Origin of the sequence: Pseudomonas sp. H3(2019), from assembly GCF_007713465.1 — a bacterium.
Lineage (GTDB): Bacteria > Pseudomonadota > Gammaproteobacteria > Pseudomonadales > Pseudomonadaceae > Aquipseudomonas.
The window spans coordinates 169,246-225,550 of record NZ_VMSG01000005.1; the positions used below are offsets into that span (position 1 = coordinate 169,246).

General features: G+C 59.3%; 58 protein-coding genes (2 of these 58 running past the window's edge). 13 read left to right on the forward strand and 45 right to left on the reverse strand.

The window, feature by feature from the left end; all coding sequences use genetic code 11:
- On the reverse strand, positions 1-41 hold the beginning of the coding sequence (locus FPT12_RS07675) for an electron transfer flavoprotein subunit beta/FixA family protein (RefSeq protein ID WP_145015438.1). The gene continues 709 nt to the left of window position 1, outside the view; 41 of the gene's 750 nt are visible here — the first part of the coding sequence; it begins with the start codon at positions 39-41; its stop codon lies off the left edge, out of view.
- 547 nt (positions 42-588) lie between these two features.
- On the opposite strand from FPT12_RS07675, the gene FPT12_RS07680 reads away from it, so the two are divergent.
- Positions 589-2,253 carry an electron transfer flavoprotein-ubiquinone oxidoreductase gene (locus FPT12_RS07680; RefSeq protein WP_145015440.1) on the forward strand — a complete coding sequence of 555 codons (1,665 nt, stop codon included), beginning with the start codon at positions 589-591 and terminating at the stop codon, positions 2,251-2,253.
- A gap of 89 nt (positions 2,254-2,342) precedes the next feature.
- Here the strand turns inward: FPT12_RS07680 and FPT12_RS07685 are convergent, their stop codons facing one another.
- A complete protein-coding gene (locus FPT12_RS07685) occupies positions 2,343-3,233 on the reverse strand; it encodes an AraC family transcriptional regulator (protein WP_145015442.1) in 891 nt (296 codons plus the stop codon).
- Positions 3,234-3,413: 180 nt separating this feature from the next.
- Here FPT12_RS07685 and FPT12_RS07690 point away from each other — a divergent pair, with 180 nt between their 5' ends.
- A complete protein-coding gene (locus tag FPT12_RS07690) occupies positions 3,414-4,466 on the forward strand; it encodes an NAD(P)-dependent alcohol dehydrogenase (RefSeq protein ID WP_145015444.1) in 1,053 nt (350 codons plus the stop codon).
- A 102-nt stretch (positions 4,467-4,568) separates the two neighbouring features.
- Here FPT12_RS07690 and FPT12_RS07695 read toward each other — a convergent pair whose 3' ends face one another.
- The 4 genes from FPT12_RS07695 to FPT12_RS07710 form a co-directional block, all read right to left on the reverse strand.
- Entirely contained in the window at positions 4,569-5,450 is an 882-nt protein-coding gene (locus FPT12_RS07695; RefSeq protein ID WP_145015446.1) for a hypothetical protein, read from the reverse strand.
- A gap of 63 nt (positions 5,451-5,513) precedes the next feature.
- The gene (locus tag FPT12_RS07700) at positions 5,514-6,308 is read right to left on the reverse strand and encodes an IclR family transcriptional regulator (protein WP_145015448.1); all 795 of its coding nucleotides are present in this window, start codon (positions 6,306-6,308) and stop codon (positions 5,514-5,516) included.
- Between the two features lie 60 nt (positions 6,309-6,368).
- Positions 6,369-6,998, reverse strand: coding sequence for a 2-dehydro-3-deoxy-6-phosphogalactonate aldolase (locus FPT12_RS07705; RefSeq protein WP_145015450.1), 630 nt, complete (start codon positions 6,996-6,998; stop codon positions 6,369-6,371).
- Positions 6,999-7,007: 9 nt separating this feature from the next.
- Positions 7,008-8,003 (reverse strand): 2-dehydro-3-deoxygalactonokinase, encoded by a 996-nt coding sequence (locus tag FPT12_RS07710; RefSeq protein WP_145015452.1) that lies wholly within the window; start codon positions 8,001-8,003, stop codon positions 7,008-7,010.
- A gap of 198 nt (positions 8,004-8,201) precedes the next feature.
- Between FPT12_RS07710 and FPT12_RS07715 the strand changes: the two genes are divergently transcribed.
- On the forward strand, positions 8,202-8,645 hold the full coding sequence (locus FPT12_RS07715; protein WP_145015454.1) for a hypothetical protein: 444 nt from the start codon (positions 8,202-8,204) through the stop codon (positions 8,643-8,645).
- Here the strand turns inward: FPT12_RS07715 and FPT12_RS07720 are convergent.
- Positions 8,642-9,121, reverse strand: a complete 480-nt coding sequence (locus tag FPT12_RS07720; protein WP_145015456.1) for a GNAT family N-acetyltransferase — start codon at positions 9,119-9,121, stop codon at positions 8,642-8,644. The genes FPT12_RS07715 and FPT12_RS07720 overlap by 4 nt on opposite strands.
- Before the next feature lie 107 nt (positions 9,122-9,228).
- On the opposite strand from FPT12_RS07720, the gene FPT12_RS07725 reads away from it, so the two are divergent.
- Together FPT12_RS07725 and FPT12_RS07730 are read left to right on the forward strand one after the other, a co-directional pair.
- Positions 9,229-9,894, forward strand: coding sequence for an HD domain-containing protein (locus tag FPT12_RS07725; protein ID WP_145015458.1), 666 nt, complete (start codon positions 9,229-9,231; stop codon positions 9,892-9,894).
- 112 nt (positions 9,895-10,006) lie between these two features.
- A complete protein-coding gene (locus tag FPT12_RS07730) occupies positions 10,007-11,227 on the forward strand; it encodes an MFS transporter (RefSeq protein WP_145015460.1) in 1,221 nt (406 codons plus the stop codon).
- 21 nt (positions 11,228-11,248) lie between these two features.
- Here the strand turns inward: FPT12_RS07730 and FPT12_RS07735 are convergent, their stop codons facing one another.
- The 4 genes from FPT12_RS07735 to FPT12_RS07750 form a co-directional block, all read right to left on the reverse strand.
- Positions 11,249-11,809, reverse strand: coding sequence for a DUF1285 domain-containing protein (locus FPT12_RS07735; RefSeq protein WP_145015462.1), 561 nt, complete (start codon positions 11,807-11,809; stop codon positions 11,249-11,251).
- Positions 11,810-11,826: 17 nt separating this feature from the next.
- Complete coding sequence (locus tag FPT12_RS07740) at positions 11,827-12,432, reverse strand: DUF4823 domain-containing protein (protein WP_145015464.1); 606 nt, start codon at positions 12,430-12,432, stop codon at positions 11,827-11,829.
- A 210-nt stretch (positions 12,433-12,642) separates the two neighbouring features.
- A complete protein-coding gene (locus FPT12_RS07745) occupies positions 12,643-13,611 on the reverse strand; it encodes a GTP 3',8-cyclase MoaA (RefSeq protein WP_145015466.1) in 969 nt (322 codons plus the stop codon).
- A gap of 140 nt (positions 13,612-13,751) precedes the next feature.
- The gene (locus FPT12_RS07750; RefSeq protein WP_019689364.1) at positions 13,752-14,390 is read right to left on the reverse strand and encodes a TetR/AcrR family transcriptional regulator; all 639 of its coding nucleotides are present in this window, start codon (positions 14,388-14,390) and stop codon (positions 13,752-13,754) included.
- A 79-nt stretch (positions 14,391-14,469) separates the two neighbouring features.
- On the opposite strand from FPT12_RS07750, the gene FPT12_RS07755 reads away from it, so the two are divergent.
- The gene (locus FPT12_RS07755; RefSeq protein ID WP_145015468.1) at positions 14,470-15,603 is read left to right on the forward strand and encodes an aminotransferase class V-fold PLP-dependent enzyme; all 1,134 of its coding nucleotides are present in this window, start codon (positions 14,470-14,472) and stop codon (positions 15,601-15,603) included.
- 239 nt (positions 15,604-15,842) lie between these two features.
- On the opposite strand, the gene FPT12_RS07760 is transcribed toward FPT12_RS07755, so the two are convergent.
- The 13 genes from FPT12_RS07760 to FPT12_RS07820 all read right to left on the reverse strand — a co-directional run bounded on the left by FPT12_RS07760 (position 15,843) and on the right by FPT12_RS07820 (position 26,029).
- Positions 15,843-16,631: a TatD family hydrolase gene (locus tag FPT12_RS07760; RefSeq protein WP_145015470.1), complete on the reverse strand. Its 789-nt coding sequence runs from the start codon at positions 16,629-16,631 to the stop codon at positions 15,843-15,845.
- Between the two features lie 12 nt (positions 16,632-16,643).
- On the reverse strand, positions 16,644-17,000 hold the full coding sequence (locus tag FPT12_RS07765; protein ID WP_145015472.1) for a PilZ domain-containing protein: 357 nt from the start codon (positions 16,998-17,000) through the stop codon (positions 16,644-16,646).
- Between the two features lie 42 nt (positions 17,001-17,042).
- Positions 17,043-18,029 carry a DNA polymerase III subunit delta' gene (locus FPT12_RS07770; protein ID WP_145015473.1) on the reverse strand — a complete coding sequence of 329 codons (987 nt, stop codon included), beginning with the start codon at positions 18,027-18,029 and terminating at the stop codon, positions 17,043-17,045.
- Complete coding sequence (gene tmk / locus FPT12_RS07775; RefSeq protein ID WP_145015475.1) at positions 18,022-18,654, reverse strand: dTMP kinase; 633 nt, start codon at positions 18,652-18,654, stop codon at positions 18,022-18,024. The genes FPT12_RS07770 and tmk overlap by 8 nt, the downstream gene beginning before the upstream one ends.
- Before the next feature lie 19 nt (positions 18,655-18,673).
- Positions 18,674-19,861, reverse strand: a complete 1,188-nt coding sequence (gene mltG / locus FPT12_RS07780) for an endolytic transglycosylase MltG (RefSeq protein WP_145015477.1) — start codon at positions 19,859-19,861, stop codon at positions 18,674-18,676.
- Between the two features lie 3 nt (positions 19,862-19,864).
- The gene (gene pabC / locus FPT12_RS07785; RefSeq protein WP_145015479.1) at positions 19,865-20,680 is read right to left on the reverse strand and encodes an aminodeoxychorismate lyase; all 816 of its coding nucleotides are present in this window, start codon (positions 20,678-20,680) and stop codon (positions 19,865-19,867) included.
- Positions 20,680-21,924: a beta-ketoacyl-ACP synthase II gene (gene fabF, locus FPT12_RS07790; protein WP_145015481.1), complete on the reverse strand. Its 1,245-nt coding sequence runs from the start codon at positions 21,922-21,924 to the stop codon at positions 20,680-20,682. The genes pabC and fabF overlap by 1 nt, the downstream gene beginning before the upstream one ends.
- 110 nt (positions 21,925-22,034) lie before the next feature.
- Positions 22,035-22,271, reverse strand: a complete 237-nt coding sequence (gene acpP / locus FPT12_RS07795) for an acyl carrier protein (RefSeq protein ID WP_003175607.1) — start codon at positions 22,269-22,271, stop codon at positions 22,035-22,037.
- Between the two features lie 197 nt (positions 22,272-22,468).
- A complete protein-coding gene (gene fabG, locus FPT12_RS07800; protein ID WP_019689355.1) occupies positions 22,469-23,209 on the reverse strand; it encodes a 3-oxoacyl-ACP reductase FabG in 741 nt (246 codons plus the stop codon).
- 17 nt (positions 23,210-23,226) lie between these two features.
- Entirely contained in the window at positions 23,227-24,165 is a 939-nt protein-coding gene (gene fabD / locus FPT12_RS07805) for an ACP S-malonyltransferase (RefSeq protein ID WP_145015483.1), read from the reverse strand.
- A gap of 126 nt (positions 24,166-24,291) precedes the next feature.
- Complete coding sequence (gene plsX, locus FPT12_RS07810) at positions 24,292-25,302, reverse strand: phosphate acyltransferase PlsX (RefSeq protein ID WP_145015485.1); 1,011 nt, start codon at positions 25,300-25,302, stop codon at positions 24,292-24,294.
- Between the two features lie 3 nt (positions 25,303-25,305).
- On the reverse strand, positions 25,306-25,488 hold the full coding sequence (gene rpmF / locus FPT12_RS07815) for a 50S ribosomal protein L32 (protein WP_003179396.1): 183 nt from the start codon (positions 25,486-25,488) through the stop codon (positions 25,306-25,308).
- Positions 25,489-25,501: 13 nt separating this feature from the next.
- On the reverse strand, positions 25,502-26,029 hold the full coding sequence (locus FPT12_RS07820) for a YceD family protein (RefSeq protein ID WP_008152342.1): 528 nt from the start codon (positions 26,027-26,029) through the stop codon (positions 25,502-25,504).
- A 105-nt stretch (positions 26,030-26,134) separates the two neighbouring features.
- Between FPT12_RS07820 and FPT12_RS07825 the strand changes: the two genes are divergently transcribed.
- Positions 26,135-26,713 carry a nucleoside triphosphate pyrophosphatase gene (locus FPT12_RS07825; RefSeq protein ID WP_145015487.1) on the forward strand — a complete coding sequence of 193 codons (579 nt, stop codon included), beginning with the start codon at positions 26,135-26,137 and terminating at the stop codon, positions 26,711-26,713.
- A gap of 94 nt (positions 26,714-26,807) precedes the next feature.
- Here the strand turns inward: FPT12_RS07825 and FPT12_RS07830 are convergent, their stop codons facing one another.
- The 3 genes from FPT12_RS07830 to rluC are packed head-to-tail and all read right to left on the reverse strand — an operon-like array spanning position 26,808 to position 29,430.
- On the reverse strand, positions 26,808-27,797 hold the full coding sequence (locus FPT12_RS07830; RefSeq protein WP_145015489.1) for a S49 family peptidase: 990 nt from the start codon (positions 27,795-27,797) through the stop codon (positions 26,808-26,810).
- Between the two features lie 21 nt (positions 27,798-27,818).
- Complete coding sequence (locus FPT12_RS07835) at positions 27,819-28,481, reverse strand: HAD-IA family hydrolase (RefSeq protein WP_145015491.1); 663 nt, start codon at positions 28,479-28,481, stop codon at positions 27,819-27,821.
- Positions 28,471-29,430: a 23S rRNA pseudouridine(955/2504/2580) synthase RluC gene (gene rluC, locus FPT12_RS07840; RefSeq protein ID WP_145015493.1), complete on the reverse strand. Its 960-nt coding sequence runs from the start codon at positions 29,428-29,430 to the stop codon at positions 28,471-28,473. The genes FPT12_RS07835 and rluC overlap by 11 nt, the downstream gene beginning before the upstream one ends.
- 740 nt (positions 29,431-30,170) lie before the next feature.
- Here rluC and rne point away from each other — a divergent pair.
- Positions 30,171-33,362, forward strand: a complete 3,192-nt coding sequence (gene rne, locus FPT12_RS07850; protein WP_145015495.1) for a ribonuclease E — start codon at positions 30,171-30,173, stop codon at positions 33,360-33,362.
- 182 nt (positions 33,363-33,544) lie between these two features.
- Here rne and FPT12_RS07855 read toward each other — a convergent pair whose 3' ends face one another.
- The 11 genes from FPT12_RS07855 to FPT12_RS07905 all read right to left on the reverse strand — a co-directional run bounded on the left by FPT12_RS07855 (position 33,545) and on the right by FPT12_RS07905 (position 43,937).
- Positions 33,545-34,150 carry an NTP transferase domain-containing protein gene (locus tag FPT12_RS07855; RefSeq protein WP_256676651.1) on the reverse strand — a complete coding sequence of 202 codons (606 nt, stop codon included), beginning with the start codon at positions 34,148-34,150 and terminating at the stop codon, positions 33,545-33,547.
- Complete coding sequence (locus tag FPT12_RS07860; RefSeq protein WP_145015497.1) at positions 34,150-36,465, reverse strand: xanthine dehydrogenase family protein molybdopterin-binding subunit; 2,316 nt, start codon at positions 36,463-36,465, stop codon at positions 34,150-34,152. Before FPT12_RS07860 ends, FPT12_RS07855 begins: the two co-directional genes overlap by 1 nt.
- Positions 36,462-36,932: a (2Fe-2S)-binding protein gene (locus FPT12_RS07865; protein WP_054593356.1), complete on the reverse strand. Its 471-nt coding sequence runs from the start codon at positions 36,930-36,932 to the stop codon at positions 36,462-36,464. The genes FPT12_RS07860 and FPT12_RS07865 overlap by 4 nt, the downstream gene beginning before the upstream one ends.
- A 138-nt stretch (positions 36,933-37,070) precedes the next feature.
- Positions 37,071-38,090, reverse strand: a complete 1,020-nt coding sequence (murB, locus tag FPT12_RS07870) for a UDP-N-acetylmuramate dehydrogenase (protein ID WP_145015499.1) — start codon at positions 38,088-38,090, stop codon at positions 37,071-37,073.
- Positions 38,087-38,551: a low molecular weight protein-tyrosine-phosphatase gene (locus FPT12_RS07875; RefSeq protein WP_145015501.1), complete on the reverse strand. Its 465-nt coding sequence runs from the start codon at positions 38,549-38,551 to the stop codon at positions 38,087-38,089. Before FPT12_RS07875 ends, murB begins: the two co-directional genes overlap by 4 nt.
- Complete coding sequence (gene kdsB, locus FPT12_RS07880; protein ID WP_145015503.1) at positions 38,551-39,315, reverse strand: 3-deoxy-manno-octulosonate cytidylyltransferase; 765 nt, start codon at positions 39,313-39,315, stop codon at positions 38,551-38,553. Before kdsB ends, FPT12_RS07875 begins: the two co-directional genes overlap by 1 nt.
- Positions 39,312-39,497, reverse strand: coding sequence for a Trm112 family protein (locus FPT12_RS07885; protein WP_071551147.1), 186 nt, complete (start codon positions 39,495-39,497; stop codon positions 39,312-39,314). The genes kdsB and FPT12_RS07885 overlap by 4 nt, the downstream gene beginning before the upstream one ends.
- A 24-nt stretch (positions 39,498-39,521) precedes the next feature.
- Positions 39,522-40,532, reverse strand: a complete 1,011-nt coding sequence (gene lpxK / locus FPT12_RS07890; protein ID WP_145015505.1) for a tetraacyldisaccharide 4'-kinase — start codon at positions 40,530-40,532, stop codon at positions 39,522-39,524.
- Complete coding sequence (locus tag FPT12_RS07895) at positions 40,532-40,960, reverse strand: biopolymer transporter ExbD (RefSeq protein ID WP_145015507.1); 429 nt, start codon at positions 40,958-40,960, stop codon at positions 40,532-40,534. Before FPT12_RS07895 ends, lpxK begins: the two co-directional genes overlap by 1 nt.
- Entirely contained in the window at positions 40,957-41,592 is a 636-nt protein-coding gene (locus tag FPT12_RS07900) for a MotA/TolQ/ExbB proton channel family protein (protein ID WP_046031667.1), read from the reverse strand. The genes FPT12_RS07895 and FPT12_RS07900 overlap by 4 nt, the downstream gene beginning before the upstream one ends.
- Before the next feature lie 110 nt (positions 41,593-41,702).
- Positions 41,703-43,937: a DNA internalization-related competence protein ComEC/Rec2 gene (locus tag FPT12_RS07905; protein ID WP_145015509.1), complete on the reverse strand. Its 2,235-nt coding sequence runs from the start codon at positions 43,935-43,937 to the stop codon at positions 41,703-41,705.
- 135 nt (positions 43,938-44,072) lie between these two features.
- Here FPT12_RS07905 and FPT12_RS07910 point away from each other — a divergent pair, with 135 nt between their 5' ends.
- Both FPT12_RS07910 and FPT12_RS07915 read left to right on the forward strand, forming a co-directional pair.
- Positions 44,073-44,588, forward strand: a complete 516-nt coding sequence (locus FPT12_RS07910) for a DUF2062 domain-containing protein (RefSeq protein ID WP_145015511.1) — start codon at positions 44,073-44,075, stop codon at positions 44,586-44,588.
- Between the two features lie 389 nt (positions 44,589-44,977).
- Positions 44,978-45,352: a DUF6124 family protein gene (locus FPT12_RS07915; RefSeq protein ID WP_145015513.1), complete on the forward strand. Its 375-nt coding sequence runs from the start codon at positions 44,978-44,980 to the stop codon at positions 45,350-45,352.
- Between the two features lie 162 nt (positions 45,353-45,514).
- Here FPT12_RS07915 and FPT12_RS07920 read toward each other — a convergent pair whose 3' ends face one another.
- The 3 genes from FPT12_RS07920 to FPT12_RS07930 all read right to left on the reverse strand — a co-directional run bounded on the left by FPT12_RS07920 (position 45,515) and on the right by FPT12_RS07930 (position 47,980).
- Positions 45,515-46,294 carry an ABC transporter permease gene (locus FPT12_RS07920; RefSeq protein WP_019689336.1) on the reverse strand — a complete coding sequence of 260 codons (780 nt, stop codon included), beginning with the start codon at positions 46,292-46,294 and terminating at the stop codon, positions 45,515-45,517.
- A complete protein-coding gene (locus tag FPT12_RS07925) occupies positions 46,291-47,223 on the reverse strand; it encodes an ABC transporter ATP-binding protein (RefSeq protein WP_145015515.1) in 933 nt (310 codons plus the stop codon). The genes FPT12_RS07920 and FPT12_RS07925 overlap by 4 nt, the downstream gene beginning before the upstream one ends.
- A gap of 133 nt (positions 47,224-47,356) precedes the next feature.
- Positions 47,357-47,980 (reverse strand): glutathione S-transferase family protein, encoded by a 624-nt coding sequence (locus tag FPT12_RS07930; protein WP_145015517.1) that lies wholly within the window; start codon positions 47,978-47,980, stop codon positions 47,357-47,359.
- A 304-nt stretch (positions 47,981-48,284) separates the two neighbouring features.
- Between FPT12_RS07930 and FPT12_RS07940 the strand changes: the two genes are divergently transcribed.
- Both FPT12_RS07940 and FPT12_RS07945 read left to right on the forward strand, forming a co-directional pair.
- The gene (locus FPT12_RS07940) at positions 48,285-50,735 is read left to right on the forward strand and encodes an acyl-CoA dehydrogenase (protein ID WP_145015520.1); all 2,451 of its coding nucleotides are present in this window, start codon (positions 48,285-48,287) and stop codon (positions 50,733-50,735) included.
- A gap of 95 nt (positions 50,736-50,830) precedes the next feature.
- Positions 50,831-51,229, forward strand: a complete 399-nt coding sequence (locus FPT12_RS07945) for a PA2817 family protein (RefSeq protein WP_145015522.1) — start codon at positions 50,831-50,833, stop codon at positions 51,227-51,229.
- A 108-nt stretch (positions 51,230-51,337) separates the two neighbouring features.
- Here FPT12_RS07945 and FPT12_RS07950 read toward each other — a convergent pair whose 3' ends face one another.
- From FPT12_RS07950 to FPT12_RS07965, 4 genes are all read right to left on the reverse strand, one after another.
- The gene (locus tag FPT12_RS07950; protein WP_145015524.1) at positions 51,338-52,102 is read right to left on the reverse strand and encodes an ABC transporter ATP-binding protein; all 765 of its coding nucleotides are present in this window, start codon (positions 52,100-52,102) and stop codon (positions 51,338-51,340) included.
- Between the two features lie 102 nt (positions 52,103-52,204).
- Complete coding sequence (locus FPT12_RS07955) at positions 52,205-52,915, reverse strand: ABC transporter permease (RefSeq protein ID WP_054593373.1); 711 nt, start codon at positions 52,913-52,915, stop codon at positions 52,205-52,207.
- Complete coding sequence (locus tag FPT12_RS07960) at positions 52,912-53,640, reverse strand: ABC transporter permease (protein ID WP_054593374.1); 729 nt, start codon at positions 53,638-53,640, stop codon at positions 52,912-52,914. Before FPT12_RS07960 ends, FPT12_RS07955 begins: the two co-directional genes overlap by 4 nt.
- A gap of 56 nt (positions 53,641-53,696) precedes the next feature.
- Positions 53,697-54,476 (reverse strand): transporter substrate-binding domain-containing protein, encoded by a 780-nt coding sequence (locus FPT12_RS07965; RefSeq protein WP_054593375.1) that lies wholly within the window; start codon positions 54,474-54,476, stop codon positions 53,697-53,699.
- A 915-nt stretch (positions 54,477-55,391) separates the two neighbouring features.
- Here FPT12_RS07965 and FPT12_RS07975 point away from each other — a divergent pair.
- Positions 55,392-56,305, forward strand: partial view of a type II and III secretion system protein family protein gene (locus tag FPT12_RS07975; protein WP_145015528.1) — the 5' portion only. 328 nt of this gene lie beyond the right edge of the window; the window shows 914 of its 1,242 coding nt (coding positions 1-914); the start codon lies at positions 55,392-55,394; the stop codon falls past the right edge of the window.

A 56,305-nucleotide genomic window follows, 5' to 3' on the forward strand; every position in this document is an offset into this window, starting at 1 on the left:
TTATAGTCGACCACTCGTTTGACAGCTACAAGAACCTTCATGGATTCCTCGTTACTCTCCGGTGAAAAGAAAGTCGCCTAGGCGAACCTGGCGGTTGATGCTCATCGGGTACAAGGGCACCTCTAAAAACGCCGGCATTTGTAATGGGTGACCCAGCTGACGAAGCGTAATGACCGTTCGTCAGTGGTGACTAACGAGTCATTCTTTGTCGCGACGTGTAAACTTCGCGCCAAACCTGCGCTGCGCGTCACCTTGTACTGCCTTCGCCCTGTCTTTAGAGGTGCTCTTGAAACCAACAGTCAGCCTACGGCGAGCGCAAAACCGCCCGTATCTTGACCGGAACACCTATTCCGGTCAATACGCCAAAATGGCCAGTCATAAGCCGCGCTTCTTTGATTTCTCTGGGCTGGAGCAAATTCAAACAAACGTTTGTATTGGACGCTAAGAGTGGTGTAGATATAATGCGCCACCTAGAGAGAAAGGTGGCTCATCGATTGTCCTCTCCCAGCGTTGTGCAGGGATTCATGGATGCGACACCAAACCTCCAATTAGAAAAAAAACTGTTGAGCCTTGAGTAGGAGATAACCTGTGGAACGCGAATACATGGAATTCGACGTGGTCATCGTCGGTGCCGGCCCCGCTGGTCTTTCCGCCGCCTGCCGATTGAAGCAGAAGGCCACCGAAGCCGGTAAGGAAATTAGCGTCTGCGTGGTCGAAAAAGGCTCCGAAGTCGGCGCTCACATTCTGTCTGGCGCGGTGTTCGAACCTCGGGCGCTGAACGAACTGTTCCCTGACTGGAAAGAACTCGGTGCGCCGCTGAACACTCCGGTCACTCGCGATGACATCTTCGTGCTGAAAAACGCCGATGGCGCGATCAAGATTCCAGACCTCTTTGTGCCCAAGACCATGCACAACGAAGGCAACTACATCATTTCCCTGGGTAATCTGTGCCGCTGGCTGGCTCAGCAGGCCGAGAACCTGGGCGTAGAGATCTACCCGGGCTTCGCCGCTCAGGAAGCGCTGTTCGACGAAAACGGCGTGGTTCGCGGGATCATCACCGGCGACCTGGGCGTTGACCGTGAAGGCAATCCGAAAGAAGGCCTGTACACCCCGGGCATGGAGCTGCGTGGCAAGTACACGCTGTTCGCCGAAGGCTGCCGTGGCCACATCGGCAAACAACTGATCAAGCGCTTCAACCTCGACACCGATGCCGACGCCCAGCACTACGGCATTGGCCTGAAAGAAATCTGGGAAATCGACCCGGCCAAGCATCAGCCAGGCCTGGTGGTACACACTGCCGGTTGGCCGCTGGACATCATGGGCACTGAAAACACCGGTGGCTCGTTCCTCTATCACCTGGAAAACAACCAGGTGGTGGTCGGTCTGATCGTTGACCTGTCCTACAGCAACACTTACCTGTCGCCGTTCGACGAGTTCCAGCGCCTCAAGCATCACCCGGTGCTCAAACAGTACCTGGAAGGCGGAAAGCGCATCAGCTACGGCGCCCGCGCTATCTGCAAAGGTGGCCTGAACTCGCTGCCGAAGATGGTCTTCAAGGGCGGCGCGCTGATCGGTTGCGACCTCGGCACCCTGAACTTCGCCAAGATCAAAGGCAGCCACACCGCCATGAAGTCCGGCATGCTCGCCGCTGACGCCGTGGCCGACGCCCTGTTCGCAGGTTCCGAAGGTGCCGATGAACTGAACAGCTACGTTGAATCGTTCAAAGCCAGCTGGCTCTACGAAGAACTGTTCGCCAGTCGCAACTTCGGCCCGGCGATGCACAAATTCGGCCCCATCATTGGCGCTGGCTTCAACTGGCTCGACCAGAACATCTTCGGCGGCAAACTGCCGTTCACCTTGCACGACACCAAGCCGGACTATGCCTGCCTCAAGCTGGCCGCCGACAGCAAGAAGATCGACTACCCAAAACCGGACGGCAAACTCAGCTTCGACAAGCTCAGCTCGGTGTTCATCTCCGGTACCAACCACGAAGAAGAACAGCCTTGCCACCTGAAGCTGGCCGACGCGAGCATCCCGATCAGCAAGAACCTGCCGCTGTACGATGAGCCTGCTCAGCGCTACTGCCCGGCTGGCGTGTATGAAGTGATCACCAAGGAAGACGGCGAGAAGCGCTTCCAGATCAACGCCCAGAACTGTGTGCACTGCAAGACCTGCGACATCAAGGACCCTGCGCAGAACATCACCTGGGTAACGCCGGAAGGTTCTGGCGGCCCGACTTACCCGAACATGTAAGTCGTAGACTTGAACATCAAGGCTCCCGAACGGGGGCCTTTTTGTTGCCTGGAGAAAACCACACCGCCCTCTGTAGCTGCGCCTGAAATCTAAGCCACCCGCTCATCCCCCGGATTACGCTCGAAGTAGCGCTTATACTCGCGACTGAACTGCGACGTACTCTGATAACCCACCCGATGCGCAACCTGCGCCACCCCCAGCCCTTCCGACAGCAACAACTGCTGCGCCTTGAGCAATCGCAAGCGCTTCAAGTACTGCACCGGCGACAACAAGGTGCTGCGCTTGAAATGCTCGTGAAAGGTCGACGTACTCATGTTCGCGCAACTGGCCAACGTCTCGACGTTCAACGGCTCGGTAAAGTGCGCATGCAAATGACTCAAGGACGCCGCAACCCGTGCAAATTGTCCCTGTTGCTCGACCAACGCCCGCAGCACATCAGCCTGCGGACCGCGTAACGCCACGAACAATAGTTCACGCAACCGCGCCGGCCCCATGACCTGACATTCCAGCGGATCGTGCAGGCAGTGCAACAAGCGCTCGACACAGCCGCGCATACCGTCATCGAGTACTGCCGAAGTCATGGATTCGGGGGTTTGCGCAGGCGTATTGCGGCCAGACACCAGCCCCATGGCCAACACCAATTCGCCCAAAATCGCGCGGTCGATGGCAATGGAAACCCCGAGCAATGGCGCATCAGCCATGGCAAACGTTTCGCACTCGAAAGGCACCGGCAGCGCCTGAATCAAGTAATGCCCGGCACCGTACTCCAGCGTACGCGCGCCCAGATAGGCGACTTTGCTGCCTTGGGCAATGATCATCAGGCTCGGCTCATAAATCTGCGGGCCTCGCGCCACATCACAACTGGCTCTGAGTACGTGCACGCCGGGCAGACGCGTCGGCACGAAACCATCACGGGTCGCCAACGGCTGAATCAGCGCAACCAACGCGGCATTGGCATCGAGATGTCGGGTCAACAACATGGCAAAAACTTCACGAAAAAAGGGATAAAAGCATCATCGCAGGTCTGAGCGCCAATACGACGGGGTCACTGAGGATGCCGGAGGAATAGGCATAAGACGCGGAGGAATCGTCATGGCCGGTGAGGCGGACGGCGCGGAAAATCGCCCACCTCACCCGTCACTGCTTTTGCGAGGTTCACCATGTACACCGCCATCGGTTACGCCGCCCAGTCGGCCACCACTCCCCTCGCCCCGATGACCTTCGAACGTCGCAGCCCACGTGCCGATGACGTAGCGATCGAGATTCTCTGCTGCGGCGTCTGCCATTCCGACATCCACCAGGCTCGCAACGAATGGGGCATCGCGGTTTACCCTCTGATGCCCGGCCACGAAATTGTCGGCAAAGTCACCGCCATCGGCGCCAATGTCACCGCCCACAAGGTGGGTGATCTGGTTGGCGTCGGCTGCATGGTCGACTCGTGCCGCCACTGCGAAGCCTGTCATGCCGATCTTGAGCAATATTGCCTCGAAGGTCCGACCATGACCTACGCGACCCCGGACCGGGTCGACGGCAGCAACACCATGGGCGGTTACTCCGACAGCATCGTTGTCAGCGAGCACTTCGTCGTACGCATCCCCGAGGCACTCGACCCGGCCAGCGCTGCGCCGATCCTCTGCGCGGGCATCACCACCTACTCGCCGCTCAAGCACTACGGCGTGAAAGCCGGCGATAAAGTCGGGATTCTCGGCATGGGTGGCCTCGGTCACATGGGCATCAAGTTTGCCAAGGCGATGGGCGCTGAAGTGACGCTGTTCACCCGCTCGGCGAGCAAGGCCGAAGAAGGTCGCCGCCAGGGCGCGGACCACGTGATCGTCTCCACCGACGCCGAACAGATGAAGGCCGCTGCAGGTCAATTCAACTTTTTGCTCGACACCATTCCGGTACAGCACGATCTCAACCCGTACCTCGATACGCTGCGCTTCGACGGTGTGCACATTCTGGTCGGCCTGATCGAGCCGATCGATCCACCCGTCCACGCCGCCAAACTGGTGCTGGGTCGTCGGGTGCTGGCCGGCTCGTTGATCGGTGGTATCGCAGAAACCCAGGAAGTGCTGGATTTCTGCGCCGAGCACAACATCACCTGCGACATCGAAATGCTCGACATCCGCCAGATCAACGAGGCGTACAGCCGCATGATCGCCGGTGATGTGAAGTATCGTTTCGTCATCGACATGGCAACGCTTAAAGCCTGAGTCAGTCCTGTCGCTTAGCGGAGCAATCCACCGGGCTGTGAGCTCTTCGACCCAAGAGTCCCGCCCGGTTTTTTTCATTTGGGCCTGCCAATCCACCTTGGATCAGAGCCCCTCGCCAGGGACATAGACCTTTATTGTTTCAGGCTCATCGGCCCCCACTTGATGGGTGTAGCCCAAGGAGTCGGTCACACCCTCCTCCTTGCGCCCATCCATGCGCACAATAATGTAGGGAGCGTCCGGTATCGCCAAACCGGTTTCCTGGTTAACAACGCGGTACTTGTCTTTGTAGGGCGCAAACGAACTCAACAGCCCATTGTAAGGCAAACTGCTGCATACACCGCCATGGACAATGGTCTCACCGCCATTCCAAACCCATTCGTTGATACAGACAGGCTCAAACAACAACCAGGAAAACGGACGATCTTCTGGCGGCAGAATCACATAGGCGGGTGAAAGGATTTGTTTATCCACCTCGGCAATGAGGCGTGACGTCGGGATATACATGATCTTTGAATAGTACGGCCGGAAAAACCACGCGACATTCACGGCTTTACAGGGAATGTACTCCTGGGATTTCAGCAACGGGAGCAGCACTTCCTTCCTGATGTCACGTTGAGAGCTGTGATGATCCCTATCCTCGGTAAATCTGACCGAGGTCCAGAACTCGTAGCGACGATCACCCTCAACAAGATGGGCATCCTCCAGAAAACCTTGCATCGACAAGGTTATATTGTGATCGTTTGAAAAGTTCCTATCACCGTCCAGTGAGCACGTAACCCACGCATTGCCACCCGCGTTGATACCGTTGGACTTGTAGATATGCGCCAAGTCCCGATCGGACCTGAAACGTAACTCATACTGACCATAGCGTTGGTGTTTGATCGAGGTAAACTCAACCCGCGCATCAGGTACGCGTAACTGCATGCACGATGAACACAAAACAACCATCAACACCCATAACATCCGTACCATTTTCATTCCCAAGATAACGCTCCATCCCCTAAAAACCTGCTCAACCCACTGCACTGCTGATCAAACGTTAGCGGCTTATACCTTGCCTCCTAGCTCTGCCGACAGCCGAGCCGAGACTCCTTTGATCAGGGGAATCAGCTCGGCCATTTTTTCCAGCGGCATGTACGGAACCGTGCTGGCGATGCTGATGCCCGCGACGATCCGCCGACTGGCGTCGCGAACCGGAGCCGCCACACAGCGGATCGACGGTTCGTTGTCTTCCAGATCGAAGGCGTAACCACCCGCCACATACTCCAGCATGCGCTGCTGAAACTGCTCCCAGGATTGCTCGGGGTGTTGCGGCCAGAACTGACTCTTCCCCCCCGCCGGCAAGCTGATTTGATACAGCCGCTGCCATTCCTGCTGCGAGTCATCGAGCATCAGCGCCTTGCCGATCCCGGTGCGCGCCAACGGCATGCGATGACCGACTCGCGAGCGCATTTCCGGGCCATTGCGCCCCGGAATCTTGTGCAAGTACAGCACCTCGTCGCCTTCACGGATCGCCAGATGGATGGTGTCGCCGGTCAGCGCTGACAACTCGTCCAGATAGGGCCCGGCAAGGGTCACCAGCGGCAGCTCTTCGCGAGCCTGAAAACCCAACTCGATCAGCTTCGGTCCGAGCAGGTAACCCACTTGCGGCACCACGCGCAGGTATCGCTCGTCCACCAGGCAACTGGCCAAGCGGTGCGTGGTGCTGCGGGTAGTACCGATCAGCCGGGCGATTTCCTTGAGATCACGAGCACCGCCAGCCACGGCATGCACCACCGCCAAACCGCGCAGCAACGTTTGCGTGCCGGTTGGCGCGGCATTTTTCGAGAGCTCTTCCTGCATAGTCCAGCCTTACCGTTAAGCGAGTGAACGGGCGGCATTATGGTTGCCCCCGTGCCGTCACTACAACTCGAAGTGCAGCGCGTTCCAGGCTGCGACATACACCCCGGCCCGAACGGCCACTTCCGCAGGCGTGAGGCCCGGTTTGAACAACCCGGAACCCAGGCCAAAGCCTTTGACCCCGGCCTCGACAAACGCCTGCATGTTGTCTGGAGTAATCCCGCCCACTGGCACCAGCACGGTCCCGGCCGGCAATACTGCGAGCCAGGCCTTCACTACCGCCGGGCCCATCTGCTCGGCCGGGAACATCTTCAACACATCCGCGCCTTCGGCCAGTGCGGCGAATGCTTCAGTCGGTGTCGCCACACCCGGCGCCAGGTACAAGCCGGCCGCCTTTGCCGCACGCAAGACCTCGGCATCGCAGTGGGGCATGACAATCACCTGGCCACCGGCGGCTTTCACCTGCACGACCTGCTCCGGGGTCAGCACCGTACCCGCGCCGATCAGGCAATCGGCGGGCAAGGTGCTGTGCAGAATGCGGATGCTTTCATAGGGTTCAGGAGAATTGAGCGGCACTTCGATAACCCGGAAACCGGACTGGTACAGAACCTCGCCGATGGCCGCCGCCTCTTGTGGGCGCAGGCCCCGAAGGATCGCGATCAGTCCGTTTGTTGCCAGTGCTTGCTTGAGCATGTCAGACCTCTAGTCGGGTTGAACGGGAGCGGTTTTGCCGATCAGCCCGGCTGCGACCGCCAGTTGCCACAAACCGCGTTCGGTGGCTTGCTCGGCCAAGGCCACATGAGGAAAACCGCAGATAGCGAGGGCACGCTGATAGCGGGTGCAGAGTTGGGCATTGCCGATCAGAACGATCGAAGCAAGCTTTGCGCTGTGGTGGCGACGCACCGTTGCCAGCGCCGCCAGTTCATGGCCGATCAACAGACCAGACAGATAGTCAGGCTGCTGCTTGGCGCTGAGCTCACCGGTCAAGCCGAGACTGCGAGAACTGAACAGCGTCGACAATGGGCCGATCTCACCATCCGCCGACGACGCCACCTTCACGCCGCGATCAAAGGCTGCGCAGTCGAAGGCTGCACCGCGCTGTTGCGTGCGCCCGAGAATGCTGTGTTCGCTCAGCACAGCGAACAGTTCGCCAGTCATGAACGTGTCGAAATGAGTGATGCAGCCTTCGACCACTTCGACCCATTTCGAATGGCTGCCCGGCAGGCCGATCAACAGGTTGTCCCCTGCCCCGGCAGGCAGGTTTTGCAGCACGCCAAGCACCTGGGTTTCCTCGCCGCGCATCACATTCGGCAGCCGCGAACGCTGGATGACACCGGGCACGATATGCACATCGACGCCGCGCAAGCTGCGGACGGTTTGCAGGGAAGTGCCGAGGTTGGCGACATTCGCCGGAGTATCGCAGTAAGCCGCTTCACGCCAGCCCTGAGCACTGCCGACCATGCCGCAGGCAATCACCGGAAGACCAGGCTGTGCATCGAGCCAATCACCGCAGGCCTCGTCGAATGCCAGTTCAAAACCGTCGGCACACAACTGGCCGGCGATCACCCGCGGCGCTTTCGGCAACTGCATGATCCCTGACGCCAGTGACCGCTGATCGAGGACGCCAGCATTCGGGCCGAGCCTGTACGCACGAAGGGACGTCGTCCCCCAATCGAGCGCGATCAATTGCGCCAGCATCGCTTCACCTGTTTTGTTTTTGGCAGTGAGTGAGCTGGACTATAAACCTTGCGGAAGAAAAATCTCAATATGTAAATTTGAATCCCACATTATAGGATTTACAACCGTAACGAGTTTTTCTCCATCAATGCTTTTAAGATGCCAGGCCATTACCAACGATTGCGCTTATTGCCGCACCCGACACTCAAGGACGAAAACATGAGGAATGCTTTAAAGGCGCTGCTGTTCTGCGGCGTGTTCTGGTCCACTGCCGCTCTTTGCGCATCTGAAAAATTGAAGGTTGGCGATATCTGGGCCTATAAAAACAGGCCGGGAGAGGAGACATCGACCCTGACCATCCTGAAAATCGAAAACTATCCGAAACTGGGCAAAGTCGTTCATATCAGGGTCGACAACATTCGGATGATCAATCCGGTGAATGGCGGTGAGTTCAACGAAATGCCTCACCTACCCTTTCAGGCAAGGGCAATCGAACGCAGCATTACCCAACGGGTGGGGAAAACCGCAGAGATTCCAGACTTCAGTAAAGGTTATGAGGCTTGGAGGGCGGCCTTCGATCAGGGGAAGGCCGGTGTTTTCAAGATCACGGTAAGACAAACGCTCGACGGTATGATTAGTGGTAATTGGGAAGCAACGGACTAACCCTCGGCAAACTCCCGCAACACGTTGCCATCCATGCGATACCGAACCCACTCTTCCTGCGGCTGGGCGCCTAGGGATTTGTAGAAGTCGATGGCCGGGGTGTTCCATTCCAGCACGCTCCATTCGAAGCGACCGCAGTCGTTGGCGCAGGCGATTTTGGCGAGGTGGCGCAGCAGTTGTTTGCCGGCGCCGCCACCGCGTTGCTCGGGGGTGATGTAGAGGTCTTCCAGGTACAGGCAGTTGCTGCCCAGCCAGGTCGAGTAGCTGAAGAAAAACACCGCGAAGCCGATCGGCAAACCGTCGCGCAGACAGATCAGGCCATGGGCGGTAGCACCTTCGCTGAACAGACTGCGCTCGATGTCGGCGACACTGGCGATGACTTCATGCCGGGCGCGCTCGTAGTCGGCGAGTTCGGTGATGAACGCGAGAATTTGTGGCGCATCACTGGGGGTGGCCGGGCGGATTTCGATCGACATGGACGTGCCTTGTGAACAGTTGAAACCGCCATACTATGTCGGCGATCAACGCTCGTCACATGTCACTTCAAAACTTAATCTACGGGCGTCACCACAAAAGGATTGTTATGAGCCTCGTTGCCTTCGCCCCACTGCAAAACCTCGCCTCAACCTTGCTGCCCCATGCGCTGGAGCCGTCCGAGGATGGCGCCCATGATCTGTCGCACTTGCAACGGGTGTGGTGCAACGTTCAACGGATTCAAACCGAAGAAGGCGGTGACCTTGAAGTGCTGCTGGCAGCAGTGTTACTGCACGACTGTGTGGCGGTGGAAAAAAACTCGCCGCTGCGTGCTCAGGCCTCACGGTTGGCAGCAGAAAAAGCCTCGCTAATCCTGAATCAGTTGAATTGGCCCGAACACAAAGCGGCGGCAGCCGCTCACGCCATCGAAGCCCACAGTTTTTCAGCAAACATTCAGCCGACAACCCTGGAAGCAAAAATCCTCCAGGACGCCGATCGCCTCGACTCGCTAGGCATGCTCGGTGTTGCCCGCACGTTTTACATCGCCGGGCGCATGGGCAGCACGCTCTATGATCCACGGGATCCCACGGCGACATCTCGAGAGTACGACGACAAGCGCTTCTGCCTCGACCATTTCCAGACCAAGCTCTTGCACTTGGCCAACGGCTTCCAGACGCCGACTGGCAAGCGCTTGGCCCAACGACGCCACGAGCGTCTGAAGCGCTTCATGGACGAGTTCATCGAGGAGATCGGTTTACCGTCCAGTGCCGTCTGAAGCCATTATTCCGCCTTCAGCTAACCCTGAAATCGCTAACCACAGAACATACGCCACGACCGCCTGTGTTAGATAAGTCACCGATAAACCCTATAGGTAAAGAGACTTGTCCATGCCCAGTCGCAATACCCCGGACACCGCCGTTTCAGGAAAACTGTTTGGTCTGTTCTGCCTCGCCAGTTACCTGCTTTCACTGTCCTACGGCTCGACCTTTTTGCTCTCGCTGCTGATCAGTTCACGTGGAGGTAATGAGCATGATGCCGGCAGCGTGATCTCGGCGGCGATGCTCAGCACGTTCGCGGCGGTGATCCTGTCGGGACACTTGTCGGACCTGCTCGGCGCTGCCCGTTCGATTGCCGTGTTCGGCGGCTTGCTGGTACTTGCCAGCCTGGGCTTTGCCCTGACCCCGGGTTTCGGCAATGCCCTGCTGTTTTTCGGCCTAACGCTGGGGCTGGGTTGGGGCGTGTTTTACACCTTGGGGCCGATTATCGTGGCGATGCTGGTCGCGCCCGCACAACGTGCCAGGTACTTCGCGCTGCTCTCGGGCAGCATGATGACTGGCATCGGCTCGGGACCATTGCTCGGGCGTGCGGCCAGCGCCCTGGGTTACCCGTTGACCAGCGCATTTTATCTCGCCGCACTGGCGAGCCTGATCGGCGCGCTGCTGTTCTGGCATTTGGGAGTCGCGCTCAAACAGCGTCCGAATCAATTGGGCACCGCGGCAGTTTCACGGATTTCCTGGACCGCCGCCGTGCGAGTAATGTCATCCAAAGCGCTGTTTCCCATCGTCATGGTCGGCCTTGGCGGCTGCGTGTTTGGGGGGCTGTCGAGTTTCCAGACCAGCTATGCCGCGTCCCGTTCACTGGACTATTCTCTGTTCTTTCTCGGTTTCATGAGCGCTGCGATTACCAGCCGAATGCTGATCGCCAGCTTCGTGGTCAAGCGCGATCCCTATTGGGCATCCTGCATTTTGTCGGGACTGATGGTGGTGTCGATTCTGATGTTCCGCTTCGTGGTCGACGATGCCTTCACTTACCTGATGGCCGCCGTTGTGTTGGGCGTCGGTTATGGGCTGACCTACTCGGTGATCAATGGCCTGGCCGCCAATGAAGCGCCGGCCGGCAACACCTCGCAAGCCTTGTTGCTGTTCAGCCTCGGGTACTTCGTGGGCGTGTTTGGTTTTCCCTTGCTGGCCGGCAAGATCATCGTCGAGCAAGGTCTGCCGACACTATTGCTCACGGTGCTGGCGGTGGCGCTGCTGAACTGGTCGATTTCCGTTGGCCGCCTGCTGTGGCGGTGGGTAACTGCCAACAAGGTGCTGCAAGAGGCATAGATCAAACCCGGGCGCTGGCGATCAAGGCTCAAGCCCGATGCGGAAGAATTCACCACCGCTCCACACACCCAACCAGCGCTGCCCGTCGATCTCGCGTGCCACCGCCAGCTCGACCAACTGATAAAACACGTTGCGATGAATTAGCGCCTCAAGGTTGGTGCGTACATGCACGTAGGGCGCTGGCTCCTCGGTCAGCGGATCGATCACCACCCGCAACGGATGCTCGGCACCCGCCTCGGCCTGCTCATCAACATTGGTGGTGAAGCGCAACCGCTGGGCCTCACCCTCGTCTTCGACCTCCAGCGTCACGGCAATGAAAGGCGCGTCATCGACCTTGATTCCGACCTTCTCGACCGGAGTAATCAGGAAGTAATCATCGCCGTCGCGGCGAATGATGGTGGAAAACAGCTTGACCATCGGCTTGCGCCCGATCGGCGTGCCCAGGTAATACCAGGTACCGTCGCGTGCGATGCGCATGTCGATATCGCCGCAGAACTCGGGGTTCCACAAATGGACCGGTGGCAAGCCTTTGGACTTGGGGATTTGCCCCAACAGATCATTAGCTTTTTGCGGACCATTCATGCTGCTCTCCTGGTGAGTTACTGATCGCTCATGCCCAGCAGGCTACGAGCGTATTGCGCAAGCGGCTGAGCGATCAAGTCTTCTGGCTTGTTGTCGTGGAACGTCAGTAAACCGCCACGACTCTTGATTCGTGCAGTATCGATCAAATACTGGGTGCTGGTCTCGATCAGCATGATCTGAATCACTCCACTGTCGAGCCCCAGGCGATCCACGGCGCCCTGATCGAGCAATTCATCCGAGTTGCCGATACGGTCGTCGGCCTGGGCAAAACGGGTGTAGAGCAGGTAATGCGCGCCAGCCGCGCGCGCCTCCCCCATAGCGGTGTCGAGACCTTCGGGAGCGCGAGCACGGCGAACCATCGGGAAATATTCGATGAAGCCGTTGAAGGCTTCTTCAGCGACTACGTTCGGTCGCGGATAGGCACTGCCCGGCGGCGCAAAAGCGCCTTGAGCGATGTAGATAAACGAGTCCGGCTGAATGCGCAGATTATTCACGCGACGGCTGTCGCTGTGATCGAGCAGACCAGAGTCGCTCATGTGGTAGCGAACCCCTTCGCCCATGTCGCTGACATTCATGCAGCCGCCAAGCGCCAAAAAGGCCAGCAGCAAAACCAGGCTACGCATCCTATCCTCCAGAGGCCGGTGACGGAAAACCGGCGAATGTCGGCAGGATGCAGCTTCCGCGCCAGCTCATGAACTGTGGTGTGTCAGATGGTTTTCAGGGGATTAGGAGATCGCTATCGCGGGCAAGCCTTGCTCCTACAAACTTAGTGTCGATCACCAAATTGTGGGACCACACAAATCCGAGCAAAGCTTGCTCGCGATGAGGCCAGGCTAGCCCCCGATAATCTTCATGATTGTTGCGCCACCAGAGAACGCCACTTCCTGCTTGTCTCCCAGAGCTTTCACCAGCAGGCGCTGGAGCGCCGGCAACGCTTGATGACGGGGCTTGTCCAGCAAGTCACCGACATAGTGACGGTTACTCGATGACAGGCAGCCATGCAGCCAGCCAGTGGAGGACAGCCGCAAACGTGAGCATGTGCGACAGAACGGCACGCTTTCATTGGCGATCACGCCGAAATAGCCGCGCCCCGGAATTTCGTAACGCACCGCCGTGGCATCCACCGGCGCGTCGGCCTGCAGGTACTCATAGCGCTCACCGATCTGGCTCAGCAACTGCTTGAGGCTGACAAACTGCTGCAGGAATGCATTCGAGTCGCTGGCAAGATGCCCCATGCGCATCAGCTCGATGAAGCGCAATTCATAACCGCGCTCCAGGCAATAATCGAGCAGCGGCATCACTTGATCGAGGTTCTGCCCGCGCAACGGCACCATGTTGACCTTGATCTTGATGCCTGCTGCGCGAGCCTGGTCCATGCCGCTGAGCACGGTCGCCAGATCGCCGCCGCGCGCAATGCTGCGGAACGCATCGGCGTCCAGGGTATCGAGGGAAACGTTGATCCGCCGAATGCCGGCGTCCACCAGCAAGGGCAGTTTCTTCGCCAGCAACTGACCATTGGTGGTCAGGCTGATGTCGGCAAGGCCCATCTGCCCGACAGCCGTCATGAAGGTTTCCAGCTTCGGGCTCACCAGCGGCTCGCCACCGGTGATCCGCAATCGCTCGATGCCCGCAGCTTCGATCAGGTAGGCAACGCCGCGCGCCATGGCCTCGGCCGACAGTTCATCCTGCGCAGCCACCAGTCGCTTGCCATTGGGCACGCAATAGGTACAGGCGTAGTTGCAGGCGGAGGTCAGACTGACCCGCAAATTGCGGAACTGTCTGCCTTGTCGATCAACGATCATGGATCACTCCGGCGGAAGTAGATTCGGAAGCGCTAAAACTTGACTCACAAATCAAGTTTTAGCAATACCTAAGCCTGAGTATATTCCTGGGGCACTGCGCCATACAGAGAAAACATGGCGCAATAAGGCATCTGAATGGTTCAGCTGCTCGGCGTGTCGGTATCGCGCTTGCGCTTGTTGCCCATGCGCACACCGATGTCCATCAGGAACTGGAAGAAACCTTCCTGATCTTCCAGCACATTGCTCCAGAACGGCGAGTGATACAGCGCGACAGCGCCGTGCACCAGCGCCCAGGATGCGCAGTAGTGGAAGTACGGCGGCACGTCTTCAAGCTTGCCTTCGCTGATGCGGCCCTTGATCAACAAGGTCAGGCGTTCGAAGTTGGAGGCGCGAATCTTGTGCAACTCCTCGACCATCTCCGGCACCTGATTGCCCTTGACCACCTTCTCTTCCAGACGATCGAACAACCGGTAACGTTGTGGATCGCGCATGCGGAATTCGAAGTAGGCCCGAGACAGGGCTTCCTTGTCCTTATCGACATCGGCAGAGTGCAGCAGCTCGTTCAGGTCACGCTCGTAATCGAGCATCAGGCGCAGATAGATCTCCGCCTTGGACTTGAAGTGCTTGTAGATAGTGCCTTTGCCGATACCCACGGCATCAGCGATCATCTCGACGGTGACACTGTCTTCACCTTGTTCGAGGAACAGCTTGAGCGCGGTGTCGAGAATTTCTTGCTCGCGGCGACGAAACTCACGGACCTTACGAGGTTCTTTATGCATAAGAAAAGGTCTGTAGGGGTCAAAATACGAAGCCGCGTATTATGCCTAAATTGCGCCAAATTGCACGGATCATCCGACCATGACTATGTTTCTTGATGAATTTGTACAGGCTCCGGGCCTGCGTTATTTGAATCATGCAGCCGTTGCACCCTGGCCAAATCGCGCTGCCACGGCAGTAACACGCTTCGCTCAAGAGAACGTTTTACTGGGCGCGCGGGACTATTCGGACTGGATGACACTTGAACAACGGCTGCGTGAACGGCTGATGCGCCTGCTTAATGCACCGTCGACGGATGACATCGCGCTGGTCAAAAATACTTCTGAAGCATTGTCTTTTGTCGCCTTCGGACTGCCATGGCAAAGCGGCGACCAGATCGTCATCAGCGATGAAGAATTCCCTTCCAATCGCATCGTCTGGGAAGCATTGGCGGCACAAGGCGTGGAAGTGGTGCAGGCCAGCCTCACAGGCGATGACCCGGAAGGCGCCCTGCTGGCAGCCTGCGGACCGCGGACTCGCTTGATGTCGGTGAGCGCGGTGCAATTCGCCAGCGGCCTGCGCCTCGACCTGCAACGCCTGGGTGCCGGCTGCAAACAACAGAACGTGCTGTTTTGCATCGACGCCATCCAGCAACTGGGTGCCCTGCCCTTCGACGTCCAGAGCTATCAATGCGACTTCGCCATGGCCGACGGCCACAAATGGCTGCTCGGACCAGAAGGCCTGGGGGTGTTCTATGTGCGCAGCGAACTGCGTGAACAACTGAAACTGCACGAATTCGGCTGGCACATGCTCGAGCACATGGGCGATTACACTCGCACCGAATGGGAACCGGCCAAGAGTGCACGCCGCTTTGAATGCGGCAGCCCGAACATGCTCGGGGCGATGGCGCTGGAAGCCAGTCTGTCGTTATTGGAAGAAGTCGGCATGGAGCACGTCGCAGCACTGATCGCCGAGCGCGTGAAATGGCTGCAGGACGGCCTGAGCGCGATTCCCGGCGTCGTACTGCATAGCCCGCTGAATCCAGCCCGGCGCGGGGGGATTCTTTCGTTCAGTATCGACGGCATCGATAATCAGACTGTTTACGAGGCCCTGAAAGCTCAGCAGGTGGTCTGCATCCCGCGCGGCCCAGGCATTCGTTTTTCACCGCACTTCTACACCGAAAAGCGAGTGATCGACGAGACTGTCGCCATTGTCGCCTCGATCGCCAGGCAGTGAGAACTCAAGCGAAGTGCCTGTATTCCAAATATGTTTAAGAAACAGGTGGGGCAAACTGGACTCGGCGCAATAGTGATCAATACTTGAACTGTCGGCGTGACATCTCCCCCAAGTGTTGCGCCGATGAAGGTACCAAAGGACCGCGTACCTTTGTTTTACTCCTAATGGTCTTAACCCGGATTCACCCCCCAGAACCCGGGTTTTTTTTGCCTGCGATTTGAGCCAACGACCCACCCCTGTCAAATCGACTTGACATGCGCCAACGGAAACAGCCGCTTGAAGTTTTCCGTAGTCTGCTCGGCAAAGCGCTCATAGGACTCGCCGCGCAACATGGCCAGAAACTCCGCGACATCCCGCACGTACTGCGGAAGATTCGGCTTGCCGCGATGAGGAATTGGCGCCAGGTACGGCGAATCGGTTTCCACCAGCAGGCGGTCCGCCGGTACTTGCCGGGCCACATCGCGCAAGGCATCGGCATTGCGGAAAGTCACGATCCCCGACAACGAAATATAAAAACCCAGATCCAGTGCGGCCTTGGCCATGTCCCAGTCTTCGGTGAAGCAATGCAACACCCCGGCCTGCGGCAACGCTGCCTCACGCAGTAACGTCAGCGTGTCGGCGCGGGCGCCACGGGTATGGACAATCACCGGCTTGCCGGTCTGCCGGGCCGCTTGCAGGTGCAAACGGAAGGACTCCTGCTGCAACTCGGCCGCTTCTGGCTCGTAGTGGTAGTCCAGACCGGTTTCACCGATTGCCACCACCCGCGGATGATTGAGTTCCTGCAGCAGCCAGTCCAGCGCCGGCGCGGCGCCCGGCTGAACATCCAGTGGATGCACGCCCACCGAACAATCGACATCGTCGTAACGCTCGGCGAGGGCCTTGACGTCCTTGGCGTTGTCGACACTGACGCCGATACAAAGAAAGTGCCCGACCCCGCGCTGACGAGCAGCGGCAAGCGCAGCATCCAGCGAGCCGTCGTGTGCGGCGAGGTCGAGACGGTCAAGGTGACAATGGGAATCTACGAGCATAAAAGACGGCAACTACATCGTATGAGTGGGACGGTCGGACTTCAGGGTTCCGACCAGATAGGTTTCGATTCGGCTTCGGGCGGTGTCGTCGCCTTCATTGAACTGCACGCCGACACCGGCGGCGCGATTCCCCTGAGCACCTTTGGGGGTGATCCAGGTCACTGTACCGGCCACCGGAATTTTTTCCGGTTCATCCATCAAGTGCAGCAGCATGAATACCTCGTCGCCCAACTTGTAGCTTTTGTTGGTCGGGATAAACAGGCCGCCATTCTTGATGAACGGCATGTAGGCCGCATAAAGCACGGATTTGTCCTTGATGGTCAGGGACAGGATGCCGTTGCGCGGGCCCAGACTGACGAGTTCGTTCATGCTGACCTCCATGGCTGATGATCAGAGTCTAGGCGCAGAAGCTCACTTCGGGGCAGGCAAGGACACCCATTGCACCAGCAGTGCCTCCAGCAACAATGCCGGATTGAGGTTGGCCTTGCTCATCACTTTCTGTCGCTGGGCGAGAATCCAGTCCTGAATATTCAAGACTTTTTCCTGGGCGGTTTTCTGCGCAAGGTACTGAATCACTTTGCGCGTGTCCGCCAGGCCGAGCCCGGCTTCGTCCTGAGTCAGCTGATAACGCAGAATCAGGCTCGACCAGTCGCAGAACCAGTCGAACAGCTGCAACATCGGAATGGATTTCCACTCTTCGGCCAACTGCGTCGGCGACTGTTGCTGCTTGAGCAACTTCTTCACGCCCTCGACGACCAGCGCACGCTGCTCACGTACGCCCTGCCCTTGCAGCTTGACCGCCGCCAGCGGCGAACCTGCGGCCAGGGTCAACAGTTCGACACGCTCTTCTTCCGTGCAATCGGGCAAGGCCTTGGCCAGCCATTGCAGGCTCATGGCTTCGCTCGGCAACGGACAGGCCTGTTGCACGCAACGACTCTTGATGGTCGGCAGCAGGCGGCTGGTCTGGTGGCTGACCAGCAGCAACACGGTATCGCCCGAGGGTTCTTCGAGGCTTTTCAGCAAGGCGTTGGCTGCGTTGATGTTCATCGACTCGGTGGGCTCGATCAACACGACTTTGCGCCCGCCCATCTGCGCGGTCTGGACCACGAAGCTGACCAGATCACGCACCTGATCGACCTTGATCGCCTTGTCGGCCTCTTCAGGTTCCAGGATGTAGTTGTCGGGGTGGCTGCCGGCCTTGAGCAGCAGGCAGGATTTGCACTCGCCGCAGGCGCCTTCTGCGGTTGGACGCTGGCAGAGCAAACTGGCCATCAGCCGCTCGGCCAGCGCACGCTTGCCGATCCCGGCCGGGCCATGCAGCAAATAGGCGTGGGCGTGCTGGGCGCGACCGGCCAGTTGCTGCCAAAGGCTGTCTTGCCACGGATAGGCTTCAGCCACGGGCCAGCTCCAGCAGACGCGGCAGCAAAGCATCCAGCGACTGCTGAACCTGTGCCAACGGCTGCGAAGCGTCCACCAACAGGTAACGCGCCGGATCAGCCTCGGCGCGCTTCAGGAACGCGCTGCGCACCGCCTCGAAAAACACTCGCCCTTCAAGCTCGAACCGATCCAGCCGACCGCGAGCGCTGGCACGCGCCATGCCGATTTCAATCGGCAAGTCGAACACCAGCGTCAGGTCCGGGCGCAGATCGCCTTGAACGAAGGTTTCCAGGGTCGCGATACGCTCAAGCGACAATCCGCGACCACCGCCCTGATAGGCGTAAGTCGAATCGGTAAAGCGGTCACACAACACCACCGCGCCCCGCGCCAGCGCCGGGCGAATGACCTCGGACAGATGCTGCGCTCGCGCCGCAAACACCAGCAACAGCTCGGTATCCGGGTTCATGACCTCATCGACCGGAGCCAGCAGCACGTCGCGGATCCGCTCGGCCAGCGGCGTGCCGCCAGGCTCGCGAGTCAACACGACTTCGATACCCTTGGCGCGCAGACGCTCGGCCAGGTATTCACGATTGGTACTCTTGCCCGCGCCTTCCGGGCCTTCCAGAGTAATAAACAAGCCAGTCACAGGCAGTCCTTAGTCAGAGTCATTGCGGGCTTTGCGGCTCATCGGCACTCGGTGCCGGAGCGGCAGCCGGAGCCGGAGCCGGTTGCGATGACGGCAATTGCGGTATCGCCTCCGGAGCCGTGTCGGACGATGCCGGAGGAGTCGGTTGCGTATCAGGCGCCGCAGTTCCGTTGGCCGGCGCCGGGCTGGAACGGTAATCGGCGCGTCGTTTGATCTGGAACTCGCGCACAGCACTGTTGTGGGCATCCAGGTCGTCGGAGAACACGTGACTGCCATCACCACGCGCCACGAAATACAAACTGGTACCGGACACCGGATTCAGCGCCGCATGAATCGCCTCACGACCCACCATGGCAATCGGCGTTGGCGGCAACCCAGCGATCATATAGGTATTGTAGGGCGTCGGTTCTTTCAGGTGGGCGCGGGTCAACTTGCCGTTGTAGCGATCACCCAGGCCATAGATCACCGTCGGATCGGTTTGCAGCAACATGCCGATCTGCATGCGCCGCACGAACACCCCGGCAATCTGCCCTCGTTCTTGCGCCACACCGGTTTCCTTCTCGACCAGGGAGGCCATGATCAGCGCCTGATAGGGTTCGGTATAGGGTGCGTCGGGGGAGCGCTTGCTCCACTCTTTGGCGAGGACGTCGTCGAGGCGCTCGTATGCTTTTTCCAGCAGTTCGGCGTCCGTCATGCCCCGCACAAAACGATAGGTGTCCGGGAAAAACCGGCCCTCCGGAAACACTCCGGCGTGACCGAGCTTGTCCATCACATCGCTGTCGCTCAGCCCGGCAAGGGTTTGTTGGAGTTTGTCATTTTTTGCCAGCGCCGCACGGACCTGATGGAAGTTCCAGCCCTCGACCAGCGTCAGGCTGTACTGAACCACTTCACCGCGCTGCCAAAGACCGATCAAGCCCTGTGCGCTCATGCCCGGCAGCATGCGGTATTCGCCGCTGTGCAGCGGCTGCGCGGCAAGGTTCAAGCGCCAGTACAGGCGCAGCCAAAAGGCGTCCTGAAGCACACCGTCGGTTTCGAGGCGATTGAAGGTCCCCGACGGTGTCGCGCCGCTCGGTACATCCAGTAACTCTTCCTGAGTAATCTTGAGTGGCTGCTCCAGCGCCGAGTTGATCTTCCAGGCCGAAGCGCCCAGCAGTAGCCCTGCCAGAACCAGTCCGGTTTCCAGCAGCAGCAAGAATTTACGTCTCACGAATCAAGCATCCAGTAGCGCGCGGGCAATGCCTTGCAGTTTACGGGTGAGCGGCCCAACCGGCCAGCTCAGTGCAGAATAAGCGCGTACCGGCCAGATGCCGTACACGCTGTTGCAGACGAAAACTTCATCAGCCTGTTGCAGCTGATCAAGGCTGATGTCAGTGACATGCATGACAATCCCCAACCTCTTGGCCTGGGACAAGAGTTCGGCGCGCATCACTCCGGCAACGCCGCAACGACTCAGATCAGCCGTCAACAACGCGCCATCACGCACCAGGAACAGATTACTGAAAACACCCTCGATCACCCGCCCCTGAAGATCCAGCATCAAGCCTTCGGCGTGCTCGGTATCCTGCCATTCGGAACGGGCAATGACCTGTTCAAGACGATTGAGGTGCTTGAGGCCGGCGAGTAGCGGCTGCTCGGAAAGTCGGGTGGTGCAGGGAAACAGCCTGATACCTTGCTGCGCATGGACAGCAGGATAAGCCGCAGGAGGATTGCCTTGCAGAATACGGCGCGGCGACACCGAAGGATCGGCCGCGTAACCACGCTGGCTGTCGCCACGGGTCAGGATCAACTTGAGTACACCTTCGCCAAGGGCGGTGGCGTACGTCAGTAACTCACTGCGAATCAATGCGTGATCCGCGTTAATCGCCAAACGCGAGCAGCCATCGGCCAGACGACTCAAATGTCGATCCAGCAGCAATGGCTGCCCGCCTTTGACGGCAATGGTCTCGAACAGACCATCGCCATACGCCAGGCCGCGGTCTTTTAGCGACAGTGCGTCAGCCGGCTGACCGTCGACCCAGCTTTCCATCAATCGGCGAACCGGCGGAACACCAGCGAGCCATTGGTACCGCCAAAACCGAACGAGTTGGACAGCACCACATCGATCTTCGCGTCGCGCGCGGCGTGCGGCACGAAGTCGAGGTCGCAACCTTCATCCGGCTCATCAAGGTTGATGGTCGGCGGTGCCACCTGGCCGTTGATTGCCAGCACACTGAAAATCGCTTCAACCGCGCCCGCTGCACCCAGCAGGTGACCGGTCATGGACTTGGTCGAGCTGACCGCCAGCTTGTAGGCGTGATCGCCAAACACCGACTTGATGGCGCAGACTTCGGCGAGGTCGCCGGCCGAAGTCGACGTACCATGGGCGTTGATGTACTGGATCTGGTCGACGTTCAGCTTGGCGTCACGCAGCGCGTTGACGATGCAACGTGCAGCGCCTGCGCCATCGGCCGGCGGCGAGGTCATGTGGTACGCATCGCCACTCATGCCAAAGCCGATCAGCTCGGCGTAAATGGTCGCACCACGCGCCTTGGCGTGCTCCAGCTCTTCAAGCACCAACGCGCCGGCACCGTCGGACAACACGAAGCCATCACGGCCCTTGTCCCATGGACGGCTGGCGCGGGTCGGCTCGTCATTGCGGGTCGACAACGCACGAGCAGCACCAAAGCCACCCATGCCAAGACCGCAAGCGGCCATCTCGGCACCACCGGCAATCATCACGTCGGCTTCGCCGTAGGCAATATTGCGCGCCGCCATACCGATGCAGTGCGTACCGGTGGTACAGGCTGTCGAAATGGCGTAGTTGGGCCCCTGTGCACCCAGATGGATGGACAGGAAACCGGAAATCATATTGATGATCGAGCCCGGCACGAAAAACGGAGAAATCCGCCGTGGCCCCGAATCATGCAGCGTGCGGCTGGTTTCTTCGATATTGGTCAGACCGCCAATACCCGAGCCCATGGCCACGCCGATGCGTTCACGATTGGCGTCGGTGACTTCCAGGCCAGCGTTACGCACTGCCTGAAACCCTGCTGCCAGACCGTATTGAATGAACAGGTCGAGTTTGCGAGCTTCCTTGACCGACAGGTATTCCTCGACATTGAAGCCCTTTACCGAGCCGCCAAAACGGGTGGAATAGGCAGAAAGGTCGGTGTGTTCGATCAGACCAATGCCACTGCGGCCAGCCAGAATGCCCTGCCAGCTGCTCGGCACATCCGTGCCCAGTGGCGACAACATACCCATACCGGTGACTACGACGCGTCTACGCGACACAGCACTCTCCTTTTTTCAAATGACGACTTTGCATCAGGCCTAAAGGAAAAAACCGCACGCCGTGATGGCAGTGCGGTTTTTCCATGACAGCTAACAACGGCTACAAACTATTACGCCTGATGGCTAGTAACGTAGTCGATGGCAGCTTGTACAGTAGTGATCTTCTCAGCTTCTTCGTCAGGAATTTCGGTCTCGAATTCCTCTTCCAGAGCCATCACCAGCTCAACGGTGTCAAGGGAGTCGGCACCCAGGTCTTCAACGAAGGAAGCAGTGTTCACAACTTCTTCTTCTTTAACGCCCAGTTGCTCAGCAACGATTTTCTTGACGCGCTCTTCGATGGTGCTCATACCTTGTTTTCACTCCTAATGGACAAATTCAGGCAGCTGGCCAGTGGGTAAGTGTATAGAAAGGCTTTTCAGTTTTTCAACTGAAAGCTTCACTCCTCAAACCCTGACGACCCTCTGCCTATAAATAGATTGCAGCTTTATAACGGATTTTAGACAGCTCGTATGACATTTTTTTGAAGCAATCCGTCACATTTGAATTACATGTACATCCCGCCGTTCACCGGGATTGTAGCCCCAGTCACGTAAGCCGCACCGTCCGACGCAAGAAAAGCGACCACGGACGCGATCTCTTGAGCTTGCCCCAGACGGCCCAGCGGAATTTGCGCCTGCAAGGCTTCACGCTGCGCTTCTGGCAGTTCGCGGGTCATATCGGTATCGATGAACCCAGGGGCCACCGAGTTGACCGTAATCGAGCGCGAACCCACTTCACGCGCCAGAGCGCGGCTGAAACCTTCCAGACCTGCCTTGGCGGCCGCATAGTTTACTTGGCCTGCGTTGCCCATGGCACCCACAACCGAACCAATACTGATAATTCGTCCCCAGCGCGCCTTGGTCATGCCACGCAAAACACCCTTGGACAGGCGAAACAGGCTGTTCAGATTGGTATCGACGACATCATGCCACTCGTCATCTTTCATGCGCATCATCAGGTTATCACGGGTGATACCGGCATTATTCACCAGAATCGCCGGCGCACCGAACTGCTCCTGAATGCTCGCCAGCACGGCCGCTACGGACTCGTCGCTGGTGACATTGAGCTCAAGACCGGTGCCTTGAATGCCGTTTTCTTTCAGGGTTGCCGCGATGCGCTCAGCGCCCGAAGCAGAAGTCGCAGTACCCACCACGATAGCGCCCTGACGACCCAGTTCCAGTGCGATAGCCTGGCCAATACCACGGCTCGCGCCGGTAACCAGTGCAACTTTACCTTGCAGACTCATGCAGGCTTCTCCTAAGTTCAGGCCAACGCTGCACGAGCAGCAGCGAAAGCATCCGGGGTGTTCAGGTTAGAGGTCGACACGCCTTCGGCGCAGCGCTTGTTCAGGCCAGCCAGGACTTTGCCCGGACCGCATTCAACCAGTTGAGTAGCACCTTTGGCGGCCAGCGCCTGTACCGACTCAACCCAGCGAACAGGCTTGTAGAGCTGCTCGAGCAGATCGCGCTTGAGGGTTTCCAGGTCCGGCGCCACATCAGCGCTGACGTTCTGCACCAACGGGATTTGCGGAGCCTGCCAGTTGATTGCAGCAATCGACTCGGCAAAACGCTCGGCAGCCGGGCGCATCAGTTCGCAGTGCGACGGCACGCTGACCGGCAGCGGCATGGCGCGCTTGGCACCACGCGCCTTGCAGCCTTCAATGGCGCGCTCGACAGCCGCCTTGGCACCGGCGATTACCACCTGGCCCGGCGAGTTGAAGTTGACCGCACTGACGACTTCGCCTTGCGCCGCTTCGGCACAGGCAGCCAGCACATCAGCGTCGTCCAGACCGAGAATGGCAGCCATACCGCCCTGCCCGGCCGGCACCGCTTCCTGCATCAGTTGACCGCGACGCTCTACCAGCTTCACCGCGTCGCCCAGACTCAGGCTGCCGGCCGCGACCAGCGCGCTGTACTCACCCAGGCTATGACCGGCAACGTAAGCCGGACGTGCGCCGCCCTCAGCCAGCCACAGACGCCACAAGGCAATCGAAGCGGTGAGAATCGCCGGTTGGGTTTTGTCGGTTTGATTGAGCTGCTCTTCCGGCCCTTGCTGGGTCAGCGCCCACAGGTCGTAACCCAGAGCATCGGAAGCTTCTTTGAAAGTGTCGAGGATCAACGGATGTTGCGCGCCCAACTCGGCCAGCATGCCGAGGGACTGCGAACCCTGTCCTGGAAAGACGAATGCGAGGGAAGCAGACATGTAACAAGCCCCTAATGATCTTGTCGTCGGAGAATTGACGTCCTGTACTGCTGGACGCAAGAAACTGACAGTTGGATGGCTAATTGAACTGAGCGGTCACATTTAAGCATTGTCGGGCGAAAATGCCTAAAGCAACAAATCCTCGAGACGACCGTGAAGCCGCTGCGGGAGGTTCTCCTGAATCTCGATCAAGGCGCGCTGAATGGCACTCTGGAAGCCCTGCACACCGGCCGAACCGTGACTTTTAACGACGATCCCCTGCAAACCGAGGAAGCTTGCGCCATTATGTCGCGCAGGCGCCAGATCAGCCTGCAAGCGCCTCATCAACGGCAACGCCAAAGCCCCGACCATTCTCGACGCCAGGTTTTGCTTGAACAACGCCTCGATCCGCCCGGCAATCATGGTTGCCAGCCCTTCGCTGGATTTGAGCAGGATATTGCCGACAAAACCGTCGCAAACCACCACATCAGCCTCGCCGCGGTACACGCCATCCCCCTCGACGAAGCCGATGTAATTCAGCCCGCGAGCATTTTGCAGCAGCGTGGCCGCCAGCTTGACCTGTTGATTACCCTTGATGTCTTCGGTGCCGATGTTCAGCAACGCGACTTTCGGGCGAGCAATGCCCAGGGTTTCAGCCGCCACAGAGCCCATCACCGCGAACTGGAACAGGTGCTCGGCACTGCAATCGACATTCGCCCCCAGATCGAGCAACTGGCAATAACCACGCTGCGTCGGGATCGCCGCCACCATGGCCGGCCGATCGATACCCGGCAAGGTCTTGAGCACATAACGCGACAACGCCATCAGCGCACCGGTATTGCCGGCACTGACACAGGCCTGAACCTTGCCCTCACGCAACAACTCAAGCGCAACCCGCATCGAGGAGTCCGGCTTGCCGCGCAGGGCCTGGGAAGGCTTTTCGTCCATACCGATCACGTCGCTGGCCGGCACAATCGTCAGGCGCGCGCGATCCACAGCCGACTGGCTGGCGATCAATTCTTCTAAAAGGGAGGGTTGACCGACGAGGGTCAGGTACAACGAGGGCGTAGCAGACAGACAAGCAAGGCTTGCCTGAACAATGCTGCGGGGACCGAAGTCCCCGCCCATTGCGTCAATCGCGATGACTTGAGCGGACAAGGATTACTCGTCAGCGCCCTTGTCGATCACTTTACGGCCACGGTATACGCCTTCTGGCGATACGTGGTGACGCAGGTGAACTTCACCAGTGGTCTTTTCTACGGACAGGGTGCTTGCCTCGAGAGCATCGTGCGAACGACGCATGTCACGGGCGGAGCGGGATTTTTTGTTCTGCTGAACAGCCATAATTGATTAACTCCTAAACGTTTGGGTCACGCTTTAACTGCGCCAATACACTGAACGGGTTGGACCGCGTTACCTCGTCCTCGCTCGGTTCGGGCTCATCGAGACCCGCCGGCTGCTGGCATTCTTCCGGATGATGAGCAGGCACAATGGGCAAGGCGAGCAGAAGCTCCTCCTCGATCAGTGACTGCAGATCCAAAGGATCTTCGCCCAGTTCCAGCACGTCATAACCTTTCGGCAACGACTGGGTATTCGCACCCTCCTTCACCACAGCATAACTGCATTCGCTGTGAATCGGCAGGGTGACCAGCTCAAGACAACGCTGGCAAACCATTTTGACTTCAGTGTCGATAAAGCTGTGGATGACCACAGATTTACGTTCATCTCGTTCAAAAACGAATTTAGCCTGCACCGTACCGACAGTGTCGGAAAGCGGGTCGCAGAGTCTCTCCAAATCGGCCAGCAGCATTTCACCTTGAAGGGTGGTGCCACGATCAGCCAATTTGCGCGGGTCAACGTGAGGTGGAATCGGGTCATTCAACATAGGCGCAGCATTATAGGGATGCCCCCAGCCATGTCAAAGGAAATTCAGTCCTGTCCGTCACTTGGAAGCCCCGCTAGAATTTGCGACTGACTTTTGGAGAGCCGTATGCTGCCCTTATTACTTGCTTCAAGCTCGGTCTATCGCCGCGAATTACTGGCCCGCTTGCAACTGCCATTTACCTGCAGCTCACCGGATATCGACGAAAGCCATCAACCGGAAGAGTCAGCCATCGAACTGGTAAAACGCCTGGCCCGCGAAAAAGCCCAGGCGCTGGCCGGCAGCCATCCCGCCCATTTGATTATAGGTTCGGACCAGGTCGCCGTGCTCGACGGACGGATTATTGGCAAACCTCACACGTTCGAGAAGGCTCGCGATCAATTATTGGCCGCCGGCGGCGCCAGCGTGACCTTCCTGACCGGCCTGGCAGTGCTCAACAGCCAGACCGGCCATTGCCAGCTCGATTGCATCCCCTTCACCGTACACATGCGCACACTGGATCAGGCACGCATTGAACGCTACCTGCGCGCCGAACAGCCCTACGACTGCGCTGGCAGCTTCAAGGCCGAAGGATTGGGCGTGAGCCTGTTCCAGAGCACCGAAGGCCCGGACGCCACCAGCCTGGTCGGCCTGCCGCTGATTCGCCTGGTGGACATGCTGCTGGCTGAAGGCGTGCAGATCCCCTGATCCCCCCCGTAGCAGCCTTCGGCAGCTGCTACGGATTACGCCAGACACAAAAAACCGGCCACGCGGGCCGGTTGTTTTTTATGTCGCACAACGATCAGCGCAATGCCGGCCCCTGAAAACCCATCCACATGGCCAACTGCTCAGCCACGCTGGCGCCGAGTTTTTTCGAGAAGCGGTCGAACGCTGACTCCTGAATCGTGAAGTCAACCAGCTCTTTCTCGCCAATGACGTCACGCGCCACCGAACTGGCACTGCCCAAACCATCGATCAAACCCAATGGCAGCGCCTGCTCGCCTGACCAGACCAGCCCGGAGAACAGCTCCGGATGCTCTTTGTCTTTCAGGCGATCGCCACGGCCTTTTTTGACGCTGGCGATAAACTGCTGGTGAGTGGTATCCAGCACGCCCTGCCAGAACTTGATCTCATCCGGTTTTTCCGGCTGGAACGGATCGAGGAACGACTTATGCTCGCCCGACGTATAGGTCCGACGTTCCACACCGAGCTTTTCCATGGTCCCGACAAACCCGTAGCCGGCCGCCGTCACGCCAATCGAACCCACCAGGCTCGCCTTGTCGGCATAGATCTGGTCCGCCGCACTGGCGATGTAGTACGCCCCCGAAGCCCCCAGATCAGAAATTACTGCATAAACCTTGATCGCCGGATGCAGGGCACGCAAACGACCAATTTCATCGTAGACATAACCCGACTGAACCGGACTGCCGCCCGGACTGTTGATTCGCAGCACGATGCCCTTGACCTTCGGATCCTCAAACGCCGCGCGCAGACCGCCGACAATGTTGTCGGCGCTGGCTGATTCCTTGTCGGCAATCACCCCCGTCACTTCGATCAACGCGGTGTAGCTCGACCCGCGAGTCGCGCTTTTTTCAATATCCATCAGCGGCGTAAAGAGGACCAACGCGATGAGCAGATAAACAAAGGTCAGCAGCTTGAAGAAAATCCCCCAACGCCGCGAGCGACGCTGCTCCTGCACTCCCGCAAGCAGGGTTTTCTCAAGCAGCTTCCAGCTCTTGCCTTCGCCATCTTCGGCACTGGCCTTGGTTGGCGCCTTCCATTCGTCGGTCATTCCATCTACCCCAACAAAAACCTAATTGACCCGCTGACCCAGCCAGGCGTGCAATTGCGAAAAATGATCAATGGCCAGGCGCGGCTCGAACACGCGCAAGGCTTCCATCGATTGAGCACCATAGCTGACGGCAACCGAATCCATCCCGGCGTTGCGCGCCATCTGCAGGTCGAACGACGAATCCCCCACCATCAACGCCTGTTCAGGGCGGACGTCGCAATGGGCGAGAATCTGTTCGAGCATCAGCGGATGTGGCTTGCTGGCGGTCTCATCGGCAGCGCGGGTGATATCGAAATAATCTTCCCAGCCATGGGACTTCAGCACGCGATCCAGCCCGCGACGCGCTTTGCCGGTCGCCACTGCCAGGTGAAAACCCTCGGCACGAAACGCTTCAAGCGACTCGACAACACCGTCAAACAACGGCGAAGGCACGGCCTCCGAGGCGATGTAGTGATCCGCATAGTGCTGACGGAACGCCACCAGCTCGTCATCGCCAATCTCTGGATACAACGTGCGAATCGCTTCCGGCAGCCCCAACCCAATGATGCCTTTGACGGCAAGATCATCGCGCAACTGAAAACCGGATCGCTGCGACGCCACATGCATCGCCTCGACAATCCGACCAATGGAGTCGGCCAACGTGCCGTCCCAATCGAAAATCAGCAACTTGTAATCAGGGTGCACTCAGGCGCTCCACTGTCTTGGCCCACATTTCATCGACAGGGGCCTGAAGCTTCAACTCGCCGCCATCAGGCAGCGGTACGGTGAGCATGTAAGCGTGCAGGAACAGGCGTTTGCCGCCCAGGTCACGAATTTCCTTGCTGAAATCGTCATCGCCGTACTTGGTGTCGCCGGCGATGCAGTGCCCGACGTGCAGGGTGTGGACACGAATCTGGTGAGTCCGGCCGGTGATCGGCTTGGCTTCGATCAGGGTGGCAAAGTCGCCAAAGCGACGCAGAACCTTGAACACGGTCACAGACTCCTTGCCCTCCTCCTCGTCGACCTCGACCATGCGCTCGCCGGAGCGCAGATTGCTCTTGCCCAGCGGCGCACGGACTTGCTTGATCGAGGCAGCCCAGTTACCGCGGACCAGCGCCATATAGCGCTTATCGACGCCATCGCCGCGCAATGCCGTGTGCAAGTGACGCAGCATGCTGCGTTTTTTGGCGATCATCAGCAGGCCGGAGGTGTCACGATCGAGACGGTGAACCAGCTCAAGCTCCTTGCAATCCGGACGCAACTGACGAAAGGCTTCGATCACGCCGTAATTCAAGCCGCTGCCGCCGTGAACAGCGATGCCGCAAGGCTTGTTGATCACGATCAGCGCCTTGTCTTCGAAGACAATCGAGGCCTCGAGTCGCTGCAACAAACCTTGTGCCAATGGCACTGGCTCGTCGCGTTCCGGCACGCGCACCGGTGGCACGCGCACGATGTCGCCCGCCTGCAGCTTGTATTCGGGCTTGATCCGACCTTTGTTCACACGCACTTCGCCTTTACGCAAAATGCGGTAAATCAAGGTCTTGGGCACGCCTTTGAGCCGAGCGAGAAGGAAGTTATCAATACGTTGGCCGGCATATTCCGGCGAGACCTCAAGCAGTTGTACGCTAGGGGTCGAGGGGGCAGTAGTCGTCATGCCGCGAATGATAACAATTTTTTATGGAATTGAAGCACTTAATCATTGCTGCTATAGTCGCGAACGCCGCCAAAAGCGGCCTGGACAGAGGACAAACGGCAAATTGCCGGCCCTGACCAACGCAATTCATCAGGACGCGAGGCCGTCCTACGGGGCTTTCGCAACGATTGGAAGGTTCGTGATTGTAACAAGCGCAGGTGACATGAGGCCTGAAGCGAGCGCAGCAACAGAGCAACCACTTGTCTGATGCGCCGATATTTACGGCCAGTTCACAAAGTGCAGTCAGTCCCGAACCAGCCCTTGAGCGAGTGCTTCGGAAACAACGCCTGTTACAAGCTGAGTGTTAGCCAAACAGCTCTCGCCCAGTCTTGTGTAGCCATGAGCGTGAACTCCCCATTGGAGAACACGGTAAATGCCAACCCGCTGCGGATTCTGCGCGCGGCAGCACCCGAATTATCAGGGATACGTGTAGGGTGGAGATGCACAACCGTCGGACTGTGTAGCACTAGGCTTATATTTAGACGCTTCATCTCGTCCACAGTCGCCGGTTGATTCCTCCTCCTGACTGAGTGCTTAAGTAGCCACAGCAAGCAGGACGCGTACGTCGCGACTCCGGCCCAATTGGTCGAAGCTCGCTAGACACTGGAGTGGCCAACCACTCCTGACGCACCTGACACCGACCGTGAGAAGTCGTGTGTGCCGAACGCCGTTTCCGGCAGCCCGGAAACCGACGGTACTACATGAAAAGAATGCTGATTAACGCAACTCAACCCGAAGAGTTGCGTGTTGCACTGGTAGACGGCCAGCGCCTCTACGACCTGGACATCGAGTCCGGTGCACGCGAGCAGAAGAAGGCCAACATCTATAAAGGCCGGATTACTCGCATCGAGCCAAGCCTTGAGGCTGCCTTTGTCGATTTCGGCTCTGAGCGCCACGGCTTCCTGCCCCTCAAAGAAATCTCCCGCGAATACTTCAAGAAAGCCCCTGAAGGCCGCGTCAACATCAAGGACGTCCTGAGCGAAGGCCAGGAAGTCATCGTTCAGGTCGAAAAAGAAGAACGTGGCAACAAGGGCGCCGCCCTGACCACCTTCATCAGCCTGGCCGGTCGTTACCTGGTATTGATGCCGAACAACCCGCGTGCCGGCGGTATCTCCCGTCGCATCGAAGGTGAAGAGCGCAACGAACTGCGTGAAGCCCTGAACGGTCTGGTTGCTCCGGCCGACATGGGTCTGATCGTGCGCACTGCCGGCCTTGGCCGCAGCAGCGAAGAAATGCAGTGGGACCTCGACTACCTGCTGCAACTGTGGACCGCCATCAAAGAAGCCTCGCTGGATCGTTCCGCGCCATTCCTGATCTATCAGGAAAGCAACGTGATCATCCGTGCAATCCGCGACTACCTGCGCCAGGACATCGGCGAAGTGCTGATCGACAGCGTTGAAGCCCAGGACGAAGCCCTGACCTTCATCCGCCAGGTGATGCCGCAGTACGCCAGCAAGATCAAGCTGTACGAAGACAGCGTTCCGCTGTTCAACCGTTTCCAGATCGAAAGCCAGATCGAGACCGCTTTCCAGCGCGTCGTTGAACTGCCTTCCGGCGGCTCCATCGTTATCGATCCGACCGAAGCCCTGGTGTCCATCGACATCAACTCGGCGCGCGCCACCAAAGGCAGCGATATCGAAGAAACCGCTCTGCAGACCAACCTTGAAGCCGCCGAAGAAATCGCCCGTCAGTTGCGCCTGCGCGACATCGGCGGCCTGATCGTCATCGACTTCATCGACATGACCCCTGCCAAGAACCAGCGCGCCGTGGAAGAGAAAGTCCGCGAATGCCTGGAAGCCGACCGCGCTCGCGTGCAAGTCGGTCGCATCTCGCGCTTCGGCCTGCTGGAAATGTCCCGTCAGCGCCTGCGTCCATCGCTGGGCGAAAGCAGCGGCATCGTCTGCCCACGCTGCAACGGCACCGGCATCATCCGTGACGTTGAATCGCTGTCGCTGGCGATCCTGCGCCTGATCGAAGAAGAAGCCCTGAAAGACCGCACTGCCGAAGTTCGCGCACAAGTGCCGATCCCGGTCGCTGCGTTCCTGCTGAACGAAAAACGCAACTCGATCACCAAGATCGAACTGCGCACCCGTGCCCGCATCGTCATCCTGCCGAACGATCACCTCGAAACGCCGCACTTCGAAGTTCAGCGTCTGCGCGATGACAGCCCGGAAGCCCACATCAACCAGTCCAGCTACGAAATCGCTGCTGCCGCTGCTGAAGTGGAAGAAGTTCAACCGGCCGCCGCCACCCGCACCCTGGTTCGCCAGGAAGCCGCCGTGAAAACCGCTCCAGCTCGCGCCAACGCTCCGGTTCCGACCGAAGTCGTTGCCGCCGCCGCACCGGTTGCCGCTCCGGTCGCCGCCCCTGAACCAAGCCTGTTCAAAGGCCTGGTGAAGTCGCTGGTCAGCCTGTTCGCCACCAAGGAAGAGCCAGCTGCTCCGGTTGTGGTTGAAAAACCAGCCGCCGAGCGTCCGGCACGCAATGAAGAGCGTCGTAACGGTCGTCAGCAGAGCCGCAACCGTAACGGTCGCCGCGATGAAGAACGCAAACCACGCGAAGAACGCGCCCCTCGTGAAGAACGCGCACCGCGCGAGCCTCGTGAAGAGCGTCAACCACGCGAAGCCCGCGAAGAGACTCCAGCAGTCGCTCGCGAGGAACGCGCACCGCGCCCACCGCGTGAAGAGCGCGCACCACGCGCCCCTCGTGAAGATCGCAAGCCACGTGGCGAGCGTGAAGAGCGCCCGGTTCGTGAACTGCGTGAACCTCTGGATGCCGCGCCAGCCGCTGCCGCCGCTGTAACTGCCGTTGCTGAAGAGCGTCCGGCTCGTCCGCCACGTGAAGAACGCGCTCCACGCCCACCGCGTGAAGAACGTCAACCACGCGCCGAGCAAGCTGCTGCCGCCGTTGCTGAAGAAGAGCTGCCAACCAGCGAAGAGCAACTGCCGGAAGATGGCCAGGACAACGCCGAAGGCGATCGTCCACGCCGCCGCTCCCGTGGTCAGCGTCGTCGCAGCAACCGTCGCGAGCGTCAACGCGATGCCAATGGCAACGTAATCGAAGGCTCGGAAGAGTCCGAAACCAGCGAAGAGCCAACAGGCGCTGAACTGGCTGCCGGCCTGGCCGTTACCGCCGCTGTTGCCAGCACTGTGATCAGCGCTCCTGCTGAAGCTCAGGCTCATCAGCAAGCTGAACGCGCTACCGCCGTGACTCAAGAGGCTGTTCAGGAAGTGGCTCAGGTTGAAGCGCCAGTCGTGGAAGCCACTACTCCGGTCGAAGCGCCAGTCGCTCCTGCCGTCGAAGTAGCTCCAGTTCGTGAAGCACAGCCTGAAGTTCACGCTGCTGTTGAACCAGCCGTAGTTACCGAACAGCCAGTAGTCGCTGCCGAGCCTGTGGTTGAAGCCCCGGTCGCTGAAAAAGCGCCTGTGGTTCGCGAAGAGCAAACCGCGTTCAACTGGGTTGCAGAAACTGCAGCTGTCGAAGTTCCAGCGCCAGTCGCTGAAGCCCCGGCTGTTGTTGCCGAGCCTGCTCCGGTGGTTGAAGCTCCGGTTGTCGCCGAAGTGGCTGCACCGGCTGTCGAAGCCGCTCCGGTCAGCGCCCTGACGCCAAGTGGTCGCGCGCCAAACGACCCACGTGAAGTGCGTCGCCGCAAGCGTGAAGCCGAGCGCCTGCAGAAGGAAGCCGAACTGGCTGCCGCTGCTGCACCGGCTGTTGCTGCCGAGCCTGCTCCGGTTGTCGCCGAAGTCGTCGAGGCAGCCCCTGCCCCGGCCGCCGAAGTGACTGCCGAACCTGCTGCCCCAACCATCGACGAAAACCTGCGTTCCGTCGAAGAAGTGGTAGAGCACAAACCTGAGGCCCTGGAAAAAGAGCACGAGCCTAAACCCCTCGCCTGATTCCATCAGCCACTAAAAAGCCCCGCCTGGTAACCCAGGCGGGGCTTTTTTATGTCCGTTGTGATGAAGATCGTTCCCACGCGCAGCACAGGAATGACGCCCCGGACGCTCTGCGTCCAGGGCTGTGACGCAGAGCGTCACTGGATGTATTCCCACGCAGAGCGTGGGAACAAGCCCTCAAACTACTGAAAGACCAACGCCTCAGGCACGTCCACATCCCACAACACTCCGGGATCCTCCAGCGCCACCTCAACCACTGTCGCTGACGCAAACAATGGCCTGGCCCCACGATCACCGGACAACGCCATCAACGCCGCACCCAACGAACGCCCAAATCCCACCGGATGCCCAAACTCACCACCCTGCACGGGCACGCTGATGGTATCGACCGCAATCCCCTCGACAATCCGCTCAATACTCGACGGCAAGATAAACGGCATATCCCCCAATACCAGCAGCCAGCCATCCAGTGCCGGGCACGCAGCGACTGCCGCTGCAATGCTGTCGCCCATGCCTGCCGATGCCAGCAGCAGCACCTGGCAACCATAAGCCCGGGCCAGCCGCGCAACCTCAGGGCGATCCGGCGTCGTCACCAACAACCGGGTATCCATGCCAATCGGCAGATTGCGCAGCACCTGTTCGATCACCGGCCGCACAATACCGTCGCGCCCTTCGCACATTGCCAGCAACTTGTCCTGATCGGCACCCGCCACTTGTCGATAACGACTGCCCTGCCCCGCTGCAAGAATGATCGCACCCAGCTTCATGCTCTGCTCGACGCTGCGCATCAGGCTTTGGTCTGCTGCCAGCCTTGCAACTGGTAGCGCACTGGCAAACTGCGAATACGCTTGCCGGTGGCGGCGAAGATCGCATTGCACAACGCCGGAGCGATAGGCGGCACACCCGGCTCACCGACGCCGCCCAGCGGCACGTTGCCCGTTGGCGTGACCAAATGCACCGCCACCTCTTTCGGCGCCAGCGACATGCGCGCCACTTCGTACATATGGAAGTTGTCCTGCTGGACCTTGCCGTCCTTGAAGCTGATTTCACCCAGCACCGCGTTACCCAGGCCCATCACGCAGGCGCCTTCGAACTGCGAGCGAATCCGCTCCGGGTTGATCTGCGGACCGCAATCGACCGCGATGTCGGCCTTGTGCACGATCAGCGTGCCGTCGTCCTTGACTTCAACCTCGATGACCGCCGCCACATAGGTGACGAAACTGTAATGCACCGCCAGGCCCAAACCACGGCCCTTGGGCAGTTTTCGCCCCCAGCCAGCACCCTTGGCTGCCGTTTCCAGAACGCCCCGCAGACGTGCCGTATCGATCGGATAGCGCTCAGGGGATTCGCCATAGTTCCACTCTTCGCTCAGGGTTCGCGGATCGATCTGACGGTCCGGCCCCAAGAGCTTGATCTGGTACGTCAGCGGGTCCTGTCCGGCCTTGTGCGCCAACTCGTCGACAAAACTCTGAATCGCGAAACCGTGAGGGATGTTCGACACCGAGCGATACCAACCAACCCGGGTATGCGCCGCCGCGTCAGGGTTTTCCAGGCGCAGATTGGGAATCGCGTAGGCCATGTTGGTAAAGCCCATGCCCAACTCGAAGGCCGCTTCGTGATTCATGCCTGGCGCGAACAACGCGGTGATGCTGGGCGCCACCGTGCGGTGCAGCCAACCGGACGGCATACCGTCCTTGTTCAGGCTGGCCTTGAGGTATTCCGCCGAGACGGTATGGAAGTACGAACAGTGGATGTCGTCTTCACGGGTCCATTGCACGCGCACAGCCTTGCCGGGAAATTCCTTGGCCAGGATCGCTGCTTCCAGAATGAAATCCGGCTTGGACTTGCGACCGAAACCACCGCCCAACAAAGTGACGTTGACCGTGACCTTGTCGAATGGAATCCCCAAACGCTCGGCGATGCGCTCGCGGGTCACTTGCGGCGCCTGACTCGGCGCCCAGGCTTCGCAATGGCCGTCCTTGAAACGTGCAACGGCAACCATCGGCTCCATTGGCGACTGTGCCAGATGCGGCAAATAGTAGGCCGCCTCCAGACTGCTGTCGGCACTGTTCATGGCCTCCTCGATATTGCCGGTGCTGCGCACCACTTTGCCCGGTTTCAGGGCGGCGGCTTCCAGCTCCTTGCGGTAGGCAATCGAGTCGTAACCGGCATTGGCGCCGTCATCCCACTCAATCTTCAGCGCTTCACGGCCCTTGATCGCCGCCCAGGTATTGCTGGCAATCACCGCCACCCCGCCCAACGGCTGGAATTCAGAGGGCAATGGGCGGCTTTCAATCTGGATGACCTTGAGCACTCCCGGGACCTTCAGCGCCGCGCTGGCATCGAAGGACTTGACCTTGCCGCCATAAACCGCCGGCCGCGCCACGGTGGCGAAGAGCATGCCGTCAAAGTGCACGTCGGCACCGTAGACCGCACGACCATTGACGATGTCCGCACCGTCGATGGCCCGGGTCGACTCTTTGCCAATGTAGCGAAACTCCGAAGGCTGCTTCAGCCGCAGGCTTTCACGAGCCGGCACCGCCAGCGCACCCGCAGCGACGGCGAGCGCACCGTAACCGAGTTCACGCCCGGTGGGCTGGTGGATAACTTTGTGTAATTGCGCACGGCATTCGCCAACCGGGACTTTCCACTGATCGGCTGCGGCTTGTTCCAGCATGGTTCGTGCAGCGGCACCGCAACGGCGCATCGGCTCGTACCAATGGCGCATGCTGCGCGAGCCGTCGGTGTCCTGATTGCCGAAGCGCACCTCATCACCCGGCGCCTGCCGGACTTTGACCATAGCCCAATCGGCGTCCAGTTCATCAGCAACTACCATGCTCAAACTGGTGCGCACACCCTGGCCCATTTCCGAACGGTTGCAGACCACCGTCACACTGCCGTCGGCGGCGATACTCACGTAGACCTTGGGATCATCGATCCAGCCGTTGGGCATGCCCGCGGCACCGAATTTCTTCTCTTCAGCAAACGCGTCCTGCCAGCCCCAACTGGCCGCCAGCACCAGCGCACCGGTCGCCCCCGCACCTTTGAGAAAACCACGACGACTGAGATTACTTAGCGCGAAATCATTCGGTAGCTGGCTCATGCCTTGCGCTCCTGCAGGTGAGTGGAGGCCTGGCGGATCGCGGTCTTGATGCGATTGTACGTGCCGCAGCGGCAGATATTGCCAACCATCGCCTGTTCGATCTGTTCATCGCTGGGATTGGGGTTGGTCTTGAGCAACGCAGTGGCCGACATGATCTGCCCGCCCTGGCAAAAACCACACTGGGCGACCGCCGTGTCGAGCCAGGCTTGCTGGACGACCTGACCGACCGGATCGCTGTGCAGATTGTCGATGGTGCTGACGTCCTGTCCGATCACCGAACCGATAGGCGTGATGCAACTGCGCGCCGGGGCGCCGTCGATATGAATTGTGCAAGCGCCACACAGGCCCATGCCGCAACCGAATTTGGTACCGCTGTAACCGGCCACATCGCGGATTGCCCAGAGCAGCGGCATGTCCTCGGTGACATCGAGTTGATGATCTTGACCATTGAGCTTCAGGGTAATCATGGGCACGCCCGCATATATAGGTAGAGTTATGGAGCAAATGACTGCATCGTTAGCAGGCTAAGTTAACTCAGCATTAACAAAAAAGCCCTGCAACCAAGGAAGGTGTGCAGGGCTCTGGATTCAGCGATCAAGCGTAGCTCAATACTGATTCGGCTCCATTTCCAGTTCGACATTGAAGCGCTCGGCGATGTCTCTCTGGATCCGCTGTGCCAGATTAAGCAACTCAAGCCCGGTGGCCGTGCCGTAGTTGACCAGCACCAGCGACTGCAAGCGATGCACGCCGGCGTCGCCGTCACGAAAGCCTTTCCAGCCCGCCTGCTCGATCAACCAGCCGGCCGCCAGTTTCACCCGGCCATCCGCTTGTGGATAACCAACCAGGCCCGGATGTTCAAGGCGAATTTGTGCCGCCAGAGCTGCCGATACCAGCGGGTTCTTGAAGAAGCTGCCGGCATTGCCGAGCACCGCCGGGTCAGGGAGCTTCTCATTGCGAATGCTGCAAATCGCCTGGCTGACATCGGTTGCGGTGGGATGATCAATGCCCTGCTCGGTCAGACGCTGACGAACCGGGCCGTATTCCAGATGCAAATGCTCGACGCGGTTCAGCGCAAAACGTACTCGCAGGATCAACCAGCGACCGACCTGCTGCTTGAAGAGGCTGTCACGGTAGGCAAAGTTGCACTCGGCCAGGGTGAAATCCCGCAGCTCGCCGGTCTGGCGGTCCAGCGCGGTCAGCCCGGCGAACACATCCTTGATCTCGACCCCGTAGGCGCCGATGTTCTGCATCGGCGCGGCACCGACGGTGCCGGGGATCAGGCTGAGGTTCTCAAGGCCTGACAGGCCCTGCGCCAGTGTCCACTGCACAAACGGATGCCAGATTTCGCCGGCCTCGGCTTCGATCACCACCTGACTGCCGTTGTCACTCAACACTCGAATGCCACGGGTGGCCATGCGCAGCACCAGCGCTGCAATGTCTGCGGTCAGCAACAGGTTGCTGCCACCGCCAATCACCAGCAGTGGCACCGCGTGCGCGGCCGAATACGCCAGCACCTCGCGCACATCGGCATCACTGTGGGCTTCGGCGAACAATTGCGCACGCACGTCCACGCCAAAGCTGTTGTACGGCTTCAGCGAAACCTGCGATTGCAGGTGCAAAGTCATAAGCGTCCCTTCAATTCAATCACCAGCAAATCGCTGGCGCGCTCGATCAGGTCCAGCACCTGCTCGAAGCCTTGATCGCCGTCGTAATAAGGATCCGGCACTTCATCCACGCTCGACTCATAGCGGCGCAGGAACAAATCCAGCTCCGCCCTGCCCTTGGCCGGTTGCAACGCCTTGAGGTTGCGCAGGTTGCTGTGGTCCATGGCGAGGATCAGGTCATAACTGGAAAAATCGGCGCGCGTGACCTGTTGGGCGCGCTGCGCGGACAGGTCATAACCACGGCGCAGCGCGGCAGCCTGGCTGCGTTTGTCCGGCGCCTTGCCGACGTGCCAGTCGCCGGTGCCCGCCGAAGCCACTTCGACCTGATCGGTCAAACCGGCTTCGCGCAGTTTGTGTCGCAACACACCTTCAGCCGTGGGTGAACGGCAGATGTTGCCCAGGCAGACGAACAGAACCCGCATCAGGCCTCCAGCAGGCGACGAACGCGCTCGAGGTCTTCAGCCGTATCGACACCCGGTGGCGGTGCAATCAGTGCATCGGCAACGTGAATCCGTACACCGTGCCAGAGCGCACGCAGCTGCTCCAGACACTCGGTGTTTTCCAGCCAGCACGGGCCCCAGCTGACAAAGTCATGCAGGAAACCGGCGCGATAGGCATAGATGCCAATGTGCCGACGGTAAGGAACGCCAACCGGCAATTGCTCGCGGCTCTTGGCGAAGTCGTCCCGTGCCCACGGCAAGGTGGCGCGACTGAACGTCAGCGCCAGGCCATTCAGATCGCTGACGACCTTGACCACATTGGGGTTGAACAGGGTTTCAACGTCTTCGATCGGCTCGGCCAGGGTCGCCATGCGCGCTTCGGTGTGAGCCGCCAGATTGGCCGCGACCTGATCGATCACACTCGGTGGAATCAACGGCTCGTCACCTTGCACGTTGACCACGATAGCGTCCGGCGCCAGGCCCAGTTGGGCAGCGACTTCAGCCAGACGATCGGTGCCGGAGTTATGGTCCTCGCGGGTCATCACCACTTCAGCGCCAAAGGCCTTGCAGGCCTCGACGATGCGCGCATCGTCAGTCGCAACGACGACCCGTTGCGCGCTGCTTTTGCTCGCCTGTTCCCAAACATGCTGAATCATCGGCTTGCCGGCAATCATTTGCAGGGGTTTGCCTGGCAGACGGGTAGAAGCAAAACGCGACGGAATCACGACAGTGAAGGCAGTGCTCATTTATCCAGACGCTCATCTGCCGTCAGGGTGCGCGCTTCGCTTTCGAGCATCACCGGAATGCCATCACGAATCGGATAAGCCAGACCGGCGCCTTTGCTGATCAGCTCGGTTTTATCGGCGCTGAGCTTGAGCGGACCTTTGCAGATCGGGCAAGCGAGGATGTCGAGTAATTTGGTGTCCATGAGCATTCCCTGGATAAAAGCGTTTTAAGGCAAAAGCCGCGCGGGCAACAGCCGCATCAACTGCGTGTCGAACCAGGCCACGAAGGCCGGTGATGGCGCAGCATCGACCGCCAGATACCACCAGTCGGCGGCCGCGAAGGTTCGGCATTTCACCGCATCCTTCTCGGTCATCACCAACGGCAGTGACGGTGTGAAATTCAAGGCCGCCGCGCTGTACTCGGCGTGGTCGGCAAAAGCATGTGCAACAGGCTGCCAGTGTAGCGTTTCAAGGGTGTTGAAGAAACGTTGCGGATTACCGATTCCGGCCACCGCGTGCAAGGCCTGACCAGCGGGGAAATGCTCAAGCGAGCGGCGCTCGCCCGTCAGCAGGTTGACCAGCGCGGTCGGTTGCAGCTGGAAGGCAAAACCGTCGTCGCGATCTGCCGTGGCGCCGTTGTAGAGCAGCGCATCGACGCTTTGCAGGCGTTCGACCGGCTCACGCAGAGGACCGGCCGGCAGGCAGCGTTTATTGCCCAATCCGCGTGCGGCATCGATCAGCACCAGTTCAAGATCGCGCGCCAGACGGTAATGTTGCATGCCATCGTCAGACAGAATCAGATCCAGCGGCTCAGCGGCCAACAGCGCCTGCACGGCGCGACTGCGATCAGGGTCAATCATCAACGGCACGCCGGTGCGCTGGACGATCAACAACGGTTCGTCGCCGGCGATGGCTGCGCTCTGCCCGGCTTCGACCCGCCAGGGCAATTGCGGCGGTTTGGCGCCATAACCACGACTGACCACGCCCACCCGCAGGCCACTGCGTTGGCAGTGTTCGATCATCCACAGGATCAACGGCGTCTTGCCGGTACCGCCCACCGTAATGTTGCCGACCACGATCAGCGGCACCGGCGGCTGGTAGATCTCGCCTTGGCCGGCCAGAAACCGTTCGCGCTTGGCGGTGACCACGCGCCGGTACAGCCACTCCAGTGGCTGCAACAGTTTCAGCGCCGGATGACCGGCATACCAGGCGGCGAGCAAACGATCGGACATGGCCATCAGGGTGCCGGCGCCGCCTCGACGGTGGTCATGCGCAAGTGGGTGAAACCCAGCTTGCCCGCGGCATCCATCGCCGTGATGACCGCCTGATGCTGGGTTTTGCCATCGGCGCTGATGGACAGCGGTGAGTTGGTGTCGCCATTCGACTCCTTCTTCAAGGCGTCGATCAGGCTGGCCAGATCGTTCTTCGGCAACAACTGATTGTTGACCGAAAACACTCCGTCGGCGCTGATGGCGATGTCCAGTTGCTTGGTCTGCTGGTCTTCGGCAGGCGACCCGCTGACGGCTTCCGGCAGGTCGACGCGCAGTTGGGTTTCACGGGTAAAGGTGGTGGTCACGACGAAAAACAGCAGCAGGACAAACACCACGTCGATCAGCGACACGAGGTTGATGTCCACGTTCTCCCGTTGCTTGCGGCGGAATTTCACGCTTTGCCCTCAGCCAGATCGACGTCACGGTCGCCCTGCACCACTTCAACCAGCTTGATGGCTTCCTGCTCCATGCCCACGACGAGTTCATCAATGCGCCGTTGCAGGAACCGGTGGAAGAACACCGACGGGATACCGACGATCAGGCCCGAAGCCGTGGTGATCAAGGCTTTGGAAATACCGCCGGCCAGCACCGCGGCGTTGGTGGTCATGCCGGTGCCCATGAACGAACTGAAGATATCGATCATGCCCAACACCGTGCCGAGCAGGCCGAGCAATGGCGCCATGGCGGCGATGGTGCCCAGCGCGTTGATGTAGCGTTCCAGCTCGTGGATCACCCGGGCAGCGGCCTCTTCGATGCACTCTTTCATGATCTCGCGACCATGCTTGGAGTTGGCCAGGCCCGCCGCAAGGATTTCGCCCAACGGCGAGTTGGCGCGCAGCTCCTTGAGCTTTTCTTTATTGAGTTGCTTGTCCTTGATCCAGACCCAGACCTGCCCGAGCAAATGCTCCGGGGTTACACGGCTGGCCCGCAAGGTCCAGAGACGCTCGGCAACGATCGCCATTGCCGCGATGGAACTCAGAATGATCGGCAGCATCATCCAGCCGCCGGATTTGACCAATTCCCACACAGTGACAGTCCCCTCGAAAAAGTCCGCCACTTTAACATACAGACTCGACAGAGAGACCCGACACGCCACAGACCGTGTGTCGCATGGCGCGCCGCGCTGATGACCGGTGGCTATTGGCTGACAGACGGCGGGCTGCGCCAGAAACGCGGTTGCTGGCGCAGTGACTCGGGCGGCTCGAACGCCCCCAGACGCAAACGCAAGGCGCCCTGCTCGGCACTGTCATAGACCTGCATGCCCAGTTTGCGATAACGCGCCAGCACTTGCGGATGGGGATGACCGAACGAATTGTCGTGCCCGCGAGAAATCAACACCGCCTTGGGTGCCAACGCCGTGAGAAAGGCCATCGACGATGAGCTGCGACTGCCGTGATGCGGCGCCTGTAGCCAGTCGGTCACGACCGCCAGCGGACTTTCCAGCAACGCCTGCTCGGCCCGGGCGTCGATGTCACCCGTCAACAACAGACGCTCGCCGTTGGCTTCAATTTGCAGGACGCAGGATTTCTGGTTGCTTTCGCTCGCCCCGGACCATTGCCAGAGCGTAAAACCCACACCGTCCCACTCCCAGCGCTGACCGCTCTCACAGGCTTGCGCGTGTAACTCGGCCGGCAGTGCTTCGGGATCACCGCTGAGCACCTGCGCCACCGGCAATCCGCTTGCGACCGAGCGCGCGCCACCCGCGTGATCGGCATCGGCGTGGCTGATCAGCATCACCTCCAGCTGGCGCACACCGAGCTTGCGCAACGACGGCAACACCACCCGCTCGCCCAGATCGAAATCACCGAAACGCGGACCGGCGTCGTAGAGCAACGCGTGATGACGCGTGCGGACCACGATGGCCAAGCCCTGGCCGACGTCCAGTTGCCAGATTTCAGCCATGCCGTCAGGTACGCTTCTGAGTGGTGGAAGCACTATCAAAAGAAGCATCGGCCAGCCCAATAACCGCATGGGCAAACCTTTGGGGAGCAACAGTAGAAAAGCGCCTACAGCACTTATCCCCCAGACCCAGAGCGGAATCACCGGTGCAACCCATGCCGGTATCCGCCCTGCCACCAACGCCAGGCCGTTGAACAGCACGTCAAGCAAGCCGCCGGCCAGCCACAACAACCCCTCGCCGATATAAGGCAGCGGCAGCAGCAACGTCCCCAACAAGGCCGGGGGCAACACCACCAGGCTGATCCACGGCACGGCCAGCAGATTGGTCAACGGGCCACTGAGACTGATGGGTAAACCAAGTATCAGCAGCAACGGACACAAGCCAATCGCAATCAGCCATTGCGCACGCGTCCAGGTTTGCCACCAGCGCCAGGCGCCCAGGCGGCCGCCGAAGGTAAAGATCAGCACCGCCACGGCGGCAAATGACAACCAGAACCCCGGCTGCAAACTGGCCAGCGGCTCAAGCAACAACACCGCGTTCAACGCCAGCAACAAAGGCCACCAGGCACCCAGATGGCGAAACCGCAGACGCCATAACAGCACCAGACCGATCATCACGCAGGCCCGGCGCACCGGCACCTCGAAACCGGCCAGCAGCCCATAGCCGAGCGCCGCCGCGAACGCCATGCCGCAGGCCCACGGCAACCATGGCAAGCTCTGCGGCCACAGCCCATAACGCGCCAACCCGGCAATCAGCAGATAAACCATCCCGGCCAGCAACCCGATGTGCTGCCCGGAAATCACCAGCAAATGCACGGTGCCGGTGTCTTGCAACACGCGCCAGTCTTCGCGGCTCAGCCCGGACCCGTCGCCCAGCACCAGCGCCGCCAACGCCCCCTCGCGCCCTTGCGCATCGACCGCCAGCAAACGCTGGCGAACAGCATCACGCCAGGCCCCTTGTGCGGGTCTGAGCAACTGCCCGTCCTTGACGCTTCCCGTCGCGCCGATGCGTTGCGCCAACAGCCAGGCGTCGTAATCAAAAGCCTGCGGATTGAGCAGGCCTGTGGGGCGCTTCAATTTCACCGCCAGCCGCCAGCGCTCGCCGCTGTTGACGGTCGGCCCGCCGTACCAGGCCAACCGCATCAGCCTCGGCAATCGGGTGCGCCGCGCCTCGCTATCGGCCAACTCGAAACGCACCACGCCCTGCGTGTTCTGCGGCAAGCCGACGACTCGTCCTTCGACCCAGCGGGTTTGCCCGTCGAGGTCCGGCGCCAAACGATCTGCCAAAGCCCAGTGCGCACTGGCACATGCCCAGCTGAAGCCGAACAGAAAGAAAGCCAGTGGATACGTGCGAAATGGCAACAGCATCAATGCCAGTACGGGCAGCAACAGCAGTAACCCGACCGGTGGCAACACCGGTAAAAAACGCAAGGCCAACAGACCCAACGCGAGCGCCAACATCCCTGTGCGCATTAGCCTGTCCTTGAGAGTCCCCTCTCTTGGATTAGCCGAGTTACCACAGTCCGCATTTATTAATTGTCACAAAGTCTGAACGGGCGCTCCGTAGAATCCGGGCATACTTGCCGCTTGAACCGACCGAGAAGCCTTATGCCCCGGCGCTTATTCAAACGTTACATGCCAGACCCGACCCGCATCCGGGAACACAAATCCTTACGCTTTCTCGGTACCCTGCTGCACGACCCGAACCTCTGGCACCTCAATCGGCATTCGGTTGCCCGCGCCATGGCCATCGGAGTGTTCGCCGCGTTTCTACCGATTCCGTTGCAAATGCTGGTGGCGGCAATGCTCGCCATTTGGCTGCGAGGCAATATTCCGATCGCGGTGAGCCTGGTCTGGCTGACCAACCCGATCACCATGCCCGTGGTGTTTTACTGCACCTATCAGACCGGCGCCCGGCTGATGGATGTGCCCGCCCGCAGCCTGCCGGATGAGCTGACCTGGGAATGGATCAGCGGTGAGCTGTCGACTCTTTGGCAACCGTTTCTACTGGGCTCAGTGGTGACTGGCCTGGTACTCGGCGCGTTGGCCTACTGCCTGACCATGACCTACTGGCGCTGGTGGGTCGGTCGGCAATGGACGCGGCGCAAGCAAAGCCGGATGTAAAAATGCAAAAACGGCACCTTTGGGGTGCCGTTATTGATTCCGTTACGCGCGTTTATATTTGCCGACTCAGCCTTCGTCGGAGGCTACAGCGCCTTGCGTCACGGCCTACACCTGCGCCAGAATCCGCCGGCTTGTGCGCTTTGGTCGTCGCCTCTATTGTTTCCGTGTCACTGCCCATCAGTGATCGGGTTTAGTAGCCCGCGTTAACTTTCCAACGGTTGCATGAGCGTCATCCAGCCAGGGTTTCCCTGCACTTGATGGTAGCTGTGCGCATGGCGTCCTCGGGCGCGCCGGTTTTGGTGGGTTACCCGGTCTACTAACTTGCGCACAGCTGCCACCCTTTCGTTTAGTAGCGCAATGGTTGCAGCCCTACTTATGGATGACCCCCAATGTTCAAACCTACGCCAAATCCTCCAGAAACCGATCCGGTTTCCCCCTACGCCTCACTCGATTCAAAAGAACTCCACGCCGCCGCGCACCGTGCGCTCGATCATTACCTGGTACTACCCGAGACCAAGCAGTTGTTGGCCGACCGACGCCCTGGTTGCATTTTTGTCATCGCCCCGGACGTCGACAGCGAAACCCTGCTGGCCCATGCCTGCGAGACGCTCGCCTCGGTGAATGTCATGGCCAGCGATCTGGCGTTTGAACTCGAAGGTCCCAAACGCAATACCGCGCTGGCGATTCAGCAGATGATTTCGCTGGCCGAGTTGGCGGTGAATCGGGCACTGGATCACCTCGATCCGCCGGACTCACCGCAGTAGCACGCCAACACGCTGATCGTTCCCACGCGCGTGGGAACGATCAATAAAAAAAAGGCCTCCACTCGGGAGGCCGTTTTTTTGTGTAGTACGCATTTTTTGCAGTGCCGGCAATGACGCCTTCGCGAGCAAGCTCGCTCCCACAAGGATCGAGTTTGCCGCAGGTTAGGTGCGCATTCCGCGACCGCTGACCAGCAACCGCGCGCAACCGATGTACAGCACTACGGTTGCCACCAGCATGAAGGTAATGGCGATGCTGATCTTGATGTCCGAGACGCCGAGGATGCCGTAACGGAAAGCGTTGACCATGTGCAGCACCGGGTTGGCCAGCGACACGGTCTGCCAGAAGGGTGGCAGCAGGCTGATCGAGTAGAACACCCCGCCCAGGTAGGTCAACGGCGTCAGCACGAACGTCGGGATAATCGAAATATCATCGAAGTTGCGCGCAAACACTGCGTTGATGAAGCCCAACAGCGAAAAGATCGTTGCCGTCAGCAGCACCACCAACAGGGTAATACCCAAATGGTGCACTTGCAGGTGAGTGAAGAACAGCGAAAGCAGCGTCACGATCACGCCCACTGCCAGGCCACGCAGCACCCCGCCCACGGTGTAGCCGATCAGAATGGTGTGCGGCGAAACCGGTGAAACCATCAGTTCTTCGATGGAGCGCTGGAATTTGCTGCCGAAGAAGCTCGATACCACGTTGCCGTAGGCGTTGGTGATCACCGACATCATGATCAAGCCCGGCACGATGTATTCCATATAGGTGAAGCCACCCATATCACCGATTTGCCGGCCAATCAGATTACCGAAGATCACAAAGTACAGAACCATGGTGATGGCCGGCGGCAGCAGGGTTTGCGGCCAGATCCGGGTAAAACGCCGGACCTCACGATAAACAATGGTATTGAGCGCAACGAGGTTGGGCTTCAGTTCGGAACTCATACGGCCACCTTCGCCAGATTTTTCTCCACCAGAGACACGAACAACTCCTCGAGGCGATTGGTTTTGTTGCGCAGGCTCAGCACTTCGATGTTCTGCATGGCCAACTGGCCGAACAACGCGGTAATACCGACGGCTTTATCGACCTGGACTTCCAGGGTGTGGCTGTCGAGCAGACGGGTCGGATAGCCGTTCAACTGCGGCGCTACGGTCATGGCGTTCTTCAGGTCCAGCAGGAACGTCTCGACATGCAACTGGCTGAGCAGGTTACGCATGCTGGTGTTTTCGACGATGGTGCCGTGGTCGATGATGCCGATGTTGCGGCACAACTGCTCGGCCTCTTCCAGGTAATGCGTGGTGAGGATGATGGTGATGCCTTTCTGGTTCAGCTCGGTGAGGAAGGTCCACATCGAGCGACGCAGTTCGATATCCACACCAGCCGTCGGTTCGTCGAGAATCAGCAAACGCGGTTCATGTACCAACGCACGTGCAATCATCAGCCGCCGCTTCATACCGCCCGACAGTGACCGCGACGGCACATCGCGCTTGTCCCACAGGCCGAGCTGAGTCAGGTATTGCTCGGCGCGCTCTTTGGCGATTTTGGGCGGGATACCGTAGTAACCGGCCTGGGTCACGACAATATCGAAGGTCTTTTCGAACTGGTTGAAATTGAATTCCTGCGGCACCACACCAATGCAGCGCTTAAGCCCCGCCGGGTCGCGGTCCAGGTCGTGGCCAAAGATATTCACCGTTCCGCTGGTCTTGTTCACCAGGGTCGAGAGAATGCCGATGGTCGTGGATTTGCCGGCGCCGTTGGGGCCGAGCAAGGCAAAAAAGTCACCTTCGGCGACATCCAGATCGATACCACTCAGGGCCTGGAAACCGTTGCCGTAGGTTTTGGTTAGCTGCCGGATGGACAGAGCAGAACTCATATCGGATTTACGCACCAAGAAGGGAAGTCAGGAATAAGTAAGGGCGAGCGGCGACCAATGCAACCGCGGCGCATTAGCGCAATGGTGCTTGGCGACGCCGCACAAGTACAGTCAAGTGTGTTGATAGTCAGTATTAAGTCAACGCGGTCATGACGGCTTTTTGATAAGCCGGACGTTGCTTCAGGCGCGCATACCAGGCTTGCAGATGGGGCATTGGCGCTCGCTCGATGGGCATCTCGAACCAGGCATAGATAAAGCTGCCCAACGGAATATCACCCGCGCCGATCTCGTCGCCGGACAAATAAGGCTTCTGCGCCAATGCCTGGTCGACCATCGACAGCAATTGCTCGCAGATTTTCTGCGCCGCGTTGATCGCCACCCAATCCTGCTGATCGACTGGGGTGCGCAATACGCCCCAGAACACCTGGCGAAAAGGTTCGGCAAACGACGAAGTGGTCCAGTCCATCCACTTTTCCGCACTCGCCCGGGCCTGCACATCGGCCGGGTACCAATGCGAATCAGCCGCGTGACGGGCAGCCAGGTAACGCACGATGGTGTTGGATTCCCACAACACAAAACCGTCGTCTTCAATCACCGGAATGCGACCATTGGGGTTCATCGCGCGGTATTGCGGTGTGTCGACCACACCAAAAGCCCCGCCCGCATCCTGCGTTTCGTAGGTCAGCCCGAGCTCCTCGGCGCACCACAGTGCCTTTCTGACATTCGACGAATTTTTCCGACCCCAGATCTTCAGCATGACCGCTCCCAAATGGATGAATGCCGGAGCAGTCTACGCCGGATCAGACGCGACTCAAATCGGTCTCCCGGTTCCCGAGCAATACCGGCGACTGTTCGAGCGGATCACGGCTGTCGCCACGATGCCTTTCAGCGAACTCCGCCACCGGAGGGTGGTCACTATCGATGAAACGGCCGGGACTATCACTGACGAAACTCACCGCTGTTTCCCACAATTTCAAACACATCGCTCTGACCACCCCGTTTTGCAGATGCCGTCTAAGCTCTGAAGGTGGTTTTGACCCTGGCTTCACGGAGGATTGAATATGCTGTTGTTGTGGATACTGGTTCTGGTGGTCGGGATTGCCTGGCTGGCTCACCGCCGCATCGCGCCCCTGCCCGCCCTGGGTATCGTGGCGGTCTATCTGCTGGCGATGGGAGTCTTCAGCCACCATCATCGAGGCTGGCTGCTGCTGATTTTCTGGATCGTGCTGGCCGTCGTCGCGGCGCCCCTGCTGCTGCCCGACCTGCGACGCAAATATTTCAGTGCCCCGTTGTTCAACTGGTTCCAGAAAACCCTGCCGCCAATGTCGCAAACCGAACGCGACGCCATCGATGCCGGCACCGTCTGGTGGGATGGCGAGCTGTTCAGCGGGCGTCCGGACTGGCACAAACTGCTGTCCTATCCCAAAGCGCAGTTGAGCGAAGAAGAGCAGGCCTTCATCGACGGCCCGACCGAAGAACTCTGTGCCATGGTCAGCGACTGGCAGATCGGCCAGACGATGGACCTGCCGGCCGAGGCCTGGACGCACATCAAGCAGAATGGCTTTTTTGCCCTGATCATTCCCAAGGAGTTCGGTGGCAAGGGGTTTTCCGCCTACGCCCACTCGCAAGTAGCCATGAAACTGGCCACCCGCAGCGGCGACCTGGCCTCCACCGTGATGGTGCCCAACTCCCTAGGCCCGGCAGAACTGTTGCTGCATTACGGCACCGATGAACAACGCAACCATTACCTGCCCCGCCTGGCGCGTGGCGACGACATCCCGTGTTTCGCGTTGACCGGCCCACTCGCCGGCTCCGACGCGGGCGCCATGCCTGACACCGGGGTGATCTGCAAAGGTCAATGGGAAGGCCAGGAAACCCTGGGTCTGCGGCTGAACTGGGAAAAACGCTACATCACCCTCGGTCCGGTCGCCACCCTGCTCGGCCTGGCGTTCAAGGCGTACGACCCGGACCATCTGCTGGGTGACCAGGTAGACCTTGGTATCAGCCTCGCGTTGATCCCGACCGATACCGCCGGGGTCGACATCGGCCGACGCCATCTGCCCCTCGGCGCCGCCTTCATGAACGGCCCAAACTGCGGCAAGGACGTATTCGTGCCGTTGGACTTCCTCATCGGCGGCCAGGAGATGCTCGGCAAAGGCTGGATGATGCTGATGAATTGCCTGTCGGTCGGGCGTTCCATTTCGCTGCCGGCAGTCGGCACCGGCGCCGCCAAGTTCACCAGCCTGGTGACCGGTCAATACGCTCAGGTTCGCGAGCAATTCAACGTGCCGCTGTCGGCCTTCGAAGGGATTCAGGAAGCGCTGGCACGTATCGGCGGCAACGCCTGGATGATGGATGCCGCGCGGATGCTCACCGCCAACGCGGTGGATCTCGGCGAGAAACCTTCGGTGCTCTCGGCGATTCTCAAGTATCACCTCACCGAACGCGGTCGCGAGTGCATCAGCCACGCGATGGATGTGCACGGTGGCAAGGCGATCATCATGGGCCCCAACAACTACCTCGGGCGCAGCTGGCAAGGCGCGCCGATTTTCATCACGGTGGAAGGCGCGAACATCCTTTCGCGCAACCTGATGATTTTTGGTCAAGGCGCTATCCGCTGCCATCCGTTCGTGCTCAAGGAAATGGCCCTCGCTGGCCGTGAAGACAAGGACCAGGCACTCAAAGAGTTCGACGGCCTGCTGCTCAAGCACATCGGTTTCGCCGTGAGCAACGCCGCCAGCACCCTGGTGCTGAACCTCGGCTTCGGGCATTTCGAACAGGTACCAGGAGACAAACTCAGCCAGGGCTACTTCCGTGCCCTAAACCGTCAGGCTGCGGCATTTGCCCTGCTCGCTGACCTGAGCATGATGTTGCTGGGCGGTGAACTGAAACGTCGCGAGCGTCTGTCAGCCCGACTCGGTGATGTACTGAGCAACCTGTACCTGGCCTCCGCCGCCCTCAAGCGTTACCACGATCTCGATTCACCCGAGCACATGGCGCCGCTGTTTACCTGGGCCATGGAAGAGAGTCTCGGCCAGTCGGAACGGGCGCTGGATGAACTGCTGAGCAATTTCCCGAGCAAGGTGCTGGGTTGCCTGATGCGGGTGATCGTGTTCCCGTTCGGTCGCCGTCACAAAGGACCGTCGGACAAACTCGGCGCCGAAGTGGCTGCAGTCATTGGCCGGGCCAAGGGCGATCCGACACTCGAAGAGTTGCTGGGGGGTTGTTATCGGCCGCAATCGGTCGATGACCCGGTCGGTGCGCTGCAACATGCCTGCGACCTGCTGAGCGCCGCACAACCGCTGCAGAAAAAAATGCACTTTGCACTCAAGAGCGGGCAGTTCAAACCGGGTGCCGGAGAGCACGTCATCGACGCCGCCCTGGAGGCCGGCGTGCTGCAAGCCGCAGAAGCACATACCCTGCATGAGGCCGAAGCCGCGCGGCGCAAAGTGATCGACGTCGATGATTTTTCCAAGGAGCAACTTGAGCTGGCCGAGGGCAAGACCCGCTAACGCGGTGGCTCGTCCGGCGGGTCAATGATGAAAAGCGGGCGCTGGAGCTATATACTCCGGCGCCCGTTTTGCTTTTGATCTAGAGGACTCCCGTTATGCTCGACCAAACTCTCGTCCAGCTCGACCTCCTGCGCAGTATCCTGGTCGCTGTCGGTGAAGCCGAGCAGGTTCCAGACGAAAGTCATGCCTTGTTCCTGGAGCGCTTCGACGAACTGCGTGCGTCGCTGCCAATCGATCCGATCGAAAGCCAATACCTGGGCCAGGACATTATTTGTCAGGTCATCACCCGTTATCCGCAAATTGCCCACCTGGTCCCTCGCGACCTGTTGTGGTATTTCGCCGGCGACTGCCTGCACTACATGCCAGACGATGAAATCGATCTGTATCAGGCACTGGAAGAACGTCGTTACGAAGCCGAAAAAAACGACGAACCGTTCGACTGGAACCAGGAAAAACAACTGCTGGCCCTGTCGAACCAGGACAGCAAGCACTGATCCCGGATCAGAAATACAAAAGGCCCGCATGGTTAAACATGCGGGCCTTTTTTTGTCGGAAAGATCAAAAGATCGCAGGCTTCGCAAGCTCCTACAGGGTTTTGGGAGTTACTTCAGGTTGCCGCTGAGGAACTGCTTCAGCCGTTCGCTCTTCGGGTTACCCAGCACGTCTTCAGGCGCGCCCTCTTCCTCTACCCGTCCCTGATGCAGGAACAGCACCTGATTCGAGACTTTGCGGGCAAAGCTCATTTCGTGGGTCACCATGATCATGGTCCGACCTTCTTCGGCCAGGCCCTGGATTACCTTGAGCACTTCGCCCACCAGTTCCGGGTCGAGCGCCGAGGTCGGTTCGTCGAACAGCATGACTTCCGGCTCCATCGCCAGTGCGCGGGCAATCGCCACCCGCTGCTGCTGACCGCCCGAGAGGAACGCCGGGTACTGCTCCGCCACACGCGCCGGCAGGCCGACCTTGTCCAGATAACGCCGGGCACGATCTTCAGCGTCCTTCTTGCTGACTCCCAACACCCGGCGCGGGGCCATGGTGATGTTTTCCAGCACGGTCATGTGACCCCACAGGTTGAAGTGCTGGAACACCATTGCCAGACGGGTACGCAGTCGTTGCAGTTCGGCATCGTCGGCCACGCGCATGCCATGGTGGTCTTTGACCATCCGTATCTGCTTGCCGTCCAGGCTCATCGCGCCGTCATTGGGCGTTTCGAGAAAGTTGATGCAGCGCAAAAAGGTGCTTTTGCCCGAGCCGCTGGCGCCGATCAGGCTGATCACGTCACCGGTTTTGGCTTTCAGGGAAACGCCCTTGAGCACTTCGTGGCTACCGTAACTCTTGTGTAGTTCTTCAACAGTCAATTTGTACATGTGCGCAGCATCCTCTAAGGGAAAATGGGTCGCCACTGCGTAGACATCGCAAGCGGCGACAAAGCCCGTGGCCTGATGAGCGGCCGTACAGAGCGCTAAGTCCTAGTGAGCCGGGCCCAGAAAAGCCAGCCAACGACGTTCGGCAATGCGGAACAGACCAACCAGCGCAAAGGTCACCAACAGGTAGATCAGCGCGGTAATACCGAACGACTGAAAGGTCAGGAAGGTCGCCGAGTTGGCGTCGCGAGCGACTTTCAGAATATCCGGGACGGTGGCGGTGAAGGCCACGGTAGTCGAGTGCAGCATGAGGATCACTTCGTTGCTGTAGTACGGCAACGAGCGACGCAGGGCCGACGGCATGATCACGTAGGCATACAACTTCCAGCCCGTCAGACCGTAGGCTTTGGCGGCTTCGACTTCGCCGTGGTTCATGCTGCGAATCGCCCCGGCGAAAATCTCCGTGGTGTAGGCGCAGGTGTTCAGGGCAAACGCGAGGATGGTGCAGTTCATTGCATCGCGAAAGAACGCGTCGAGCAACGGTTGCGCACGGACCGCGGCCAGGCTGTAGATCCCGGTGTAGCAAATCAGCAACTGGATATACAGCGGCGTGCCGCGAAACAGGTAGGTGTAGAACTGCACCGGCCAGCGTACGTAAAGTTTGTTGGAAACCCGGGCAATCGACAGTGGAACCGACACCAGGAAACCGATGAAGATCGAGGCGCTGAGCAGCCACAGGGTCATGGCCAGGCCGGTGATGTGGTAACCGTCGCTATAGAGGAAGGGCTTCCAGTAGTCCTGCAGTAATTCGATCATCGTACCGCCTCCCGGGAACCTGCCGCGTAATGCCGTTCGAGCCAGCGCAGGACATAGTTCGACGCGCTGGTGATCACCAGGTAGATCAGCGCGGCCAACACCAGAAAAAAGAACAGTTGATAGGAGCTTTTACCGGCGTCCTGAGCCGCTTTGACCAGGTCCGCCAGGCCGATGATCGACACCAGCGCGGTGGCCTTGAGGATCACCATCCAGTTATTGCCGATGCCCGGCAGGGCGAAGCGCATCATTTGCGGGAACACCACGAAGCGAAAGCGCTGGGCACGGCTCAAGCCGTAGGCCGTGGCGGCTTCCATCTGTCCGCGGGGCACAGCGAGGATCGCGCCGCGAAAGGTCTCGGTGAAATACGCGCCGTAGATGAAACCCAGAGTGATGATCCCGGCGGCGAACGGATTGATCTCGATATATTCCCAGCCCAGCGCCTCGGTGAAACTGGTCAACCAGGTTTGCAGGCTGTAGAAAATCAGCAGCATCAGCACCAGGTCCGGCACCCCGCGAATCAGCGTGGTGTAGAGCTGGGCCGGAATCCGCAACAGTTTGACGCTGGACAGTTTGGCACTGGCGCCGATCAGGCCGAGCAGAACGCTCAACAACAGCGACAGTATCGATAGCTTGACGGTCATCCAGGAGCCTTCCAGCAACAGAGGGCCGAACCCCTTCAAGCTGAATCCGGAGAGCCCGAGTGTCTGCAAAAGTGCTTCGAACATAATTCAGGACCTATAGCGATAAAAAAGTGCCCGTCCCGAGGACGGGCACCGGGGCCTTACTTGCCGCTGTAGAGACTCAGATCACCGAAGTGTTTCTTCTGGATCGAGTCGTAGGTGCCGTCATCGTGGATCGCCTTGATGCCTTTATCGAGAAGGGCCTTGAGCTCGGTGTTGCCTTTGGCGATACCCACCGCTGTTTTAGCGGGCAACAACTCGCTGTCGATCGGCTGGCTGACCTCGTAATCAGCCCCTTGCGGCGACTTCAAAAAGCTCAGCTTGGCTTGCAGCATGTCCTGGATCGTGGCGTCGAGGCGACCGGACATCAAGTCCGCGTAAACCTGGTCCTGGTTGGCGTAGGCCTTGGTTTCTACCCCGGCTTTGTCCAGTACGGCCTTGGCGTAGGCTTCCTGAATGGTGCCTTGCTCGTAGCCGACTTTTTTACCCTTGAGCGAGGCTACGTCAGAAACGCTGGAGCCCTTTTTGTAGACCAGAGCGGTCGGGCCGGAGAACAGCTCGCTGGAGAAATCGATGACTTTCTCACGGGCCGGAGTCACGGTCATGGAAGAGATTACGCCGTCGAATTTGTTGGCCTTCAGGCCTGGAATCGTGCCGTCGAAATCGCTCTCGACCCATTTGCACTTGACCTTCAACTCGGCGCAGATCGCGTTACCCAGATCGATATCGAAGCCCACCAGGCTGCCGTCGGCCGCTTTGGACTCGAACGGTGCGTAGGAAGGATCAACACCAAAACGCAGCTCTTTGTACTCTTTGGCCGTGGCTACGCCGGCGGCCATGCACAGTGTCAAAGCAGAAAGGGTCAGCAATGTTCTTTTCATTATTATCAATTCCTAAAACCACTACGGGCGCTTGTAGCGCATGGGTACTGCTACTGGAATGCGTGTGACGCTGTAAACCTGAACCTCAAGTACGTGCTTTAAAGCCATCTTGTGCGTCAGCACCTTCGGGTGCCTCTTATACACACACACTTACTTGTACATACAAGCATATGCAATCAACCAGCCAACTCGCTGAACGACAGCTGAAGAAAACTTTTTAAGCAACCGGAAGGCGTCTGGAACGGGGTTTTGGGAATGGTCAAAAAAATCTTGAGGGTGGCCGAGCCGCTTTCGTGAATGTTACCGGAGCCACGTTTTTGCGCCGTGTTGGTGCATCCGGTAACAATTTGAAAGGGCACATTACGTGTGGAAATACCCCGTCATGGGGCCAACTCGTGGGTGAGAGCACAACTCGAAAAACAGCAACGCGCCCACATTCGCACAGAAGTTTTTCTTCTAAACAATGGCGCTTTGCCTCGGTTGAACTACCTTCAAGCAAAGAGCAAACCATACGGTTTTGAGTTGTCCACGTTTTGTTCAGCGATCAGATAGCGAATTGGCAAAAGGAGATACCTCACTATGATCCTGACTAGCGCTTTCCGGCTTTGTGCATTGATTGCCGGTTACTTTTGGGGGGAGCCAAGTCGGCTGACAATGCCGTACAAGGCTGCAGACAGAAAATCCTCACGGGGCCTGAGCCCAGGTATCCGGATCACTAACGACAGTTTTAGCGCAGGTCGCTCACGGGTCAGTCAGACCCGCATATTGCGCCTGCTCGCCCGCAGCACCCAGCAATATTGCCAGGGCCACTAATGGTTAGTGGTCTGGTGAAGTGGAGGGCCGGCCCGGGCGCCTTGAAGCGATCCAGGTAACCAGGTTAGCCCGCAGATGGCCTATTCAGCGAGGATGCACTTAATGAGCTATCGTACCGTGCCCGCTTTCAAACGAATTATCCATGGCCTGTTATGGATGGGTCTTGGTGTGGATGCGGCTCAGGCCGCGGCGAACAATTGCTCGCAACTGGCCAGTCTGCCCGCCGTGTTCGAGGTCGGCCAAGGGCTTCAGGACGAGTTGCGCATGCCGGTCCCGATCAAGCAACTGGCAGTGGGCGACCCGAAGGTTGCCGACGTGCAAACCAGCAGCAGCAACTCCTTCATCCTCACGGGTGTAGCGCCCGGCGCCACCAGCCTGATGGTCTGGACCGCCTGCTCGCCCACGCCGCGCCAAAGCATGGTATTCGTCAAAGGCAGGGCCACCGCAGCGCTGACCAGCGTGTCGACGGTACCTTCTGCAGACCCGCTGTTGCCGAGCCAGGTGCAGACCGATATTCGCTTCGTCGAAGTCAGCCGTACCAAATTGAAAGAGGCCAGCACCTCGATCTTCGGCAAAAGCGGCAATTTTCTGTTCGGCTCGCCGGGCTCTGTGCCCGGGGTGACTGTGACCCCAGGCCACATTGGTAGTCTGGCGCCAAACATCCCGCTCAATAACGGCACGTTCAATATCGGCTTTGGCGGCGGCAATGTCCTGGGAATGATCAATGCGCTGGAAGGCAGTGGCTTTGCCTACACCCTGGCGCGGCCGAGCCTGGTGGCCCTCAGCGGCCAGAGTGCGAGCTTCCTGGCCGGTGGTGAAGTGCCGATTCCGGTGCCCAGTTCAGGCAGCGACAACATCTCCATCGAGTACAAGGAGTTCGGTGTCCGCCTGACCCTGACCCCGACCATCATCGACAAAGGTCGCATTGCCCTGAAGGTGGCACCCGAGGTCAGCGAGCTGGACTTCACCAAGGCCATACAGATCGCCGGCACCGTGGTCCCGGCATTTACCGTGCG

Bases quoted from the DNA above. Each gene is read 5' to 3' on its own strand.
- FPT12_RS07685 (WP_145015442.1), bottom strand. From the start codon at position 3,233: ATGTTGTTGACCCGACATCTCGATGCCAATGCCGCGTTGGTTGCGCTG.
- FPT12_RS07690 (WP_145015444.1), top strand. From the start codon at position 3,414: ATGTACACCGCCATCGGTTACGCCGCCCAGTCGGCCACCACTCCCCTC.
- FPT12_RS07700 (WP_145015448.1), bottom strand. From the start codon at position 6,308: ATGCAGGAAGAGCTCTCGAAAAATGCCGCGCCAACCGGCACGCAAACG.
- FPT12_RS07705 (WP_145015450.1), bottom strand. From the start codon at position 6,998: ATGCTCAAGCAAGCACTGGCAACAAACGGACTGATCGCGATCCTTCGG.
- FPT12_RS07710 (WP_145015452.1), bottom strand. From the start codon at position 8,003: ATGCTGGCGCAATTGATCGCGCTCGATTGGGGGACGACGTCCCTTCGT.
- FPT12_RS07715 (WP_145015454.1), top strand. From the start codon at position 8,202: ATGAGGAATGCTTTAAAGGCGCTGCTGTTCTGCGGCGTGTTCTGGTCC.
- FPT12_RS07720 (WP_145015456.1), bottom strand. From the start codon at position 9,121: ATGTCGATCGAAATCCGCCCGGCCACCCCCAGTGATGCGCCACAAATT.
- FPT12_RS07725 (WP_145015458.1), top strand. From the start codon at position 9,229: ATGAGCCTCGTTGCCTTCGCCCCACTGCAAAACCTCGCCTCAACCTTG.
- FPT12_RS07730 (WP_145015460.1), top strand. From the start codon at position 10,007: ATGCCCAGTCGCAATACCCCGGACACCGCCGTTTCAGGAAAACTGTTT.
- FPT12_RS07735 (WP_145015462.1), bottom strand. From the start codon at position 11,809: ATGAATGGTCCGCAAAAAGCTAATGATCTGTTGGGGCAAATCCCCAAG.
- FPT12_RS07740 (WP_145015464.1), bottom strand. From the start codon at position 12,432: ATGCGTAGCCTGGTTTTGCTGCTGGCCTTTTTGGCGCTTGGCGGCTGC.
- FPT12_RS07745 (WP_145015466.1), bottom strand. From the start codon at position 13,611: ATGATCGTTGATCGACAAGGCAGACAGTTCCGCAATTTGCGGGTCAGT.
- FPT12_RS07750 (WP_019689364.1), bottom strand. From the start codon at position 14,390: ATGCATAAAGAACCTCGTAAGGTCCGTGAGTTTCGTCGCCGCGAGCAA.
- FPT12_RS07755 (WP_145015468.1), top strand. From the start codon at position 14,470: ATGACTATGTTTCTTGATGAATTTGTACAGGCTCCGGGCCTGCGTTAT.
- FPT12_RS07760 (WP_145015470.1), bottom strand. From the start codon at position 16,631: ATGCTCGTAGATTCCCATTGTCACCTTGACCGTCTCGACCTCGCCGCA.
- FPT12_RS07765 (WP_145015472.1), bottom strand. From the start codon at position 17,000: ATGAACGAACTCGTCAGTCTGGGCCCGCGCAACGGCATCCTGTCCCTG.
- pabC (WP_145015479.1), bottom strand. From the start codon at position 20,680: ATGGAAAGCTGGGTCGACGGTCAGCCGGCTGACGCACTGTCGCTAAAA.
- acpP (WP_003175607.1), bottom strand. From the start codon at position 22,271: ATGAGCACCATCGAAGAGCGCGTCAAGAAAATCGTTGCTGAGCAACTG.
- fabG (WP_019689355.1), bottom strand. From the start codon at position 23,209: ATGAGTCTGCAAGGTAAAGTTGCACTGGTTACCGGCGCGAGCCGTGGT.
- fabD (WP_145015483.1), bottom strand. From the start codon at position 24,165: ATGTCTGCTTCCCTCGCATTCGTCTTTCCAGGACAGGGTTCGCAGTCC.
- rpmF (WP_003179396.1), bottom strand. From the start codon at position 25,488: ATGGCTGTTCAGCAGAACAAAAAATCCCGCTCCGCCCGTGACATGCGT.
- FPT12_RS07820 (WP_008152342.1), bottom strand. From the start codon at position 26,029: ATGTTGAATGACCCGATTCCACCTCACGTTGACCCGCGCAAATTGGCT.
- FPT12_RS07825 (WP_145015487.1), top strand. From the start codon at position 26,135: ATGCTGCCCTTATTACTTGCTTCAAGCTCGGTCTATCGCCGCGAATTA.
- FPT12_RS07830 (WP_145015489.1), bottom strand. From the start codon at position 27,797: ATGACCGACGAATGGAAGGCGCCAACCAAGGCCAGTGCCGAAGATGGC.
- rluC (WP_145015493.1), bottom strand. From the start codon at position 29,430: ATGACGACTACTGCCCCCTCGACCCCTAGCGTACAACTGCTTGAGGTC.
- rne (WP_145015495.1), top strand. From the start codon at position 30,171: ATGAAAAGAATGCTGATTAACGCAACTCAACCCGAAGAGTTGCGTGTT.
- FPT12_RS07855 (WP_256676651.1), bottom strand. From the start codon at position 34,150: ATGCGCAGCGTCGAGCAGAGCATGAAGCTGGGTGCGATCATTCTTGCA.
- FPT12_RS07860 (WP_145015497.1), bottom strand. From the start codon at position 36,465: ATGAGCCAGCTACCGAATGATTTCGCGCTAAGTAATCTCAGTCGTCGT.
- FPT12_RS07865 (WP_054593356.1), bottom strand. From the start codon at position 36,932: ATGATTACCCTGAAGCTCAATGGTCAAGATCATCAACTCGATGTCACC.
- murB (WP_145015499.1), bottom strand. From the start codon at position 38,090: ATGACTTTGCACCTGCAATCGCAGGTTTCGCTGAAGCCGTACAACAGC.
- FPT12_RS07875 (WP_145015501.1), bottom strand. From the start codon at position 38,551: ATGCGGGTTCTGTTCGTCTGCCTGGGCAACATCTGCCGTTCACCCACG.
- kdsB (WP_145015503.1), bottom strand. From the start codon at position 39,315: ATGAGCACTGCCTTCACTGTCGTGATTCCGTCGCGTTTTGCTTCTACC.
- FPT12_RS07885 (WP_071551147.1), bottom strand. From the start codon at position 39,497: ATGGACACCAAATTACTCGACATCCTCGCTTGCCCGATCTGCAAAGGT.
- lpxK (WP_145015505.1), bottom strand. From the start codon at position 40,532: ATGGCCATGTCCGATCGTTTGCTCGCCGCCTGGTATGCCGGTCATCCG.
- FPT12_RS07905 (WP_145015509.1), bottom strand. From the start codon at position 43,937: ATGCGCACAGGGATGTTGGCGCTCGCGTTGGGTCTGTTGGCCTTGCGT.
- FPT12_RS07910 (WP_145015511.1), top strand. From the start codon at position 44,073: ATGCCCCGGCGCTTATTCAAACGTTACATGCCAGACCCGACCCGCATC.
- FPT12_RS07915 (WP_145015513.1), top strand. From the start codon at position 44,978: ATGTTCAAACCTACGCCAAATCCTCCAGAAACCGATCCGGTTTCCCCC.
- FPT12_RS07920 (WP_019689336.1), bottom strand. From the start codon at position 46,294: ATGAGTTCCGAACTGAAGCCCAACCTCGTTGCGCTCAATACCATTGTT.
- FPT12_RS07925 (WP_145015515.1), bottom strand. From the start codon at position 47,223: ATGAGTTCTGCTCTGTCCATCCGGCAGCTAACCAAAACCTACGGCAAC.
- FPT12_RS07930 (WP_145015517.1), bottom strand. From the start codon at position 47,980: ATGCTGAAGATCTGGGGTCGGAAAAATTCGTCGAATGTCAGAAAGGCA.
- FPT12_RS07940 (WP_145015520.1), top strand. From the start codon at position 48,285: ATGCTGTTGTTGTGGATACTGGTTCTGGTGGTCGGGATTGCCTGGCTG.
- FPT12_RS07945 (WP_145015522.1), top strand. From the start codon at position 50,831: ATGCTCGACCAAACTCTCGTCCAGCTCGACCTCCTGCGCAGTATCCTG.
- FPT12_RS07950 (WP_145015524.1), bottom strand. From the start codon at position 52,102: ATGTACAAATTGACTGTTGAAGAACTACACAAGAGTTACGGTAGCCAC.
- FPT12_RS07955 (WP_054593373.1), bottom strand. From the start codon at position 52,915: ATGATCGAATTACTGCAGGACTACTGGAAGCCCTTCCTCTATAGCGAC.
- FPT12_RS07960 (WP_054593374.1), bottom strand. From the start codon at position 53,640: ATGTTCGAAGCACTTTTGCAGACACTCGGGCTCTCCGGATTCAGCTTG.
- FPT12_RS07965 (WP_054593375.1), bottom strand. From the start codon at position 54,476: ATGAAAAGAACATTGCTGACCCTTTCTGCTTTGACACTGTGCATGGCC.